Consider the following 42,788-nt stretch of genomic DNA (forward strand, 5'->3'; position numbering starts at 1 on the left):
CAGCAAGGCACGCAACATCCAGGCGGTTTTTTCGTGAATGTCCATGCGTTGAGTCAATAAATCAGCAGACGGCTGATCATCGCCGTCTTCGATGATTGGAAAAATTTCGCGGGCGGTGCGTGCAATCGCTTCGTGACCCTTGGCAAGAATTTCCACCATTTCCATGGCCTTGGGCGGCTTGGCGGGCGCGTCTTTCAAAGTACTTAACTTCGCAAATTCGGCATACGAACCTGGCGCATGAAAACCAAGCGCCCGAATACGCTCTGCGATTGGATCGACAGCATTCCACATTTCGGTGTACTGACCCATGAACATGGTGTGCAAGGTGTTGAACATTTTTCCGGTCACGTTCCAGTGGAAATTGTGCGTGGTCAGGTACAAGGTGTAGGTCTCGGCCAGCAAACGGCTAAGCGCCTGGGCAATCGCGGCACGCTTGGCATCTGGGATGCCAATATTGATTGAGGGCATGTCGGGTTTCTTTGCTGCTTTGGCCATTTCTTCTCTCCTGTTTTATTCGCTTGGTGACTGACCCAGTGGATTGGAAATAGTTGCAATTCCGTTGATATGCACTGACCCGAGGTACAGTTTGCCATTAAAGGGCGTCACCTGCGTGACGTAATAATAGTAAGCACCCGCCTTCTCCGCCTGCAGATTGGCAATCACGGTGCCTTGCGGGTTGATCGCCAGCGCCATGGCCTTGGGCTTGATCGGGAATTGAACGTAGTTCAATAATTTTGCCATTACTTTTCGAACAGCAGGTTGATCGGCGAGCGAATCCAGCAGGGGGTCACGTAAACTGGGTACGGCAACCCAGTAGTTTCCGTCCACATCCGTGCGAATATTGTCTGGGAAACCGGGCAAGCCATCGACAAACACATCGCGAGTTCCGGCCCTCTCACCTTGCAACCAATACCGCACAATTCGGTATTCGCCAGTTTCGTTCACCAACACATAGTCGCCAGCCTTTGAAATTGTTACACCGTTGGCAAATTGCAACCCACGAAGTAATGTTTTTGTTTCACCGGTTTGGAAATCATATTGAAGCAATCGTCCGTTCGGGCCGTGTTCAAGCACATCGAGCACATAATTGTTGAAATCAAACTTGCTGGAAGCATCCGAAAAATAGGCATAGCGGCCATCGGCACTCACCGCCACATCGTCTACAAACTTGAATGGCACACCTTCCGACTCAGTCGAGAGCACTGTGACTTCGCCTTGCAGGGTCACTTTCAACAAGCCCTTGATCGCATCGGCCACCACCAGAAAACCCTCTGGATGGAACACCAAACCCAAGGGGCGGCCTTTGGTGTTGGCAATCAGATCAAAGGGCGTGGTTTGGGGGCTTTCTTTGACTTGCAGATTCTCTGGGTCAAACCGAACAATTTCACCGGTGTTCATGCCGGTGTACAACAAGCCATCAGGGCCAGGTTCGATTGACTCGGGCTGAAGCAGGTTGTACGTGCCAAATACCTCGGCTTGGTCCAGCAAATTGTTGCTGGCATAGGGCCCCGAAGTGAGGCTGGGCATGGGTGCCGGCTTCCAGGCCACGGGCTCCACAGGCGTAGAACCAAACACCACCACGCCACCAATAACCGCCACTGGCAGCAGGACCACTGCAATCAAAACTTTGCCCAAAGCACGCATATTGTTGACACCTTGTAATTTCCGTTAGCATGGATGATATCGGAGGAAACAAGCCGAACCGTCAAAATAATCAGGAGACCGGTTGTGAATTTTGAACCCAGCGCCAAAGCGCAAGACTTTGTAAAGCGCGTTCGCGCCTTCATGAAAAACGAAATCGCACCGCTAGAGGCTGCTTACTGGGACAAAATAGAGGCCCAGTGCAATGGCCGCGAGTGGAACAACTGGCGCATTCCCCCAGAAATGGAAGCCCTGAAAAGCAAGGCGCGCGAGGCAGGCCTGTGGAACATGTTCCTGCCCGATGACAAACTTGGCGCAGGCCTGAGCACCATGGAATACGCCTTGATTGCCGAAGAAACCGGCCGCAGCCTGATGGCACCCGAGGTGTTCAATTGCAACGCCCCCGACACCGGCAACATGGAAGTGCTGTGGAAATACGGCAATGCCGAGCAAAAAAAGGAATGGCTGGAGCCCCTGCTTGCAGGTGAAATTCGGTCTGTGTTTTGCATGACAGAGCCTGATGTGGCCAGCAGCGACGCGACCAATATGCAAGCCACAGCCACCCTGGAGGGCAATGAAGTAGTCATCAACGGCACTAAGTGGTGGAGCAGCGGCATTGGTGACCCGCGTGCCAAAATTGCCATTGTCATGGCCCGAACAGAAAATCCGGATTTGGATCGTCATCACCAACACACCATGGTGCTGGTGCCGTTGAATACCCCTGGTGTTTCTGTCAAACGCATGTTGCCAGTGTTCGGCACTTACGATGAGCCGCACGGCCACGGCGAGGTGGAGTTCAACAATGTGCGCGTCCCTTTGGGCAATGTCATTGCTGGTCTGGGCAAGGGCTTTGAGATCGCACAAGGACGCTTGGGCCCGGGCCGTATCCACCACTGCATGCGCTGCATTGGCGCGGCTGAGGAATCGCTGGACCTGATGATTCAACGTGGCATGAGTCGCATCGCTTTTGGAAAGCCCCTGATTAATTTGGGTGGTAACCGTGAACGGGTGGCCGAGGCTCGATTGGCCATCGACCAGGCTCGACTGTTAACCCTGTATGCAGCCTGGAAACTGGACCAGGTGGGTGCACTGCAAGCCATGACTGAAATTGCTGCGATCAAGGTAGTGGCCCCCAACGTGCTGGAACAGGTGGTCGACATGGCCATTCAAATGCACGGCGGCGCAGGTGTTAGCCGCGACACGCCGCTTTCCGGTTTTTACATTCAGGCACGCAGCCTGCGCCTGGCCGATGGCCCCGACGAAGTTCACAAAGGCGTGATAGCCCGCATTGAAATGATGAAGCGGGGTTTCAAATAATGACCGAGTCCACAAAATCGGTCATCGACACAGGTGGTGCGGTTCGCCAGGGCGAAGAGTTAAATACCGATGTGGTAACAGGATGGCTTCGCACGCAAGGTTTAACGCTGAGCGACAAGCCCGAGTTAACACAATATTCTGGGGGAGCTTCCAACTGGACCTACCGTTTGAAGTACCCCGAAGCCGATTTGATTCTGCGCCGTCCACCCAAAGGCACCAAAGCCAAAGGTGCGCACGACATGGGCCGTGAGTTTCGCATTCAAAGCCTGTTAAAACCCGTGTACCCCTATGTGCCCAATATGGTGGGGCATTGCGCCGACGAGTCGCTGATTGGCAGTGAATTTTACGTGATGCACCGAATCGAGGGAATTATTCCGCGCAAGCACATGCCGCGTGGCGTGCAGCTTAGTCGCGAACAGGCCCGGCAACTCAGCATCAACTTTCTGGATCGGTTGATTGAGCTTCACCAGATCGACATTCACGCCAGCGGACTGAATAGCTTAAGCAAGGGCAGTGGTTACACACGCCGCCAGCTTGACGGCTGGAACCAGCGCTACGACAAGGCACGCACCTGGAATGTAAGTTCATTCAACAAGGTACGGCGCTGGCTTGATTTGAATTGCCCCGACGATGTGAAACTGTGCATGATTCACAACGACTGGCGGCTGGACAATGTGGTGCTGAACCCCAGTAAGCCCACCGAAATCATTGGTGCTCTGGATTGGGAGCTGGCCACCGTAGGCGACCCGCTGATGGATTTGGGCAGTGTGATTACCTACTGGGTGCAGAGTGACGACAACTTCTTGATGAAGATGCTGCAACGACAACCTTCCAACCTGCCCGGCATGATGACGCGCCGTGAAATGGTGGACTACTACATGCAGAAAACTGGAATACACACCAACAACTGGACCTTCTACGAGGTGTTTGGCTTGTTCCGAATCGCCGTGATTGCACAACAAATTTATTACCGCTACCACCACAAGCAAACACGCAATCCGGCATTTAAAAACTTCTGGATTATGGTGAATTATTTTGATTGGCGATGTAAATCGCTCATCAAGAAAGCAGGTTGAATACGCATGGGAACCATCTATTTGATCCGACACGGTCAAGCCAGTTTCGACAGTGCCGATTACGACCAATTGTCTGATCTTGGGCAACTTCAGGCAGCCCAATTGGGTGCCTGGTTCAAGGCAAGAAAAATCCGCCTTCACGGTTTTTTCAGTGGCAGCATGAATCGACATTTGCAAACTGCGCAGGCTTTTGCAGGCACCTACGGTGTGTTTCAAGAACCGGTGCAGCATGCGGGTTTGAATGAGTACGACCATGAAGCCATTTTGCAGGCGCTGATCGGGCAGTACGACGACCCCGATGCATTCGAACAGCAGGTGATGCAAAACGCCGACCCTCGCAAGGCCTTTCAACAAATTTTCGAGAAAGCGATTGCGCGTTGGGTGAGCGGTGAACACGACAACGACTACCCGGAAAGTTGGCTTGGCTTCAAAGCCAGGGTGATGAGTGGTTTGGGTGCTGTTACGGCGCAAGCGATGCAACTGAAGCAAGGGTCGGGTTCAGCCAATGTGGCGGTATTCACTTCAGGTGGACCAATTACAGCCGTTGCGCAAAACCTGTTGCAATTGCCTGACGCCAATGCATTCAAGCTGAACTGGATGATTACCAATTGCAGTGTGAGCAAACTGTTGTTTGGGCAACGTGGTGTAAGCCTGGCCAGCTTCAACGAGCAAGCCCATTTTGAAGGTGAAATAGCAGGTGTACTGGCAGACCAGGCCACCGGGCTGGAAGCATTTGCTGCCAAACCCAATGGCCTGATTTCTTACCGATAAGAATCAAGCACTCACTGTGCTTTCTTGATCTCGGTCACGGTGTAGTTCGAACCTTCCTGCTTCACGTTGAACTTCACTTTGTCACCTTCTTTCAAGCCTTCCAGCATGGCTTTGTCAGCCACACCGAACACCATGGTCATGGGTGGCATTTCAACGCTTTTGATTTCACCGTGCTTCACAGTGATCTTGCCAGTGTTCTTGTTGATCTTGCGAATTTCGCCATCGGCCATTTCAGCTTGGGAAGCAGCTTTCGCCTTGGCCTCGGCCTCGGCTTTCATGCGATTCTCGTTTTCAATGACATGTACCGTGTGGTCGGCCGCGTAAGCGGCACTGGCGCCCAACAAAGCCAAGGTAATTGCACTCAGTTTCAATGTATTTTTCATGGTGTTACTCCTACAAAAAGTTATTTGGCCGCCACGGTGATTGTGCCCACCATGCCCGCCTGAAAATGACCCGCGATCAAACAGGCGAATTCAAATTTGCCTGCTTTGTTAAAGGTCCAAACAATTTCGCCCGTTTTACCGGGGTCCACATGGGCCATGTAAGGTTCGTCATGTTCCATGCCGGGAAATTTCAACATCAACTCTGCGTGCTTTGCGTTTTCTGCTTTGGTTCCAATCACAAACTCATGCAGTAGCGCGCCCTTGTTGTGAACTACGAAACGAATGGTTTCCCCTTCTTTGACTGTCAGCTGACCCGGCTTGAAACGCATGTCGTCGCCCATGCTGACCTCAATGGTTCGAGCCACCGCAGCCGTATCACCTGCAATACCCCAATCAGTTTGCTCTTTCACCACCGGCGTATTGCCTGTTTTCTTTTCGCCATGAGCAAGTGCAATATTGTTCACTCCTCCCAATAACGCAGCACAGGCAATCAGGACTCCAGATAATTTCAACATTTACATTCCTTTACGTAAAAACGATCAGTGACCTGAATGCCCGGTGGGTTTACGCACCTGTAACTCAATGTGCGGCTGGTTCTTCTGTGCCAACTTCATGCCGGGCTGCCCGGCATTGCTGCTGCGTTTGGGTTTGGCCAGTTCACCCGTAAATTCATAGGCCACAGTACCTTCTGGATGCTGATACCAACCAGGGTCTGAATAGTCACCTGGCTTCTGGTCCCTTCGTACTTTCAGCATACTGAACATACCGCCCATTTCCACCGAACCAAAGGGGCCTTCGCCCGTCATCATGGGAATGGTGTTGTCGGGCAGCGGCATTTGCATTTCAGCCATGTCGGCCATACCCCGCTCACCCATGGCCATGTAGTCCGGAATCAGGTTGGTGATTTTCTTGGTCATGCCCCGGTGGTCCACGCCGATCATGGTGGGCACATCGTGGCCCATCGCATTCATGGTGTGATGGCTTTTGTGACAATGAAATGCCCAGTCGCCTTCTTCGTTGGCGATGAATTCCATTTGACGCATTTGGCCCACCGCAATATCCACGGTGACTTCAGGCCAGCGTGAATTTTTCGGTGTCGGACCACCATCGGTACCAGTCACCTCAAATTCATGGCCATGAATGTGAATGGGGTGATTGGTCATCGTCAGATTACCAACACGAATCCGGACTCGATCATTCTTGCGAGCGACGAGTGGTGAAATACCCGGGAACAGCCGACTGTTCCAGGTCCACAAATTGAAATCCAGCATGGTCATGATTTTCGGCGTGTACGCGCCAGGGTCAATGTCATAGGCATTCAACAAGAAACAGTAATCCCGGTCCACTTCATTAATCAGCGGGTTCTTGTTCTTTGGGTGGGTGACCCAAAAACCCATCATACCCATGGCCATTTGCACCATTTCATCGGCATGCGGGTGGTACATGAAGGTGCCAGGTCTGCGCGCCTCAAATTCATACACAAAGGTTTTACCGGCTGGAATACCTGGCTGGTTCAAACCGGTCACACCATCCATGCCGTTGGGCAAGCGCTGGCCATGCCAGTGAATGCTGGTGTGCTCAGGCAGTTTGTTGGTGACAAATATACGCACCCGGTCGCCCTCCACCACCTCTATGGTGGGGCCAGGGCTTTGCCCGTTGTAGCCCCACAAGTGAGCCGTCATACCCGGTGCCATTTCCCGCAACACAGGCTCGGCCACCAGGTGGAATTCCTTCACACCATTGTTCATGCGCCATGGTAAGGTCCAGCCATTCAATGTCACCACCGGGTTGTAAGGGCGCCCAGTGTTGGGCACCAGGGGGGGCATGGTGTCAGGCGATGTTTGCAAAATGGGTTCAGGCAAAGCGCTCATGGCCACTTTGCTGACGCTGGCCGCAGCCACCGCGCCGCCAGTTAGTGCAGCGGCCTTGAAAAATTCTCGTCTCGAAGTCATGTTGAATGTCCTTTCGTTTAGTGACCACCGCCAGCGTCGCCGCCAGCGCTTGCGGCCGCGCCACTGACCGACACCATCATGGGTTTGCCCACCATGGTGGCCTGCAACGCAGCGTCAGCACGCCAAAAATCTGCTTGGGCGTTAATGGCCTGCACCACCACGCTCACCTGGTCGCGGCTATCCGCCAATAGTTCAAACACCCCAATGAACATGCCGTTGTAACGCAACACGTTTTCATCGGCGATGGTTTGCCGCAGCGGAATGATTTCGTCGCGGTAGTGGCGTGCAATATCGTAGGTGGTGCGGTAAGCGGAATAGCTTTCACGCAACGTGGATTGCGCGCCGCGCAGGGTTGCCTCAAGCCTGTTGGCAGCAGCCAGCGTGCTGGCATTGAAGGCATCGCGCTTCATTCCGCCCCAATCAAAAATTGGCAGCGCCAGTTCCAATTCCCACCCTTTTTTGTTGTTGCGCTCGCCGGTGTCGTTCTCAAAAATCGTGTCGTAACGGATACCGGCTTCAATGTCCAGAAAACTGGCCACGTTGCCCAATCCTTGCGCTTTTGCACTGGCATCAAAGCCCAGCTTGGCCATCCTCACATCGAGTCGATTCTCGGCCCGCTTGGCCACATCAGCCGCGGGTTTGGGCGCCTCAGGCAAATCGGGCAAGCGATCGGGTAACTTCAACTGCGCCGCTTGCTCGGTGTTCAAACCCAACATGCGCACCAGTGCTTCGCGGGTGGCTGTGGCTTTGTGCCGTGTGGCTGCAAGATTAAGCGCAGCGTCGGCATAAAAACTTTGCTGGCGTGCGCGCTGCAAGCGTGTAAAGTTGCCTACTTCTTGCATGCGGCGAGCCAATTCAGCGCTGGTTTGAGCACTTTCAAACACCTGCTGGGCATAAGTGTGAGCCTGCTGGGCGGCAACTGCATCCACCCAAGCCTGACGAACCTGGGTCACCTGGTCTACCACGCTGCTGGTTAATTGCAACTGCGCGCGGTCGATTTGCGTGCGGGCAATGCCTTGGCGCGCCGGAAAGCTGAGCAAATCCAGCAAACCGAAACTCAGCAGTCGACCCAATTCAAGTTCATCTTTAATGCGCACACGTTCGAATGCAAACACCGGGTTGTGAATGCGGCCACTTTGCGCAGCTTGCGCCGCTTGTGCCCAGTTCTCGGCCAATACGGTTTGAAACTGGGGGCTGTGGGTCAACATCAGTTCAACCGCAGCCGGCTGGCTTAGAGGCTCCTTCAAAATCTGATTTGCTTTGGCGGTCATGGCCTGGCGTTGTTCATCGGTTAGAACAAGGCTCATCTTGCCCTGAGTGAAGCCACTCAGCTCTTGATTGGTTTGGTCTAGAGACTCGTTGATATTGACCGTGGCGCAGCCCGTCAACACGAGCACCGCAAGCGCAACCGTCGTTCTCCTCAAAATACGGTGGGCGTTCATTGCGCACCTCCGTGATTGTGTGACTGGGTTTTGGATGGGTCTTGAGCACTGGCCGGTTTGTCTTTTTCTTGGTCTTCATAAGGCTCGCGTGCATAGACACGCCAGCCACCGATTTCATCAACCAGTTGATTCGCCTTGGGCCAGTTTTGTATTTCAGAATCGGAATAGGCTTGGTAGCCTTCAAATGCCGATTGGTAGTCAAGTTCTTGCACAGTCTGTTCGGCATTCGCAGACGATGCGAAGGCGAGTAACAGGGGCGCGAATAAGAAATGGGACTTCATAGATCCTCGCAATCATTTAATACACAAGGCATGCAGGCGAATGTGGCCCGGCATGCCCAAGAATCAAATGGCGAGGGTTTTGGGCAGTCGATCAATCCGACGCGTGTCGGCGGAATGCGGAAGTTGCGGCGAAGAAACGGGGTGCAGCATGTCCTGCTGAATGGCATTGAAGCTGGCCTGTGCTACCGGCAACAGCACCACAGCACAGGTGGGCGCGCAGTTGCAACAACCGTGCAGCGACTTCATCAATTTTCTGGATGAGTCAGGATCGGCATGATCCACCATATCGTGCATGCTGTGATCCATGCCCTCATGGTTCAGTTCGCTGTGGTGCATGGTGCTGTGGTCGATTGCCTGACCGGCGCTGCTTGAACTTCCATTCAAATGGCACGCAAACATGCCGACCTGCGCCATGCCCTGAACAGGCAACGCAAGCAACATGAGCCACATGAAAAGAATTCGAACCATTTTTGTCATAAACCGGAACATACCACCTGAGCTAGGACAGGGCAAGCTGTAGAAAGTTCGAAAGCTTCCCCCTGTGGGAAGCCTAGGCCGGGACTTTCATGTTCGCAGCAATCGCCCCAGCAGCCATGGCAGCCGGGGACTGATTCAAGTAATCCTGTGCAAGTTGGGTTGACCCCTCCTTGGAAGGGTCGTACCAGGGACTGAAGTAGGGTAACTGCTGCATCACCAGCCAAAGTGGATTGGGCAACAACTGCTTGCGTGAGGCCTTGAACCATTCAACCCACATCCATGGTTTGTAAACCGCAGGTTTTTTCTTGGCAAAACGAGGATCTTGTCCGGCAATGTTGGCAGCACCATCCACCCACAAGCCAATAATCATCGGGACCACAATGGCCGCCAAGTAATAGCGGGACAAATAATCGCCCCCCAGATGCTTGTACAAATCAAAGGCCACGCTACGGTGTTCCACCTCTTCCGCACCGTGCCAGCGAATCAGGTCCAGCAAGACCTGATCTGAATTCAGCTCGTCCCATTTTTTGTTTTCAAGCACATACATGCCCAATACGCAGGTCATGTGTTCAATGGTGGCCACCAGGCCCAATCTCGCCAATAGCCAGCGACGTTCCAGCCAGGTTGGGACTTTCTTGCCGAAAGGCGTGTCATCCAGCACCACATCAAACAACCATTTCATCAATCGCTGATTGCGCTCGGTCTTTATGCCGCGCGCGGCGAGATATTCCTCAGTGGCTGAACTGTGCCCACGTGCATGCATCGCTTCCTGCTTGATGAATCCGCGCACATCTTCTTTCAACTTTTCATCGGTCACCAAGGGCAGAGCCTTGTTGTACAGCCGACAAAACCAGAACTCGCCAGCAGGCAAAATCAGGTTGATCTCGTTGATGAAGTAGCTTGCGTAGGGCTCATCGGGAATCCAGTCAATCGGTGTTTCCGACCAATCAAATTTCACGTTGCGTTGCTTCAAAGGCACGTCAGTGTTGGACGCGGGACGCGCGGCTTTTTTTCGCGCAGCAGTGGTGGCGGTCATGGTGGGTCTCCGACGGTTTTTGCTTAAGATGACATTCTTCGATGTCATCGTTTGATCATAACCGGGAAGTGACAGAACCGATAGTGGATTTGCTCTAGGGAAATGAAAGATGTACCGTGGTGGCAAAAATGCTACCATTGATAATGATTGTTGTAATTGATACCAACGTGTTTATTTCAGCCTGCCTTGGCAACGGCGACAGCACTCGCGTGATCGAGGCGGTGCTTCTTGAAAAGATTCGCCCTTTAATCTGCACCGCTTTGATTAATGAATATGAGGCCGTGTTGGCCAGACCGGTTCTATTCAAATCAAGTCGCCTGAATGACAGCGAAAGAAACAAGCTTCTGGATTTGTTTTTTTCAAAATGTAATCTTCAAAAAATTTATTTCAATTGGCGCCCCAATCTTCGCGATGAAGCAGACAATCATTTAATCGAACTGGCGATTGCGGGTAATGCAGAAGTGATCGTGACCCAAAATATCAAAGACTTCAAAGGCACTGAGTTAATCTTTGATGGCTTAAGAATTCTGAGCCCAAACCAGCTTTTAAAGGAGGTTTGAATGGCAGCTTTAACTGTGCGTCTTTCCGATGAAAAACATGCTCGCCTGAAAGCGCTGGCCAAGGCGCGTGGCATTCCGCTCAATGCGCTAATTGATGAAATGACAACTCAAATACTGGCTGAATTTGACGCTGAAACCCGATTTCAAGTCAGAGCCATGCGCGGCAGACAAATACCGGTTGAAGAGGGACTTGCGTTGCTGACCAAGGCACGTGGTGAACCTACTTCCACAGGAGGGTCTTCGCAAGAGGTTTTACACGAGAGATCCAAACCATATGTTCGACCTTCTGCGGGTAACTCTGAACACGCAGGGTACTTCACTCTGACCAAAACGGCAGACAAGCGATATCAATTCATCTTACACAGCGGGACACACCAGCAAATTTTGACCAGTCAAATTTTCGACACAAGAAAAGAGGCGGAAAATGCGATTGAGATCTTGCAGAAAGCATCAAAGGATGCGTTTCAGATTAATTTTGATTCTGGATTAATGGCTGATCTGAAACTAGGAAGGCTTACGTTTGAGTTGCCTAACAATCAGGTAATCACCAAAAAACGCTGCCAAGGCATTTGTCCGCCGTCTAGTTGAACTCTCAAAAACCAGTCTTATACACTGAAACGGTTACCCACACAAAAAGCCAAGCCAATTGCGTGGGTTTAAAATAACTCAAATGGTGGAATCTTTGACCGTGGTCGACTTGCCATTGGTTTTTACCGACTCAATGCCGTTGTCACATGCAGCCTCGCTGGCGTACATCTGGCTGGAACCAATAATTTGATGGTTGGCAGCCTTCAAGTTGAAATGGTGCTTGCCGTTGGCAGCGACCTTCTTCTCATAACGTGATGCTTCACCGCAGTTTTTCTGAACTGACTCAATTCCGTTTTCAGCCGCTGCTTTGGTTTTGTAAAGCTCGCTGGTCAAAATGGTTTCATGGTTTCCCGCCTTCAGGGCAAATTTGAACTGACCGTCGCTGCTTTTGCTTAATTCGAAATAACCTGCCATCTCCAACTCCTTTGTTTGAATGTTTGTTGAATGCTATGGGTTAACCCATTTTGGTTATATCACAGGCTGGTGAAAGTTCAATGCATCAAGCAAAAACGGCGACCAGTTACCCGGTCGCCGTTTGAGGTACTACATCGTTCAGGCGCTTATTCTTTCAAAGCCACCTGCTCGGCATTGAAACCACCACCCAAAGCTCGAATCATCGCCAGGCTTGCGCCTTGCTGGCTCTGCCAGGCCGATGCCCAACTGAGTTGTGCGTTCAACAAATTGCGTTGGGCATCCAGCAACTCAAGCTGGTTGGCCACGCCGTTGTCGACGCGTAACTGCGCCAGTCGAACCACTTGGGTCAGGGTTTGAACCTGCTCCTGTCGCGCCTGCAAGCGCTCACGTGCTTCACGCTGAGCCACGATGGCGTCGTAAATTTCCTGGAATGCAGTACGTATACTGGCTTCATACTGCAACACCGCTTGATTGCGGCGCGCCACGGCTGCGTCTCGTTCATCAAACAAACGACCCGCCTGGAAAATTGGCTGTGTAATTTGAGTCTGAAAACTCCACACTCGGGCTGGGCCGCTGAACAAATCGCTTAAATCTGCGCTTTCACGTCCACCAAATGCACTCAAACCAATTGTGGGGAAAAAGGCTTTGCGGGCCGCTTCCAGGTTGGCTTCGCCAGCCAGCAATTGTTGCTCGGCTGCAGCCAAATCGGGGCGGCGCAGCAACAATTCTGAAGGTGTGTTTTCCGGCAATATGAACAGCTTGGTCAATTCCAGGTTTTCCACTGCCAACGCCGGAAGTTCGGGCGCATTGCCACCCACAATCACTGCGAGTGCGTTTTGGGCACGCGCCAGTTGTTCGCGAGTGTCGGGCAGCTGAGCACGCACTGCCAGCAATTCAGCTTCCGTTTGGCGCAATTGAAGTTCATTGCTCAAACCCACGTCGTAACGCTGCTTGGCCAGCTTGTATGCGGCATCGCGACTTTCAAGAGTTTGTTCAAGCACCTTGACTTGCAGGCCCAGCACTCGCACTTGTGTGTACAGGGAGGCCGCCGTTGCGGTCACGCTCAAACGCACACCACGTACGTTGTAGCCTTGCTGCATGAAAGCGGCACGGGCTGCATCCTCCAAGGCACCAATGCGACCCCACAGGTCAAGCTCCCAAGTAGCGCCAATGCCAAACTGCTGGCTTTCATACACATTCTGCCCACCGAATACAGGCACGTTGCCAGCCTGTGAGGGACGATTTCGACCCGTTGTGAACTGACCAAAAATGGAAGGCCACTGCTGGGACTTCGCAATGCCCAGTACTGCACCGGCTTCATTCAAGCGCTCATTGGCCAAACGCACATCGGTGTTGTTTTTCAGGGCCTGTTCAACAACTTGAGTCAAAGCGGGATCACCCAACAATAGCCACCAGGCTTCGTTTTGAACCTGGCTCATGCCAACGCCTTTGGCGTTTTCAGGCACCACGACTTCGGTCGACTTTTCTGGCTTTGCGGTGAACCTGTCCAGCAGAGGAATGCTGGAAGCACAACCCGTCAACGCCAGGGTTAAGCCCAAGGCAATCGCTGTTTTTGGAAGGGCTTTAAGCATGGTCGCCCCCTTTGTTCGTTGTAGATTGATTGGATGAATCATTTGCTTCCTCTTCATCACCATGGTGTCGTCCACCTTTTTCACTTCTGTCAATCAGACGGTAAAACAGGGGCACAAAGAAAATGGCCAGCAATGTGGCAGCAGTCATGCCGCCCATTACACCGGTACCCACCGCGGTTCTCGCGCCGGCACCCGCACCGCTGGAGAACGCCAACGGAACGACCCCTAGAATAAACGCAAACGAGGTCATGAGGATGGGGCGGAACCGCAAACGGGCTGCTTCCAGAGAAGCCTCCAATGCACTCATGCCTTCCTCGCGCTTCAATACCGCGAATTCCACAATCAAAATTGCGTTCTTCGCAGCAAGGCCAAGCAGGGTAACCAAACCAATCTGGAAATACACGTCATTGGTCATGTCGCGCATCCAAACCGCAAGCAGGGCGCCAAACAAACCAAACGGCATGGCCAGCAATACGGAGAATGGCAGGGTCCACTTTTCATACTGTGCCGCCAAAATCAGGAACACCATCAGTGCACCCAAAATCAGGGCAAAACTGGACGAACCCGCAGAACGCTTTTCCTGGAAGGAGGCACCCGAGAAGTCATAGCTGAAATCATCAGGCAAGACCTCGGAAGCAATGTCTTCAATCGCCTTGATGGCTTCGCCGGAACTCACCCCAGGTGCGCCACTACCGAGCAATTTCACCGCCGGTAGATTGTTGAAACGCTCCAAAGTTTCCGGACCTTGCGAAAACTCCACTTTTGCAAAGGCAGAAATTGGAATCATCTCGCCCTTGTTGGAACGCACGTACATATTGCCGATGTCAGTCGGGCTTTTGCGATACTGCGCATCCGCCGACATCAACACCTGCCAGGTGCGGCCAAACTTGTTGAAGTCATTCACATAGTACGTACCCAGGCTTGCCGACAAGGTATCGAACACCTCATTCACATTCACTCCCATGGCACGTGCACGTTCGCGGTCTACATCCACATACAACTGTGGTGTGCCTGGGCGCCACAGCGTTTGTACACCGGCAAGGCGCGGATCGGCGTTGGCTTTGGCGATAAAGTTGTTCATCACCTTGGCCAATTCTGCCGGCCCACCCTCGCCACGATTTTGAATGTAAAACTCAAAGCCACCTGCATTGCCCAAACCGAAGATTGGAGGTGGGGCAAAGGCCAGCACCAAACCTTCCTGAATGCCAGCCGTGCGGCCAAACAATTCACCCACCAGCTCCCCGGTTACAGCTTCGCGCTCATCCCAGTGGCGCTGGGTCACAAACATGGTGGCCGCGTTGTTCTTGAAACTGCCACCCAAAAAGTCGAACCCGGTGAATGCCACGGAATACTCATTGGCCGGGTTGGCTGCCACTGCATCCACCACTTCTGCCACCACCTTGTCTGTGCGCTGCAAAGTAGCGCCGTCAGGCAAAAACACCGCAGCAATGAAGTAGCCCTGGTCTTCATCGGGTACCAATGAACCGGGTGTAGCCCTGAACAAACCGGCGGTCACCACCAGCATGACCAAAAACAAGCCGATACCAATGGCCGGACGCATGCTGATGAACTTCACGCCACCGACGTATTTGGTCGTGACACGGCCAAACCAGTCATTGAACCAGGTGAAAAATTTACCGGGTTTTTTGTGTTCATGTTTCAACAACATCACACACAATGCTGGCGTCAAGGTCAGCGCAACGATGCCCGACACGATCACCGCAATCGCGATGGTGATCGCAAACTGGCGGTACAGCTCACCAGTCAAACCACCGAGGAAACCAATTGGAATAAACACAGCCGACAACACCAGCACAATTGCAATCACCGGGCCCGTCACTTCCTGCATGGCCTTGATCGCAGCCTTGCGGGCACTCAAGCCCTCCTCATGCATGATTCGCTCAACGTTTTCCAGCACCACAATGGCGTCGTCCACCACAATACCGATGGCCAGCACCATGCCGAACAAGGTCAGTGTGTTAATGGAATAGCCCAACAGGTACAAGCCAGCAAATGCACCCAACAGGGACACGGGTACAGCCAGAATTGGAATCAGCGTGGCGCGCCAGTTTTGCAAAAACACATACACCACGATGAACACCAGAATCATCGCTTCAATCAGCGTTTTCACCACTTCGCGAATCGACACTTCTACGAATCGTGTGGTGTCATAAGGCACCGCATAGTTAAGACCTTCTGGAAAGTCCGCCGCAATTTCATCCACCGTGCCCTTCACGGTTTGAGCTACTTCAAGCGCATTGGCACCCGGCTGCAAAAACACACCCACCAGTGTCGCTGGCTTGCCATTGATGCGACCGGTAAAGTCGTAATCCTTGGAACCCAATTCCACGCGGGCAACGTCTTTCAAGCGCAAGGACGAACCATCCGGATTCACCCGGATCAACACATTTTCAAACTGCTCAACATCTTGCAATCGGCCTTGCGCCGTGATGGTGTAAACCAGTTCCTGGCCGTTGTTGTTGGGCGCCTGGCCCACCTTGCCCGCAGCAAACTGTGCGTTCTGCTCGTTCAAGGCCGCGGCAATGTCGCCAGCTGTCAACTTCAATTGCGCCATGCGATCCGGTTTGATCCAGATTCGCATGGCATAGTCTTTCGCACCAAAAATTTGAACGTTGGTCGTACCCGGAATCCGCTTGATGCGGTCCAGTACGTTCAAGGTCACATAGTTCGAGGTGTAAAAGTCATCAAACCGGCCGTCTTCTGAGTAAAACGCCAACACCTGCAAAAATGAGGAAGAACCCTTGTTCACGGTTACACCTTGCCTGCGCACTTCCTGCGGCAAAATGTTTTCCACTTGCTTTACACGGTTGTTCACGTTCAAAGCGGCTTGATCAGGATCAGTACCAATTTCAAACGTCACCATGATTTCAACCACGCCGCTGCTGGCCGAAGTCGAGCTCATGTACATCATGTTCTCGACACCGTTGATGGCGTTTTCAATCGGCGCGGCCACGGTGCTGGCAATCACTTCTGCAGAGGCGCCGGGATACACCGCACGAACCTGCACCACTGGGGGTGCAATTTCAGGGTACTGCGCAATCGGTAAACCACGCATGGCAGCCAAACCGGCCAGCATGATGAAAATCGACAACACGGCCGCAAACACAGGCCGGTCGATAAAAAATTTCGAAAACATGAATGACCCCTTATTGCTTCTGCTCTGTGGCTACAGGTGCGTTGACCTGTGCGGCGCTGTCAACAACTGCGGGCTGCGCATCGGCGCCTGCAATCACGGGTTGTACGGGTGTTCCGGGTGGGGCCTTCATGAACCCGTCGGTCATCACTTTGTCGCCAGCAACCAGTCCATCGGTTACTACCCATTGGTCACCTTTCCACTGCGCAACCTGCACAGGGCGTGGGGCCACAGTATTTTCAGGGCTGACTGTCATCACAACCTTGCCACCCTCCGGGTTTTCAAGCACAGCCCGTTGTGGCAACAACACAGCATCCTTTTGCACCGCACCGCTGACGCGCACACGCACAAATTGCCCTGGGCTCAACACTTCCTTGTCATTGGCCAACACGGCACGTGCATCGACCGTACCGGTGGCTGGGTTCACGCGTACATCCTGAAAGCCCAGCTTTGCTTTCAATCCCATGGGTTTACCATCGGCACCCAGTACCTCAACCACCAAGTCGCCATTGCTCAAGGCAACCGCGCCACTTGCAATGCCTTTGCGCAATTGCTCATGGTCTTTTTCAGGAATACCAAAGTTCACATAGACCTGGTCGATCTGCGTTACTGTGGTCAACAACTCGGAAGGGCCAGACACAAAACTGCCCTCGGAGTACAACGAACGGCTTGCAAAGCCATTCACTGGCGATTCAACCCGCGCATACTCCAGGTTCAGGCGAGCCGTGCGAACCGCAGCACTGGCAACCTGCAAATCTGCCTTGGCCACTTCGAAGGCAGATTGCGCATTGTCCAATTCAGATTGCGACACCGCTTTGCTGTCGGCCAGAGGCATGACCCGTTTGTAATCGCGTTCGGCTTGAGCAGCGCGAACCTTGGCTGCATTTTCATCGGCCAGGGCACGGGCCAAAGCAGTTTGGTAGGGAGCATTGTCCAGGCTGTACAAAGATTGGCCTTTCTTCACTCGGCCGCCCTCTTCAAACTGGCGGCGCTCGATAATACCGGCCACACGGGCGCGAATTTCAACCTCGCGCAAGCCAGCAATTTGAGCTGGGTATTCATAAGTCAATTCGAGCGGTTGAGTTTTTACTTCAACCACGGGTACGGGTGCTGCCTGGCCGGCACCGGGGCCACCGGGGGCTTGGGCATCGGCGCCCTGGCCACAGCCCAGCAACAAAGCGCTGGACAAAACAGTCACCAGCAGCGCGGGCAGAAGGGTGGCTCCTGCAAAAGCGCGGCTGTAGGGGGAAGCTTGGGTTTGCTTTGATTTCAATGAGTTGCTGTGCATGATATTTGCCCTGTTATATCCTTGTGGGAATTTTTCGGGTTGATTTAATGACCGAGAAGTCAGATAATACATACATACATGAGTGTATGTAAATAAATTTTTCAATTTTGGCGTAGACGATTGTGGTAAGAAAAACGAAGGAAGAAGCGCAGGAGACTAGAAACCTGATTCTGGACACAGCCGAAGCAGTGTTCTCTGAGAAAGGGGTATCAAGGACCACGCTGAACGACATTGCCAAGGCCGCGGATTTGACGCGGGGGGCCATTTATTGGCACTTCAAGAACAAAGCCGACCTCTTTGATGCGATGTTACAACGCGTCATATTACCGATGGATGAATTCATCGCCACGCCCGATTTACACCCCGAGCAACGACCGCTGGCCTATCTACGCACGCGCTCCATGCATGTGGTGCGTACCTTGGCCGAAGACACTCGCACACAGCGGGTTTTTGACATCGTGATGCACAAGGCAGAAATGGTTGATGACATGTTGCCCATCCGAGACAGACACCTGGAAGCCATTCAAGGCTGCATTCAAACCATTGAAGCCGATTTTCAAGCCGCGATTGCCAAAGGCGAATTGCCTGCACATACCAATGCCCGTCAGGCAGCGATTGGCTTGCATGCCCTGATTGACGGGCTTTTTGCCAACTTTGTGCTCAGCCCAAACCTGTTCAACCTGATGGAGCAGGCTGAATTCACAATCGACAATTACCTCAACGGCCTGTCCAACCGAAAGTAACCCGGCTGACACAGGGGCCGGCTTTTCAAACCCGCCCAGTGACCGGAATGCCCGCCCCATTGATGTCGCGGGCAGCATCGGACAACAAGAATCCAATAACCCCGGCCAAAGAGTCGGGTGCCACCCAATCGGCTGGGTCTGCATCAGGCATGGCCTCGCGATTGGCGGGGGTGTCCAAAATACTGGGTAACACGGCATTGGCACGAATACCCAAATGCTTGTTTTCCGCCGCCAGAGCTTCGGTCAAACGCAGCACAGCTGACTTGGCAGCCGAATAAGCCCCCATGCCTTCCGCTGCTTTTGATGCAGCCGCCGCCCCAATATTGACGATCACGCCACTTTGTTGATCCTGAAACAGCGGCAGAATGGCTTGACACATATTCACGGTGGTTTGCACATTCATGGCGTACTGAGTATTCCAGGTATCAAGGCTGCTTTCAGCCTGACGCTCCCAAACGAAACCACCTGCAATATTGACCACCGCATCGATTTGGCCAAAATATTCCCAGGCTTGATTCACCACCTCTTGAGCATGCTCGGGCAAGGTCAAGTCTACATTGCCAATCGACACCGCATCGCTTTCGCCTTCCCACTCAGGCTGATGCAAATCAATCAACAGCAGTCGATAACCCAAACTTCCCAAGTGGGTGGCCACCGCCTGACCCAAATTGCCTGCTGCGCCGGTGACGATCACCACTGGACTGCTGTTCATGTGAATTCACTCCCGAATTGATTGTGTGCATGGAGACTATTTTGACATGCCGAATCGGCTTTCACGCCCCCACCCCCTTTGAATACCCCCTTTAAGGGCAACGCATTGGTGCAATGCTGAATTCAACAAAACCTGCCGTTCACAAGACATCACCGGAATTCTTGGAGCATGTCATGTGGAACGGTTTATTCTTTGGTTTGGTCAGCCTGTTCACACCCCAAGCCAGCCTGCCCGACACGGCAGCCATGAAAGAGGAAATCGCCCAGTTCGCCCAGGTCTACGCCATCGACACTGATCGCATCCATGTTCGAGAAAGCACCATGAACAACCCCTCTCCATTTTTGACTAACAGCGGCATCAAGGCCTGCGTGCTGCACGTCAACCAACATGCAGACGCCAAGCGCGTGTGGTCTCATTTTCTGGACTCCGGTCACGCGGGTGCCGAACCCGCATTTCTGGCATTCACTTCGGCCCATGAATTGACCCACTGCCTGATGTCAGAAAAAGGAAAACGTGTGGCCGCCAAGCAGGCACTACAGGAACACCTGGGCATTCAATTCAAGAATAATGTCCATTTTGAAGAAACACTGGCGGATCTGGTCGGCTTGGCGTATGTCCAGAAAGTAATGCCAGAACATTATGAGGTGGTGTATCAACGCGTGAAGTCGATTCGCACCGACTTTTCGAAACGAGATCCAGAGCACGACAGCTCGCGCGCCTTGAACACACACACCATCGCCTTCGCTGATCAAATGTTCAGCAAATCCAACACCATCCGTTTGGCAGACGCCGGTAGCCGGTAAAAAAATCGGCTGTGAATCGGATCGTACGAAAGCACGATCTGCAAAAGCATGGTTAAATTCAAACGATCGTTTGAAAACAAACAAGCACAATTCACAGGTGACCCTTTTGAACAGCTTCCAATCCGTATTTCGCCCCAATCTGTTTGCAGGACAAACGGTGCTGGTCACCGGCGGAGGTTCCGGCATCGGCCGCTGTACCGCACATGAACTGGCCAGCCTGGGTGCAGACCTGGCCTTGGTCGGTCGAAAAATGGAAAAGCTTGAAACCGTGAAAGCGGAAATTGAGCAAACCTGCAAGGTCAAAATTTCCCTGCACAGCTGTGACATTCGCGAAGAGGAGCGGGTCAAGGAGACAGTGGCCGACGTGTTGGCGGCCCACGGCAAAATCAATCACCTGATCAACAATGCAGGGGGGCAATTCCCCTCACCGCTGAACATGATTAGTGGCAAAGGGTTCGAAACCGTGGTGCGTAACAACCTCACAGGTGGATTTCTGATGGCCCGAGAGGTCTTCAACCAATACATGATGTTGCATCTGGGCGAGTCCGACATGTCCATCACCAACATTATTGCGGACATGTGGAACGGCATGCCCGGCATGGGCCACTCAGGCGCAGCGCGCGCTGGCATGCTGAACTTCTCGGAAACAGCGTCCAATGAATGGGCTCCCGTGCGCGTGAATGCGGTTGCACCGGGCTTCATTGCATCGAGCGGCATGGACACTTACCCTGAGCCCATGAAACAAACCATCATGCAACTGGACAAGACGATTCCGTTACAACGCTTGGGCCTGGAGGCAGAGGTGTCAGGCGCCTTGGTGTTCTTGTGCAGCCCCGCGGCCTCATTCATCTCGGGTTCCTGTATTCGAATCGACGGCGCAGCCCCTAACGCGCGCCGCATTTGGCAAGTGGGCACCGGCAAACCCAACCCGGCTTTCAACAGCTTTCATTTGGGTGGCGTGCCGGAGGTGATTCAGCGTCGAGACGCTGCACGCGCAGCGGCCAGCAAGAAATAAGCCCGTATTTAAGGCTTGACACACCAAAGTCTCACCCGCAAAATCAAACAAACGTTTGATTTTTTTGACCCTCTTGCCGCTACTTAAAGCCACAAACCAATGCCTATTTTAGAGAGCCTCGTTTCCACAAATTCCGCCGAGTTTGAACTCAACAAGGCCAATATGGAAACGGCCCTGAATGAACTTCGATCGCTGGAGAAACGTACACGCGACGCCTCGGCAAAAGCTGCGCCATCGTTTGCAAAGCGCGGGCAGTTGCTGCCGCGCGACCGGGTGGCGCTACTGCTCGACTCGGGTTCTCCTTTTCTGGAACTGAGCACCCTGGCTGGTTACATGCAAGATGGTCAAAAGGCCGACAAAAGCATTCCCGGCGGCGGCATCATTGCCGGGCTGGGCTATGTGGCCAACACCTTGTGTATGGTGGTTGCCAGCGATTCTGGCATCGAAGCCGGTGCGCTTCAGGCCATGGGCATTGAAAAAATGCAAAGGGCTCAGGACGTTGCTCTGGAAAACAAACTGCCCTTCATTAACCTCGGCGAATCCGCTGGTGCCAATTTGTTGAAGTACAAAGTCGAGCACTTCATATTGGGCGGCGGTAATTTCTACCGCCTGGCCAAGCTCAGCGCGGCTGGGCTGCCCGTCATCAACGTACTGCACGGTTCGTCCACTGCGGGTGGTGCCTACATTCCCGGTTTAAGCGATGTGGTCATTATGGTTCGTGAACGTGCACGCGCATTTCTCGCTGGCCCCCCTTTGTTGAAAGCCGCCACGGGCGAGATAGCAACGGATGAGGAACTGGGCGGCGCCGACATGCACTGCTCAGTCTCAGGCTTGGGTGACTACATCGCCGACGACGACCGCCACGCCATTGCACTGGCCCGCGACGTGATGGAAAAAATCGACTGGAACAGCAGCAATCGCAATGTGATACCCACATTGAATGCTCACGCGCCTGCACCACGCTACCCAGCCGAAGAACTACTGGGTATCATGCCCGCCGATATCAAAACGCCGGTGGACATGCGTGAAGTCATCGCCCGCATCGTCGACGACTCCGACTTCCTCGAATTCAAGGCCAACTATGGTCCGGCCACGCTGTGCGGATACGCCAAGCTGATGGGTGTTTCCATCGGCATCATCAGCAACCTGGGGCCGATCGACACGGCTGGTGCCACCAAAGCCACGCACTTTATTCAAAGCTGCTGCCAAACCAAAACCCCAATCATCTACCTGCAAAACACGACCGGTTACATGGTGGGCAAAGAGGCTGAGCAAGGCGGCATCATCAAACATGGCTCAAAAATGATTCAAGCGGTAAGCAACGCAACAGTTCCTCAAATCACTTTGCTGTGCGGTGCCAGTTTTGGTGCTGGTAACTATGGGATGTGCGGCAGGGCATTTGGTCCACGTTTCGTGTTTGCCTGGCCCAACAGCAAAACTGCGGTCATGGGTGCCGAGCAAGCCGCCGGCACCATGGCCACTGTGATGCAGGCCAGCGCGGCACGAAAAGGCATGGAGGTACCAGATTTCATGCTGGAAAACATGAAAAAACAAATCATCGACACGTTTGAAGCACAAACCAGCGCATTCCACACCAGCGGATTGTTGCTCGACGACGGCGTGATCGATCCAAGAGACACACGACAGGTGCTGGCGCTTGCGCTGATCGCCTGTCTGCAACAAGAGCGCAGTGTGCAGCCCATGCAATTTGGCGTGGCTCGGCCGTAAAAAATTGGCCCAACTCTGGAATGCAAAAAGGCACCCCGAAGGGTGCCTTTTCACTTTGCCGGGGGGTCGGAGCCCCAGGCAATACTACAAAGCTTAGATGGGCAGGCTGTCTGTGGGCAGCGCGCTGGTCAATGCATCCAGTGGGCTTGCACCGGAGGAGATTGGCAAGCTTGATGGATCCAGCAGGCTTGTCAATGAATCCAGGGGCGTGCCTGTGGACGGGAAGCTTGGCAAGCCACCACCTGCACCGCCACCTGCTGCCAGGTCGGTCAGTACGCTAGGGTCCAGCAGTGACGTGACCATGTCCAAGGGCGTGCCTGTTTCGGGGATGCCGGGCAAACCGCCACCCGCGCCGCCACCCGCAGCGGCATCGGCCAATGGGCCCAAAACCGCGTCCAGGGGTGTACCTGTGGGGCCGTCGGATCCACCGCCGCCGGCGCCAGCCAGCGCATCGGTCAGAATGGCTGGATCAAGCATGGATGTCACTGAATCCAGAGGAGTACCTGTAGAGGGGAAGCTTGGCAAGCCGCCGCCACCGCCACCAGCCAGTGCGTCAGTCAGAATGCTTGGGTCGAGCAATGCAGTAACCTGATCCAATGGAGTGCCTGTTTCAGGGAAACTTGGCAAGCCGCCACCACCTGCGCCGCCCAAGGCGTCAGTGACTGGGCCAAGCACTGCATCCAACGGTGTACCTGTGGGGCCAGCTGCACCACCTCCGTCACCGCCGGGCAGTGGCAAGCCACCGGACAGCGCTGCAACTAGAGGATCGGTCACAGGGGTCAGTGCGTCGAAAGCCTGGTTCAGGCCATCGGCCAAAGGCTGAGAGACCATGGGCAGTGCATCAGTTGCAGTGGCCAAGCCATCAAACAAGGGTGCGGCGGCGTCAAAACCTTGGGTCAGACCATCGTTCAGTGGGCCCAGGGCTGGTGCAAGCGCTCCAACTGCCTGAGACAGGCCGTCGGCCAGCTGGGGTGTCACCATGCTCAAGCCACCACCCAGTTGTTCTGCGACCACGCGCAGGTTAACCGGCAAAGTATCAGCAGCGGCTGTCACCAAACCATCCTCATTGCCCGCCAATACATCGACCACGGGTGAAAGCGCTTCTTCAACAGCTTCAGTGATGGGCGTTACGTTTTGATCGAGCGAGTCGGTCACGGGGGCCAAGCCTGTCAGTGCATCGCTCAAGGTGTCGTTCACAGGGGTGAGGGCTGGCTCGAGTGCATCCGTGATGGGTGCTGTTTCTTCCAGAACTGGATCCAATGCTTCAGTCACAGGTGCCAACGCGCCTACTGGAGCATCAACGACTGTTGTGACAGGTGACAGCGCATCCAGGGTCTCTTCGAGTGCTGGGGAGGCCGGGCCAGCTGCATCGGTAACGGGCTCGAGTGCACCTGCGGCTGCTTCGCCGGAGCCACCACCGGAAGAACCACCGCCGGAGCCGCCGTCGCTGTCATCGCTTCCCAACACGAATGCAGCACCAGCTACAGCAGCCAGTGGGCCAGCCAAACCGCCCGCGGCCAAACCTGCGCCAAACAAGCCAAACATACCGCCTGCGCCTGTTACGGCTACGGTTTCGCCTTCAGTCAACAATTCGAATTCGCCTTCGGCCACTTCAAACTCAGCGCCATTCTCACCTTCTTTCAGCGTGGCTACCGCGTTGGATTGCAGAATACCTTCTGTGGCTTTTTGACCTTCGGCGCCAGGAAATTCGATGTAAGCAGATCCTTCTGCACTGGTGGTAACTGTGTCACCTGCAGAAATAATGTCACCTTCTTTCAGAAGGACTTGTTCACCGTCGGGACGGGTTACAGAAACCTCTCCCAACACGCTTTTGATAATTCCAGTGATGTTAGCCACAGTACATTCTCCGACAATGGTGTGTTCATTTAAAAGTTCGGCGAAAGTTCCGCCTTGTGAGAGTTTTACTGTCGGTAATCAGGAAATGGATGTGAATATTTCCTAATAATTAACAATGTTTAACATTATTTGTAAGTGTTGTACTTACAAATCCTGATTTGCCGCCTGTAAAGCACTCTCGGGGAAACGCCGATCGAATCTAATTCTTTGTTATTCAGCCAATTAGTGTAACTCTTTCGGGGGGTAATTTACATCACCAGGCCAGTTGTCGAATGGCCAGTTCTTTCATGATTTCTTCTGCGCCGCCACCAATGCACATCACTTTTACTTCGCGGTAAATACGCTCGGTGGAGCTTCCGCGCATGAAGCCCATGCCCCCGAGAATTTGTACGGCCTCATTGGCACAGTGCTGCAAGGTTTGAGTGGCTTGGTTTTTTAGCAAACAGATATCGGCCACTAGCGTTTCGTTGATATTACCCCGGTCGATTCGGTCTATGGTCTCGTCGAACCAGGCCTCAGTGGCCCGGACTTTCATTCGCATATCGGCCAATTTGTGGGCAATCACCTGATGATCCATCAGGCGTTTGCCAAAGGTTTGACGATTTTGGGCCCAATCCAGAGCCTCATTCAAACACACCTTTGAGAAGCCCACGCAAGCACCGGCCAGCATCAAGCGTTCGGTGTTGAAGTTTTCCATGATGATGCGAAAACCTTTACCCTCTTTGCCGACCAGGTAGGCAGCAGGTACTTCCACATTGTCAAAGTAAATGCTGGCGGTGTCACTCATCCACCAACCTGTCTTTTTCAGCGGGCTACGGGTCAGGCCCTTGGCGTTGCCTGGCACCATGAGCACGGAAATACCGCGTGCACCGGGCTCGCCAGTTCGTACAGCCACAGTGAGCCAATCGGCACGCACGCCGCTGGTGATGAATACCTTTTCGCCGTTGATTCGATAGTAGGGAGTGCCGTCTCTATGAAACAGGTCAGCTTTGGTTTTCAGATTGGCCACGTCAGACCCGCCCGAGGGCTCGGTAATGGCCAGCGCGCTGATGGCTTCACCTTTCAATACAGCAGGAGCGATCAGTTGAACCAGCGCTTCACTGCCATGATTCAACAACGGAGGTAAACCGATGTTGTGGCTGAACAGGCCTGCCAACAGGCCTCCACTGCCTGCGGAACACACCAGGTTGGACAGCCTCAAGCGATCGGCCAGCGAGCATTCGAATCCTCCGACTTCTTCCGGGTAACCCAGGCCTAGCAAGCCAAGCTCGCCAGCCTGACGGTACAGCTCGCGGGGGAATTCCCCTGCCTCGTCCCAGTCATTGATGTGGGGCTTGATCTGCTCATTGACGAATCGCTCCACCGAGCGGAAAAAGTCTTCCACGGATTGTGTCTCCTCCAGCCGGGCTGTGTGTTGTTTATAGAATCTGACCAAGCTGGACCATGGCTTGTTTCTGCTTCATTTGGTCACCCACCCTGATGTGCACCTGCTCCACCACTGCAGCGGATTTGGCAGTAATGCGATGTTCCATTTTCATGGCCTCCAGACACACCAACACGGTGCCAGCTTCTACCTGTTGGCCCGGTTGAACCAGCACTTGTGTCACTTTGCCGTTCATCGGGCTGCTGACAAGGGGTTGAAACACACCTTCCGCCAAGGCAGAGGCACTCAGAAGAGTTTCATCATCCACATGCAATGCCTGTGGATTTAGCCATTGTTGAACCCATACTCCGCTTGAGCTAGGCGTCAGGGTGTATTGCGCGGATAGCCCTTGCACCATCGCCTTGATGGTGAAACTGCCTTTTGCCATGTCGTTACAATTCCAGTGCTCGATCACCACTGTTTCATCACCCAGTCCTTCGATCACGTAACCTTGCACGCTACGCCCAACCTTCAAATTCAAGGTGGTGCCCCGAGCCTTGATTTTCAGCGGCTGGGGCAGCGCACGTGTGCTTGAAAAGCCCGTCAAAGGTATCGGCCACGCGCAGTGCTTAAGGCGGGGTACATAAGCCAAAAAGACTGCGGCCACGGCACACTCTGGCAGGAAATGTTGAGGTTTGAGCAATTCATCAGCATGCTGGGCCAAAAAGCCCGTGCCGAAATCACCCCCCTGAAAAACAGGGTGGCTGGCAATTCGTTGCAAGTAGAGTGCATTGTGCTCAAAGCCGATGAGTACGGTTCTTTTGAGTGAATCAGCCAGCTTTTCGCAGGCGGAAAGGCGGTGATCGCCATGCACAATGACCTTCGCCAAAAGGCTGTCGTACCAAGGACTTACCTCACCGCCTGTTTGCAGGGCGTGGTCGCAGCGGCTGTTCGCATCAGGACTCCAGGCCAACACTGGCCCGGTTTGCGGCATGAAGTCGCGCGCAGGGTCTTCAGCACACAGGCGGCCTTGAATGGCATGGCCGTTGAACACGATTTGCTCTTGTTGCAAGGTGAGGTGTTCGCCTGACGCAATTCGCAATTGCCATTGCACAAGATCAATTCCAGTGATGGCCTCTGTCACCCCATGCTCAACCTGCAAACGGGTGTTCATTTCAATGAAGTAAAAGTCACCGTTTGAATCCAGCAAAAATTCAACCGTGCCCGCACCCACATAGTGGGTGGCATGCACCAGTTTTAATGCGGCTTCACCCATGCGTGCACGCAGCTCCGCGTCCACCGCTGGGCTGGGTGCTTCTTCCACAATTTTCTGGTGACGGCGTTGAACGGAGCAATCGCGCTCGCCCAAATGCACCGCGTGACCGTGGGTATCGGCCAGCACCTGAATCTCAATGTGGCGCGGGTTGATGATGGCTTTTTCAAGCATGACCCGATCGTCGTTGAATGCATTCTTCGCCTCAAGTTGGGCCGAGTGAAGTTGCGATGCAAATTCGGATTCAGTCATCACCAAACGCATGCCACGCCCGCCACCGCCTGCCAGTGCCTTGATCATGACCGGGTAGCCAATCCGCTGCGCCGCAGCCATGAGGTCGGTTACGCTTGCGTTGGGCTCACTAAAGCCAGGAATACAAGGCAGGCCAGCCTGTTGGGCAATTTCTTTCGCACGGGCCTTGTCGGCCATGTCAGCAATCGCCTGTGGCGTGGGACCGACCAAGGTAATTCCCGCGTCCACGCAGGCTTGCGCAAAGGCAGGGCTTTCCGATACAAAACCATAGCCGGGGTGAATGGCGTCTGCACCGGCTTTCAGGACTGTTTCAATGAGTTTGTCAATGCGCAAGTACGATTCAAGCGAGGGTGCCGGCCCAATGCAATAAGCTTCATCAGCCTCTTGAACATGCATGGCTTTTTCGTCGGCCTCGGAATAGACGGCGACTGTTGCAATACCCATGGGTTTGGCCGCACGCAGTATTCTGCGCGCGATTTCATTGCGATTGGCAATGAGCAGTTTTTTGATCCTAGGCATTCTTTTTCTTGCCCGGCAAAATACCCATGAATTTGCAGATGATGCCCAGCATGACTTCGTCTGCACCGCCACCAATTGAGATCAGTCGGCCATCGCGATACAACTGCGACGCTGGGTTCTCCCAAGTAAAACCCATGCCGCCCCAGAATTGCAAACACTTGTCAGCGACTTCGCGCACCAAGCGACCACTCTTCAGTTTGCACATGCTGGCCAGCTCGGTGACTTCGCCACCTGCCACGTATTCTTCAGTGGCCTGCCACACCAAGGCACACAAGGCCTCAATTTCAGTTTTCAATTCAGCCAGTGTGAAATGCACCACTTGTTGATCGAGCACGGTGCTGCCGAACAAGTTGCGCTGGCGGGTGTAGTTGATGGTTTCGTTCAGCACATGCATCATGCCTTCGATGCTGTTGGCGGCACCCCACAGGCGCTCCTCCTGAAACTGAATCATTTGGTACATAAAGCCTGCGCCTTCCATACCAATCAAGTTGCGCTGGGGTACACGCACATTGTCAAAGTGAATAAGACCCGTGTCGGATGCCCACATGCCGATTTTGTGAATCTTCTTCTCAATCGTAATGCCCGGTGTTTTCATGGGCACGATGATCAGTGATTTGTTCTGGTGGGGTTTGCCTTCGCTGGTGTTGGCCAACAGGCAAATCCAGTCGGCTTGCAAACTGTTGGTGATCCACATTTTGCTGCCGTTGATGATGTAATCACTGCCATCTTTGCGTGCGGTGGTTTTGACACCGGCTACATCGGAGCCCGCACCGGGTTCTGAAACACCGATACAAGCCACCATGTCACCAGCAATGGCAGGTGCCAGGAATTCACGGCGCAGCTCGTCGCTGCCGAACCGCGCCAAAGCGGGTGTGGCCATGTCGGTCTGAACGCCGATTGCCATGGGCACACCGCCACAATGGATTTTGCCTAAAGCTTGCGCCGCCACCACGGAATAGCTGTAATCCAAACCCATGCCGCCAAACTCTTCTGGTTTGGTCAGTCCCAGCAAGCCAAGATTACCCATCTTTTTGAACAGCTCATGGGCGGGAAACATTTGTTCCTTTTCCCAGGTGGCCACGTGTGGGTTGATCTCGTTTTCAACAAAGCGCTCAATGGTGCGCTGCAGTTCCTTGTGTTCTTGGGTGAGTTTCACGATGTCTCCAACATTGACAATCAAACGTTTGTTTGAATTTATTGTCAAAAAATATCATCCCCCCGCAAGAAAAGCAAATACGGTTTTCAAAGTCACTTTAAGTTCACCGCGACCAGTCAAGTCTGATCATCGTTCCCGTCCATCGCATTCATGATTTCTCGAAATACAGCTGCCGCCATTTCCAAATGATCCGACTTGATGTACTCCTCGGGTTGACAGTCACGATAAATTGCTCTGGCCAGTGCCACATACTCGACAACGGGAATCTGTAGCTCCTCGGCTCGCTTCCTCATCATTGGCACCTGTTCATCAACCTCGATGAACAGAACATAAGGCACATCATGTACACCGGGTTCATAATCCAAGCCGACAGCAATGTGAGTTGGGTTTGTAACTAGTACTTTCGCATCACCTAACTTACTCAGGGAGCTATTCAGAATGCTGCGATGTTCCTGTTTCCGGTGGTGCTTGATCTCCGGGTTACCCTCAACCACTTTGTATTCATCCTTAAGATCATTCTTACTCATTCTTAACGACTTTAGATAAGCCATGTAAGTAATCAGCCAGTCGAGAATACTGAAGAACCCGAGTATCGCGATTAAGGTGAAGAAAAACTTTTTGAGCAACTGGTGCAAAGACTCAAAGACCCCTGTCAATCCACCAAAAACCGACAAAAGAATCGTCTGAATCTCATAAGTTAAAATGTAATAAAGACCCAAAAAAACAAAAGTAATTTTGAAGAAAGCTGTGACCAAGAGAAGGAGGCTTTTCTTGGAGAACATGTTCTTGATGTTTTCAACAAAATTGAGCTTTTTTATGGAAGGTAAAACAGGCTCTGTCGAAACGACAAACCCGATATGCGCCCAGGTTGAAAACATGCCAATCAACATACCAGCTGCAGCAAAACCCATGAACAGCAAAGCGGAGGGCCAGATGATTGCGACAAGGAGCTCCGCGACTAACAACTCCTCACCAGATTGAAGAACGAAGAATATCTGATCAAAAATATCAGAAACAGGCCCGGTAAATAGTGCGGGAAATACAATGATCCCGCCCAGTAAAAACAAGAGTTTCCCGAGCGTGACCAACTCCTTGGCATAAGAAACCTGACCTTTCTTTCGACTATCTTTAATCTTCTTCGGCGTTGGCTTTTCTGTCTTTTCTCCGCTCATCGCGACACCTCGGCGAGGAATCCCGATATCCACTCTAGATTCTGGCGAATCATTTGCGAAACCGCATCATTCATAAATTCGAAAATCAAAAGCAAGATCAACAGGCCGATCAGGCATTTCAATCCAAACTGCATCGAATAGAACTGCACGTTGGGTGTAAACGCTGCTACAACAGCAACACACAACTCGGTCAAAATCAGCACCACGATCACGGGTGCGCAAATCAGAAAAGCCATGACAAAGGCCTTCTTGAACAGCTCAAAGACGGGGATGGCCCACATCTGTAAATCTCCCATGGCTAAAACACCGGGAGGTAACACGATGAAACTGCCTTGTACCAGCTCAACGGCCTGAATCAAGCCTGCCCCAGTTAAAAAGAGATAAATATAGACAATCGTCATGAACTCCTCGAGGGGTAAGGATTCACCGGACTCACCTGAAGTCATCTGTGCTGCAAACGATGTTCCTCGCAGGTTATCGATTAAATTACCTGCGATTCGATAAGCGAAATAAGGGGTCAAAATGACAAAACACAACATCACCCCAAGCAAAGCCTCCGACAGCATCATGCCAATGATCGCCAAGGAGTGAGTGACTTGCAAATCCACCAGTGGTGCGAACTGAATCGCGGGCATGATGATCAAAGCCGCACACACACAGGACTTGATAAGCCATGTGCTTATACTTCGACTAAACAATGGCAAGAGTGCTATGAACGCCATGGTGCGGGGAAAGAACCACAAGGCAGCGTGGAAGATATCTCCAACATCTCCCACAGAGCCTAAAAGTGCTTCGTAAATCACTTTTTACCGAGATAGGCGACTTGGTCAAGCAAGCCATTGGTAAATTGGATCAGGAGATCGCCCATCCATGGACCTAAGGTGACCAACAAGGCAACTGTTCCAAAGACTTTGATACCGAAAGGTAAGGACTGATCTTGTAATTGAAAAACCGCCTGCAGAATACCGATCAGTACACCGACCAGCACAGTCATTAAAACCATGGGGGCCGAAACATATAATCGGTCTCGGCATCTGAACCTTTCTTGTACTCATCCAACTGCAAAAGTAACTCGACCTTCTGATATCTTTCATAAATTCGACGGACTGTCCTGCAAACTGCAAGATGTCCCTCATCCACCACGTTGGATTGGACACGAGACAAACTCTGGATGATATCGACAGCAGGGTATTGACCTTTGTTGGCCATTTCCTGAGAAAGGATGAGGTGAGCATCCAGCAAGGATTTGCATTCAGAGGCTACAGCGTCCTCGGAGATCGATTTTTTCTCCATCAACACGGTATAAACCGCGGTAATATCCCCAACCTGAGTGCGACCCGAACGTTCTATAAGTCTCGGCAATAACTGATAAACCGATGGTGTAAGAGCATCGCGTGTGGTTGGCTCTCCTGCAGCCATTCCGATTTCACGTTGTGCTCGAGCAAGGCGTGTAACCGAGTCGATCAATAAAAGCACTCGAAACCCTTGATTGCGGTATGCCTCTGCAATCGTGGTCGCGGTGAACGCAGCACGAACCCTTTCAAGCGCGCTTTTATCGGAGGTTGCACAAACAACCACCGATCGGGTCCTGGTAGCTTCGTCAAGCTCATTTTCATAAAACTCCCGAACTTCCCTACCACGCTCTCCAACCAACCCAAAAACCACCCGGTCGACATCTGCGCCCCGAGCGATCTGCGCCATGAGTGTGGATTTGCCGCAGCCGGGGGGAGCGAATATTCCGATTCGTTGACCAGAGCCAAAGGTATTCATCACATCAATACAGGCTATCTTGGTCTTCATGGGTGAGGAAATTGGCGGTCGGTCTGTCGGGGAAGGGCCCTCCTTTATGACAGATTCGCCTAACCCGCTCAAATCCAATGCACCCGAGTCAAGTGACAATCCTTGTTCAATGTCGCGACCGAATCCATCTAGAATTCGTCCCAAAATGGTGTCATTGACGCAAATTGCATGGCTGCGGCCTGTAGACGTCACGCGCGCACCATGTGTGACACCTAAAACATCCTCCAAACAAACAATCAGCGCCTCGTTTCCCTCGAACGCAATCACCTCACCGATCAGGTGTACTTTTTTCTTCTGATTGGTTTCAATGAGTACAATTTCGCCCACAAAGGAATTTGGCAAATCACTTCGAATCAAACTTCCTTTCAGGCTTTTGACACGACCACCCGTGTGGATTACCTTTGTCGTCCACAAAAGGACTTGAGGTAATCAGGCCTGGATCAGTAAGTTCGCTTTGAACATCGACTCGTTGACGATCTCCATCTTCCGAGGAACGACATGAATCCAACGTCACTGATACTTCCGAATCAAGAAAGAAAGCTTGTTTTTTTGGCGTTGGTAGCTCAGCGATGAAGCAATCGAGCACAGCATCTCTCGGGCTTTGACATGGTGGATCGAAGACCAAGTCGATGAATTTTTTTTGATCGTGAACCGAAGAAAGCCTCCCAGCATCAGTCTGCACACGCTTCAAGACCCTGGCGTCTTTACGCTGATTCTCAAGTAATTTTAATACTTGCACATCTCCAGCGCTGTGACTTGCAACATCCTTGGCTGTAATGGTTGAATCAATAGTCTTCGAATTACTCATGGCTTACCTGTTTGTTTTTTAAGCCAACCATGCCCAGACAATGGTCCAAAACATGACTAAGATATTGAGGATTTTTATTTAGTGAAAAGCCCTCTATTGTCTCCAGTGCCAGCGCAAAAACAGGAGGACAAACCACCTTCAGGTACAAATCATGTTGCATGCTGTAGAACGGTTGATCCTCCAGCGTAAGGAAGTTGGACACATCAACCCAAAATCTGTTTTCAGGCAACAAGAAAACTGACCGCTCTGGCAACATTCGAAAGGTTTGGTACATTTGCAAATTTTCAAAAATAAGCCAACCGGCTACCCGACCTATTTGCTTTAGATCAGATTCCTGTTCAATTTCCATGGCGTCTCATTCGCAGTAGCTTTTCAGAAAGCTTTGATATGTCGGTAATCTCATTGAGCTTGTCCGCAGATTCTGCCCATAGCGTGTCTTTTGTGTCCCTTACAAAACAGACTGCTAGTCGTAAATAGCGCAAGGCTCCAAGTGCATCCACACCAATTGAGCCGTAACTATCACGCAGCATGTTGTTCTCGCGGTGTCCAACGCCGCGCAGTGTTCTCAAAAAAGACACCGTGAAATCTGCGCGATCGGGCAGACTTTTCGCATTGATTTTTGTGAGGCCTTCCATAAAGAATTCGACCCTTTCATATACCGTAGACAGCTCATTGATCATGTTGATTTCCCTGTTGAGCGCGGCCAATCTGCGTAACGAATACTGCGAGGGGTAAAGGATCTGTTCCTTTTTGATCACCGTAATCAACCGGTGATGAATCATTCGAAGGTATCTAGGCGCATTCTCAAAATGTTCTCGAACAAGCACGAGATCATGAAGATTGGCCAAGTCAACCGCTCCGGAGTAGCAGCCGGCGTAAATTTGAACAAAATGTTTTGCTTTGAGTGGCATAGACTGCTCTACAAAAAGCCCATCGTCATAAGCTCCCAGTGAGGGCATCACCACGTCTGAAAATTTAGCAGCAACATCCACAATATTTTGTTCGGTTTTTTGCATCTCCTCATCAGTTAAATGAATCAAACCCTCTTGATGTTTTGCACGTAGGGTCAGTAGAGAGAGATAGACTCGAAGTGCCTTTTGCTGCTCTGATTCGCCCCGATACTGATTGGCTGGATCATCAAATGCGTAACCTTTATTGGGTAGAACACGCATCACGGAGTGCTCAAAGAAAGTGTCGTCATCAGAGATCAGTGTTGAGAATGCCTTACGCAGATCGCTGTAACTTTTACTGCGGGTAAACCAAGGGGCGGGAATCAGACCCGATCGGGCGACTGCGTCAAGCTTTCCCTGCAAGTTCGATTCATTGGATTTTTTGTTGCCGGCAGCTATGGTTGGTGCGCCCTTCGTGGCCTGGCGATTTTTATGAATATTTCCCGTACTTCTGGCCTGTGCTATTCGATTCAAAAAATGACCATCAGTAACAAAATTCGAATTACTCGAACTGGTGTGATCCAAACCCGTAAATATATTTGGAACAATGCTTTTTGGTATGGTTATGGCCATTTCAACCTCTTTTCACCTGTGACATTTGAGTGAAAATAAAGAGGTGCAAAGTTCAAAAAATAATGTGAAAAATCTTGAAGTTCAGATGGGTCTCCACACCATCCAATACATCCGATCGTGTTGGTGGTATTCGATAACCTTGAACCCAAAACCAACATAAAGCTTGAGCGCAAACCGGTTTTGGGCGTGAACGAATAAAGAGAGCCTTTCCCCTCGTGCAGCCAACTGGGTGGAAAATTGCCCAAGTATGCGACGACCGATGCCTTGACGTCGATACACAGGTTTGACGATTAATTTTGCCAAGAGGTGACCAAAACCCTGAAAATGATGAAGTTCAGCATAACCAAGTGTTTCACCCGACTTGCTGGCAACAAGGGCTTTTCTGAATGATTCAGAGTTGTGCGTCAAACGTGGACTTGACGCAGTAAATCTTTCACCTGAAATAAGGGTCGAGTCTAGATCGAGATCGAGATCGCCAGCCCAGAACTTAATTTCATTGTGTATTAGAACTATCGCTACCGGAGAGACCTCCCAGCGAAAATTACAAGGTGATGAATCCAATTGAGGTAGACCGCGCTGTTGGAACCCTTGATTTTGTGACAATCAAAAACCAAAGGTTCCGGACTCGCGGCTAGTACGGGGATCATCGAATCGCTAGGGACTAGGACAATACCGACAACAAGGATCTGCGTAACTCATCCTCACTTCGTCCTGAATAAGCCTGCAAATCCCGGAACTGGTCGAGCCCAATCGTACCCACATTGAAGTAATCACTCTCAGGGTTGGCGAAATAAAAACCTGAAACGCTGGCCGCCGGGTTCATGGCCAGGCTTTCAGTCAGTGTCATACCGATTTCTTCACACTGCATCACTTCGAACATGTTTCGCTTGATGGTGTGTTCCGGGCATGCCGGGTATCCGGGGGCAGGGCGAATGCCTTGGTATTTTTCGGCGATAAGTTCTTCGTTGCTCAAAGTTTCATTGGCCACATAGCCCCAGAGGTCTTTGCGAACCCGCTGGTGCAGGCACTCAGCAAAGGCCTCAGCCATGCGGTCGGCAATCGCCTTGAACATGATGCTGCTGTAATCGTCGTGTGCCGCCTGAAATTCCTTTTCTTTCTTTTCGACGCCCAAACCCGCTGTGACGGCGAACATGCCAATGTAGTCATCGCCATGACCTTTGGGTGCAATAAAGTCAGCCAGTGATTTGTTCGGAATACCTTCGCGCTTTTCACCCTGCTGCCGTAAGGGGCTGTAGGTGAATAACAGCTGGCTTCGGCTTTCATCGGCGTACACCTCAATGTGGTCGTCGCCCACCGTATTGGCCGGGTAAAACGCCACCGCCGCATTGGCTTGCAACCAGCGGCCTTCAATGCATTTTTTCAGCATCGCTTGGCCATCTTCAAACACCTTGCGGGCTGCTTCACCCACTACCTCGTCTTGCAACACGCGAGGGTAACCACCGTGCAAGTCCCAGGTTTGGAAGAAAGGCGTCCAGTCGATGTACTGGGCAATATCGGCCAAGTCGTAATTCTTGAAGTAACGCTTGCCGATGAACTTTGGCTTTGGCGGTGTGTAATTGGCCCAGTCGATTTTCTGTTTGTTGGCGCGCGCAGCCTCAATACTGATGAGTGGTTGCGCTTTCTTATTGGCGTGCTGCTCACGCACTCGCTCGTACTCGGCTTGCAAGTCGGCCTTGAACTGGTCGGCTTGTTCGTCTGACAACAAGCTGGAGGCCACTCCCACAGAGCGGCTGGCATCTGAGACGTAGACGGTGGGTCCATCGTAATGCGGTGCAATTTTCACCGCGGTATGCACGCGGCTGGTGGTGGCGCCACCGATAAGCAAGGGGATACCACGATCGCGGAAATAGGGGTCGCGTTGCATCTCAGAGGCCACATAAGCCATTTCTTCAAGCGATGGCGTAATCAGGCCGGACAAACCAATGATGTCCGCATTGATCTCTTTGGCTTTCGCAAGAATTTGCTCAGCGGGCACCATCACGCCCATGTTTTCGACTTCAAAGTTGTTGCACTGAAGAACAACAGTCACGATGTTTTTGCCGATGTCGTGCACATCGCCTTTCACGGTGGCAATCAAAATTTTGCCCTTGGCCTTGGCATCACCACCCGCGGCCACCAGCTGCTTTTTCTCTTCCTCGATGTAGGGAATGAGATGAGCTACAGCCTGCTTCATGACACGGGCGCTTTTTACAACTTGCGGCAGGAACATTTTGCCTGCACCAAACAAGTCACCGACCACGTTCATGCCGTCCATCAACGGGCCTTCAATCACATTGATGGGGCGACCACCTTTGGCCGCAATTTCAGCGCGACATTCTTCCGTGTCTTCAACAATGAAGTTGGTGATGCCATGCACCAAAGCGTGAGCCAGCCGTTTCTCGACAGGTTGATTGCGCCACTCCAGGTTTTCTTCCAGTTTCTTGCCACCGGCTTTCAAAGTAGCCGCGAATTCGATCATTCGCTCGGTGGCGGTTTTACCGAAGTCAGGGTCGTTGGCCGGAAGATTGGGCTGACGATTCAGCACAATGTCTTCTACGCGGGCTTTCAGTTCGGGTTCCAGTTCATCGTAGACGCCCATCATGCCAGCGTTCACAATGCCCATGGTCATGCCGTTTTTGATGGCGTGGTACAGGAACACCGTGTGAATGGCTTCGCGGGCAGGTTCATTGCCACGGAAGCTGAATGACACGTTAGAGACACCGCCGGAAATTTTGGCATGCGGGAGATTTTTCTTGATCCAGCCGGTGGCTTCGATGAAGTCGTTGCCGTAGTTGTCGTGCTCTTCAATGCCGGTTGCAATGGCGAAGATGTTCGGGTCGAAGATGATGTCTTCGGCTGGGAAGCCGACTTCGTTCACGAGAATATTGTAAGCACGCTCGCAAATCTCAATTTTGCGGGCGTAGGTGTCGGCCTGACCTTTTTCATCAAAGGCCATCACGATGACCGCTGCACCATAGCGTTTGCACAGTTTGGCCTGGCGCTTGAATTCGTCCACGCCCTCTTTCATGGAAATGGAGTTGACCACCGCCTTGCCTTGCACGCATTTCAAGCCGGCTTCGATCACATCCCATTTAGAGGAGTCGATCATGACCGGCACGCGCGAAATATCAGGTTCGGACGCCATCAGGTTCAGAAACTTCACCATGGCCGCTTTGGAGTCGAGCATGGCTTCGTCCATGTTCACATCCACGATTTGCGCGCCGTTTTCAACCTGCTGGCGGGCCACGCTGAGCGCCTCGTCGTATTGCTCGTTCAAAATCATTCGGGCAAAAGCCTTGGAGCCGGTGACGTTGGTTCGCTCACCCACGTTGATGAACAGGCTGTTGTCGTCGATGTTCAGCGGCTCAAGGCCGGACAGACGACACTTGGGTTCCACAGTGGGAATGGCGCGTGGCTTCTGATTTTCCAGTGCCTTGGCAATGGCTGCGATGTGATCGGGCGTGGTGCCGCAGCAACCACCGGCCACGTTCAAAAAGCCTGCTTGCGCAAATTCCTTCACCAGGCTGGAGGTGATTTCGGGTGTTTCATCAAAACCCGTGTCGCTCATCGGGTTGGGCAAACCGGCGTTGGGATACACGCAAATGGGCACGTCGCAAATCTTGGAAAGTTCAGCCACATAAGGGCGCATCAGCGAAGCACCCAGCGCACAGTTCAAGCCGATGGTAATCGGTTTGGCATGGCGCACGGAGTTCCAGAAGGCCTCAACTGTTTGGCCTGACAACACGCGGCCCGAGGCATCGGTGACTGTGCCGGAAATCATGATGGGCAATTTGTTGCCCGAATCTTCGAAATACTGGTCAATCGCGAACAGCGCGGCTTTGGCATTCAGCGTGTCGAAAATGGTTTCAACCAGCAACAGGTCAACACCGCCCTCAACCAACCCTTTGGTTTGCTGGTAGTAAGTAGCCACCAGTTCGTCGAACGTGATGTTGCGCGCACCAGGGTCGTTCACATCGGGGCTAATAGAGGCTGTTTTGGGTGTTGGACCCAAGGCGCCGGCTGCAAAACGGGGTTTATCTGGTGTGGAATATTTGATGCAAGCTTCCTTGCACAGGCGGGCGGCCTCGCGGTTCATTTCGTCTACGAGGTGTTCCATCTCGTAGTCGGCCTGCGCCACGGTGGTGGCACCGAAGGTGTTGGTTTCCAGAATGTCAGCTCCAGCGGCCAGGTACTTCTCATGAATCTCGGTCATGATGGCGGGCTGGGTGAGCACCAACAATTCGTTGTTGCCCTTGATGTCGCGGTGAAAATCAGCGAAACGCTCGCCCCGGTATTGGGCTTCCGTAAGCTTGTACTGCTGAATCATGGTGCCGGTTGCACCGTCGAGAATCAGGATGCGTTTTTGAAGGAGTTCACGGAGTTGGGCTTCGACTGCAGCGCCGTTGACAACAAGACTGTTGTGCTCGGCAGGCGAAGAAGCGGGGCGCGTGTTCATCGCGGGGCCTCTATATGATGCAAGGGTTTGAAAACAGGCTGCATTTTAGCAGGTAAATGGCGTAAAGCGTTGTACTCCGGACGTACGGCGAAGCAAGTGAACCGCGCAATATTGCCTAAGCAATGCTTCTAATTCCGGCTTGACGCTTCTGGCTTGGGGCATGCGAAACGCCTTGGCGTCTTCGCATCGGTTCCTGGCGGAACCGCCCCGCGCTGCGAATCCGCCGGGAAGCCTTGCAAAGCCGGCAACACAGCGCAGCTCACTTACTCCTCCGTTGTATCTTTGAGTCTCCCACTTTTTCCATTTCACGGCACCACAGTAGCCCCTCGCAGGCGATATAAACCATACAGGTTGGCCACAGTGATCACGATCATGGTCAAGCACAGTTCCCAGGAATCAAACAGGTAACCATGCACCGCCCACAGGGCGTTGGTGACCAATGTGGCTTTGCGCATGCCAACGTTGCCCATCATGAACAAGGCCCATGTTCCCAACAAGGTAGCAAACAGCGGCAGAGAACTGGCCAGCCAGCCCTGCCAGGTGAACACAGCAATCGCAATCGCCAGACCGCTAAAACCTAGTACCAGCGCCAAACGCAAACGCTGGCCCATGACGTTGGAATAAATGGTGACGGCTTGTCGTACCCCAGTCAGCAACATGATCAAGAAACCGGTGTGCACGCCCAACAGGTAGTATTGAAGCCCCCAAGCCATTGACGACAACGCAAACAAGAGCTTGGTACCGCGCTCTGATATGACGCAGAACCCGGCAATACTCAGACCAAACGCCAGGACGCCGACAGCCCGGGTTAATAAATCAGTTGAATCCAATTCTGATGATTCCAGTCGTGATGAAACATTGTTCGCAATACTACCTTTGAATTGTTAACTCCCGGGCAGCAAACACAATCCATCTGAGATTGATTCAATACCCTGAAAAACCAGACAAATCATGCCTCTTTAACGATTGAGGGTTGCCTCAGCCTGAGTTACAGTGATTCATCCGCAATTTCCCCAAATTCCGCTTCATGCTTAATTTCAATATTCGCTCAAGCTTCACAACCCGCTTGATCGTAGGCAGTCTGATTGCGCTGTTTTTACTGTCTATTCCTGTGGCCATTACCGCGCACTGGATTTTGCGCAACAACACCATCAACCAAGCGGGTGTGAATGCCTTGGCGCAAACCGAGCAAATCGCGCAGTCGGTTGATCGTCATTTGAAAGAGCACTTGCGTGACCTGGTCTACACCAGTCGCATTGAGCAGTCATTTGGAAATTTCAGTGCCGAAGAACAAACCAAGCTTTTGCAGATCATGCGCGACCACACCCCGGGCTATTTGTGGATTGGTGTGGCAGCACCGGACGGCACCGTACTGGCTGCACTGGACGATTTGTTGGTTGGAAAAAGCGTAGCTGCGCGCCCGTGGTTCAAACAAGGTTTGATAGCACCGGCGATTATGGACGTGCATGAGGCGGCTTTGCTTGCGGCCTTGTTACCTTCTCGGGCTGAAGAAAAGTACCAGTTTATTGATTTCACCACCCCGCTGAAAAACAGGGCAGACGAAATTATTGGGGTGATCGGCATTCACCTGGACTGGAAGTATTTCATTGCAGAAATCGAGAAAGACGTATTCAACACCATTAACCCATCCGCACCCACCGTAATTCTGGCCAAAGACGGCAGCTTGAGAATGGGCAATCGACTTGACCTGGCGGACTTTCAGGACAGCACAGCATGGACTGCAATGGCCGGCTTTCAAAGAGCAGTGGCCGGGGAAAACAACTGGTCGATAGAAACCTTGAGTGACGGGAGAGACTACCTGGTGGCTTTTTCGCCCAACAACAGCGCGGAGACCCGCAGTTTGGGCTGGATTTCAGCCACGGTGACCCCGCTGGATGCCGTGGCATCTCCAATTTCAAAGGCACTGATCGGCGCCATTGTTGCTTTGATTATTGGCACAGTGGCCACCCTGTTGCTGGTGCTTGCACTGGGCAGAAGCCTTTCTGCCAAGGCCAGCGCTTATCTTGAACTTGTTCGAAAAAATGACCCCAAAGCGCTTGAAGCCTCCATGAAGGAGTTACCCACCGAGCTGCAACCCATTTCCCGAGACATTCTTGATTTGACCCGAGGATTGACTGAAAAAAGCTTGTCACTTGAAAAAGCCCTGAAATCCGCCAAGGAAAGTTACTGGGTGGTTGAAGCCCTGATTGTGCAGGCACCCATTCCAATCGCCATGTTTGACACAGAAATGAACTACGTGGCGGCCTCCTCACGCTGGGTACAAACCTTTGCAAATGGCCACAAGGGTAGCCTGGTCGGCAAAAACCATTACGACGTGGTGCCCAACCTGCACGAACGCTGGCGCCAAGCGCATAAGGCGGGCCTGGCGGGTGAAAGCCTGTCGGCCACTTCAGACCCTTGGACTAGCCAGGACGGACACACCATTTGGCTGGATTGGGCCATTGAGCCTTGGCTGAAACCAGATGGTCACCGCGGCGGCATTATCTTGATGTGCAAGGATGTGACCGAAGAGCGGCTAATTCGGGATAGCCTCGCCGAGAGCGAAGAACGTTTCAAGCTGGCCATGGAGGGTTCACACGATGGACTGTGGGATTGGCAAGTGGGAACGAACAAGGTTTATTTTTCACCCAGCTGGAAACGCTTGCTGGGCTACGAAGACCATGAGTTAAGCAATGATTTCGGTACCTGGGAACGCTTGACCGCGCCCGATGACCTCGAGGTGGCAAAAAAGGTTCTGGCCGAGGCTTTAGACGATCCTGAAAAGGATTCTTACGAGGCCGAATTCTGCATGGCGCACAAAAACGGCCATTGGGTACATATTTTGGCCAAGGCCCTGATTGTACGCGACGAAGACGGCAAACCGACCCGGGTGGTGGGTACTCACCTGGACCGGACCGTCCAGCTAGAACTGGAAAGCCGGCTTCGTGAAACAGCCATTGCAGCCAAGGCGGAGAAAGACTCCAACGCAGAAAAAAGCCGCTTTTTAGCCACCATGAGCCATGAAATTCGCACGCCTTTGAACGGAATCATGGGTTTTGCACGTTTGCTGGAGATGGATTTGCCACCCGGTGAGCTAAAGGAACAAGCAGGTTATCTCGTGCAGTCCTCCGAAACACTGTCGTCAATTCTCAACGACATTCTTGACTTCTCGAAACTGGAGTCGGGCATGGTCAAGCTTGTAGATTCGCCATTTTTGATGGAGCAACTGCTCAAAGGCAGCACAGAATTGCCTCGCCTGACCTGCGAATCCAAGGGTGTGAAGTTTGAGCTGAACAACAAACTGGGCGAGCATCAGATTTATTCCGGTGACATGGGTCGCCTGCGCCAAATACTCCAAAACCTTTTATCTAACGCGATCAAGTTCACTTCTCACGGCAAAGTTAGCTTAACCGTCAGCAACACACAATTAAATCCAAACGAAGACCTGATTACTTTTGAGGTCAGTGACACTGGCCTTGGCATTCCAAAAGACAAACAATCACTGTTGTTCAAGCCTTTTTCGCAGGTACACACTGACCGTGAAAACCGGTTTGGCGCTACTGGGCTTGGTTTGTCGATCGTAAAAAGCTTGGTCAACGCCATGGGTGGGGAAATTCAGCTGGAGTCGGAGCTGGG

At 52.5% G+C, this 42,788-nt stretch carries 38 protein-coding genes; 10 read left to right on the forward strand and 28 right to left on the reverse strand.

Translation table 11 applies throughout. The features are described from left to right. Both A0129_RS09235 and A0129_RS09240 read right to left on the reverse strand, forming a co-directional pair. A partial coding sequence (locus A0129_RS09235) for a Dps family protein (protein ID WP_291714405.1) occupies positions 1–495 on the reverse strand: 495 nt, incomplete at its 3' end. 15 nt (positions 496–510) lie between these two features. Beyond that, a complete protein-coding gene (locus A0129_RS09240; RefSeq protein ID WP_291714407.1) occupies positions 511–1,644 on the reverse strand; it encodes an SMP-30/gluconolactonase/LRE family protein in 1,134 nt (377 codons plus the stop codon). 84 nt (positions 1,645–1,728) lie between these two features. Between A0129_RS09240 and A0129_RS09245 the strand changes: the two genes are divergently transcribed. The 3 genes from A0129_RS09245 to A0129_RS09255 are packed head-to-tail and all read left to right on the forward strand — an operon-like array spanning position 1,729 to position 4,805. Further along, positions 1,729–2,958: an acyl-CoA dehydrogenase family protein gene (locus A0129_RS09245; RefSeq protein WP_291714409.1), complete on the forward strand. Its 1,230-nt coding sequence runs from the start codon at positions 1,729–1,731 to the stop codon at positions 2,956–2,958. Beyond that, entirely contained in the window at positions 2,958–4,034 is a 1,077-nt protein-coding gene (locus A0129_RS09250; protein ID WP_291714411.1) for a phosphotransferase family protein, read from the forward strand. The genes A0129_RS09245 and A0129_RS09250 overlap by 1 nt, the downstream gene beginning before the upstream one ends. Positions 4,035–4,040: 6 nt before the next feature. Further along, the gene (locus A0129_RS09255; RefSeq protein ID WP_291714413.1) at positions 4,041–4,805 is read left to right on the forward strand and encodes a histidine phosphatase family protein; all 765 of its coding nucleotides are present in this window, start codon (positions 4,041–4,043) and stop codon (positions 4,803–4,805) included. Between the two features lie 11 nt (positions 4,806–4,816). On the opposite strand, the gene A0129_RS09260 is transcribed toward A0129_RS09255, so the two are convergent. The 7 genes from A0129_RS09260 to A0129_RS09290 form a co-directional block, all read right to left on the reverse strand. Next, positions 4,817–5,188 (reverse strand): copper-binding protein, encoded by a 372-nt coding sequence (locus A0129_RS09260; protein WP_105027925.1) that lies wholly within the window; start codon positions 5,186–5,188, stop codon positions 4,817–4,819. A gap of 20 nt (positions 5,189–5,208) precedes the next feature. Then, on the reverse strand, positions 5,209–5,703 hold the full coding sequence (locus A0129_RS09265; RefSeq protein ID WP_105027924.1) for a cupredoxin family protein: 495 nt from the start codon (positions 5,701–5,703) through the stop codon (positions 5,209–5,211). 24 nt (positions 5,704–5,727) lie between these two features. Further along, entirely contained in the window at positions 5,728–7,140 is a 1,413-nt protein-coding gene (locus A0129_RS09270) for a copper oxidase (RefSeq protein WP_291714415.1), read from the reverse strand. 17 nt (positions 7,141–7,157) lie between these two features. Further along, positions 7,158–8,582 carry a TolC family protein gene (locus A0129_RS09275; RefSeq protein ID WP_291714416.1) on the reverse strand — a complete coding sequence of 475 codons (1,425 nt, stop codon included), beginning with the start codon at positions 8,580–8,582 and terminating at the stop codon, positions 7,158–7,160. Next, positions 8,579–8,863: a hypothetical protein gene (locus A0129_RS09280; RefSeq protein ID WP_105027921.1), complete on the reverse strand. Its 285-nt coding sequence runs from the start codon at positions 8,861–8,863 to the stop codon at positions 8,579–8,581. Before A0129_RS09280 ends, A0129_RS09275 begins: the two co-directional genes overlap by 4 nt. Before the next feature lie 63 nt (positions 8,864–8,926). Continuing rightward, positions 8,927–9,340: a hypothetical protein gene (locus A0129_RS09285; RefSeq protein WP_291714418.1), complete on the reverse strand. Its 414-nt coding sequence runs from the start codon at positions 9,338–9,340 to the stop codon at positions 8,927–8,929. A 73-nt stretch (positions 9,341–9,413) separates the two neighbouring features. Next, positions 9,414–10,376 (reverse strand): metal-dependent hydrolase, encoded by a 963-nt coding sequence (locus A0129_RS09290; protein ID WP_206018553.1) that lies wholly within the window; start codon positions 10,374–10,376, stop codon positions 9,414–9,416. Positions 10,377–10,504: 128 nt separating this feature from the next. Here A0129_RS09290 and A0129_RS09295 point away from each other — a divergent pair, with 128 nt between their 5' ends. Together A0129_RS09295 and A0129_RS09300 are read left to right on the forward strand one after the other, a co-directional pair. Further along, entirely contained in the window at positions 10,505–10,936 is a 432-nt protein-coding gene (locus A0129_RS09295; RefSeq protein WP_291714457.1) for a putative toxin-antitoxin system toxin component, PIN family, read from the forward strand. Beyond that, positions 10,937–11,524, forward strand: a complete 588-nt coding sequence (locus A0129_RS09300) for a DUF1508 domain-containing protein (RefSeq protein WP_291714420.1) — start codon at positions 10,937–10,939, stop codon at positions 11,522–11,524. Positions 11,525–11,602: 78 nt separating this feature from the next. Here A0129_RS09300 and A0129_RS09305 read toward each other — a convergent pair whose 3' ends face one another. The 4 genes from A0129_RS09305 to A0129_RS09320 all read right to left on the reverse strand — a co-directional run bounded on the left by A0129_RS09305 (position 11,603) and on the right by A0129_RS09320 (position 17,972). Beyond that, on the reverse strand, positions 11,603–11,938 hold the full coding sequence (locus A0129_RS09305; RefSeq protein WP_105027918.1) for a YegP family protein: 336 nt from the start codon (positions 11,936–11,938) through the stop codon (positions 11,603–11,605). 146 nt (positions 11,939–12,084) lie between these two features. Further along, on the reverse strand, positions 12,085–13,530 hold the full coding sequence (locus A0129_RS09310) for an efflux transporter outer membrane subunit (protein ID WP_168426864.1): 1,446 nt from the start codon (positions 13,528–13,530) through the stop codon (positions 12,085–12,087). Beyond that, positions 13,523–16,687, reverse strand: a complete 3,165-nt coding sequence (locus tag A0129_RS09315) for an efflux RND transporter permease subunit (protein WP_291714422.1) — start codon at positions 16,685–16,687, stop codon at positions 13,523–13,525. Before A0129_RS09315 ends, A0129_RS09310 begins: the two co-directional genes overlap by 8 nt. A 10-nt stretch (positions 16,688–16,697) precedes the next feature. After that, positions 16,698–17,972, reverse strand: coding sequence for an efflux RND transporter periplasmic adaptor subunit (locus tag A0129_RS09320; protein WP_291714423.1), 1,275 nt, complete (start codon positions 17,970–17,972; stop codon positions 16,698–16,700). A 122-nt stretch (positions 17,973–18,094) separates the two neighbouring features. Between A0129_RS09320 and A0129_RS09325 the strand changes: the two genes are divergently transcribed. Beyond that, complete coding sequence (locus A0129_RS09325; RefSeq protein WP_291714425.1) at positions 18,095–18,715, forward strand: TetR family transcriptional regulator; 621 nt, start codon at positions 18,095–18,097, stop codon at positions 18,713–18,715. A gap of 25 nt (positions 18,716–18,740) precedes the next feature. On the opposite strand, the gene A0129_RS09330 is transcribed toward A0129_RS09325, so the two are convergent. Then, positions 18,741–19,427, reverse strand: coding sequence for an SDR family NAD(P)-dependent oxidoreductase (locus tag A0129_RS09330; RefSeq protein WP_291714427.1), 687 nt, complete (start codon positions 19,425–19,427; stop codon positions 18,741–18,743). 173 nt (positions 19,428–19,600) lie between these two features. Between A0129_RS09330 and A0129_RS09335 the strand changes: the two genes are divergently transcribed. The 3 genes from A0129_RS09335 (at position 19,601) to A0129_RS09345 (ending at position 22,973) form a co-directional block, all read left to right on the forward strand. Continuing rightward, positions 19,601–20,230: a hypothetical protein gene (locus A0129_RS09335; RefSeq protein WP_291714429.1), complete on the forward strand. Its 630-nt coding sequence runs from the start codon at positions 19,601–19,603 to the stop codon at positions 20,228–20,230. A 106-nt stretch (positions 20,231–20,336) separates the two neighbouring features. Further along, complete coding sequence (locus A0129_RS09340) at positions 20,337–21,245, forward strand: SDR family oxidoreductase (RefSeq protein WP_291714431.1); 909 nt, start codon at positions 20,337–20,339, stop codon at positions 21,243–21,245. A 99-nt stretch (positions 21,246–21,344) separates the two neighbouring features. Beyond that, positions 21,345–22,973, forward strand: coding sequence for an acyl-CoA carboxylase subunit beta (locus tag A0129_RS09345; protein WP_291714433.1), 1,629 nt, complete (start codon positions 21,345–21,347; stop codon positions 22,971–22,973). Positions 22,974–23,066: 93 nt separating this feature from the next. Here the strand turns inward: A0129_RS09345 and A0129_RS09350 are convergent, their stop codons facing one another. The 14 genes from A0129_RS09350 to A0129_RS09415 form a co-directional block, all read right to left on the reverse strand. Further along, on the reverse strand, positions 23,067–24,830 hold the full coding sequence (locus tag A0129_RS09350; protein WP_291714435.1) for a hypothetical protein: 1,764 nt from the start codon (positions 24,828–24,830) through the stop codon (positions 23,067–23,069). Positions 24,831–25,083: 253 nt separating this feature from the next. Next, positions 25,084–26,214, reverse strand: a complete 1,131-nt coding sequence (locus tag A0129_RS09355) for an acyl-CoA dehydrogenase family protein (RefSeq protein ID WP_291714437.1) — start codon at positions 26,212–26,214, stop codon at positions 25,084–25,086. 34 nt (positions 26,215–26,248) lie between these two features. Continuing rightward, positions 26,249–28,237, reverse strand: a complete 1,989-nt coding sequence (locus A0129_RS09360; protein WP_291714438.1) for a biotin carboxylase N-terminal domain-containing protein — start codon at positions 28,235–28,237, stop codon at positions 26,249–26,251. Continuing rightward, complete coding sequence (locus tag A0129_RS09365) at positions 28,230–29,393, reverse strand: acyl-CoA dehydrogenase family protein (RefSeq protein ID WP_291714440.1); 1,164 nt, start codon at positions 29,391–29,393, stop codon at positions 28,230–28,232. Before A0129_RS09365 ends, A0129_RS09360 begins: the two co-directional genes overlap by 8 nt. A 116-nt stretch (positions 29,394–29,509) precedes the next feature. Next, positions 29,510–30,565 (reverse strand): EscU/YscU/HrcU family type III secretion system export apparatus switch protein, encoded by a 1,056-nt coding sequence (locus tag A0129_RS09370; protein WP_229545315.1) that lies wholly within the window; start codon positions 30,563–30,565, stop codon positions 29,510–29,512. Then, the gene (locus A0129_RS09375) at positions 30,562–31,368 is read right to left on the reverse strand and encodes an EscT/YscT/HrcT family type III secretion system export apparatus protein (RefSeq protein ID WP_229545316.1); all 807 of its coding nucleotides are present in this window, start codon (positions 31,366–31,368) and stop codon (positions 30,562–30,564) included. The genes A0129_RS09370 and A0129_RS09375 overlap by 4 nt, the downstream gene beginning before the upstream one ends. Beyond that, positions 31,365–31,559, reverse strand: a complete 195-nt coding sequence (locus A0129_RS09380) for a flagellar biosynthetic protein FliQ (protein WP_291714442.1) — start codon at positions 31,557–31,559, stop codon at positions 31,365–31,367. Before A0129_RS09380 ends, A0129_RS09375 begins: the two co-directional genes overlap by 4 nt. Beyond that, positions 31,559–32,722, reverse strand: a complete 1,164-nt coding sequence (locus A0129_RS09385) for a FliI/YscN family ATPase (RefSeq protein WP_291714444.1) — start codon at positions 32,720–32,722, stop codon at positions 31,559–31,561. The genes A0129_RS09380 and A0129_RS09385 overlap by 1 nt, the downstream gene beginning before the upstream one ends. Further along, positions 32,709–33,173 carry a hypothetical protein gene (locus A0129_RS09390; RefSeq protein ID WP_291714446.1) on the reverse strand — a complete coding sequence of 155 codons (465 nt, stop codon included), beginning with the start codon at positions 33,171–33,173 and terminating at the stop codon, positions 32,709–32,711. The genes A0129_RS09385 and A0129_RS09390 overlap by 14 nt, the downstream gene beginning before the upstream one ends. Next, on the reverse strand, positions 33,166–33,522 hold the full coding sequence (locus A0129_RS09395; protein WP_291714447.1) for a hypothetical protein: 357 nt from the start codon (positions 33,520–33,522) through the stop codon (positions 33,166–33,168). The genes A0129_RS09390 and A0129_RS09395 overlap by 8 nt, the downstream gene beginning before the upstream one ends. Next, a complete protein-coding gene (locus tag A0129_RS09400) occupies positions 33,512–34,696 on the reverse strand; it encodes a hypothetical protein (protein WP_291714449.1) in 1,185 nt (394 codons plus the stop codon). The genes A0129_RS09395 and A0129_RS09400 overlap by 11 nt, the downstream gene beginning before the upstream one ends. An 81-nt stretch (positions 34,697–34,777) precedes the next feature. Further along, entirely contained in the window at positions 34,778–35,299 is a 522-nt protein-coding gene (locus A0129_RS09405) for a GNAT family N-acetyltransferase (RefSeq protein ID WP_291714451.1), read from the reverse strand. A 58-nt stretch (positions 35,300–35,357) separates the two neighbouring features. Next, positions 35,358–39,152 carry a methionine synthase gene (gene metH, locus A0129_RS09410; protein WP_291714453.1) on the reverse strand — a complete coding sequence of 1,265 codons (3,795 nt, stop codon included), beginning with the start codon at positions 39,150–39,152 and terminating at the stop codon, positions 35,358–35,360. Between the two features lie 305 nt (positions 39,153–39,457). Further along, complete coding sequence (locus A0129_RS09415; RefSeq protein WP_168426860.1) at positions 39,458–39,982, reverse strand: YgjV family protein; 525 nt, start codon at positions 39,980–39,982, stop codon at positions 39,458–39,460. Positions 39,983–40,179: 197 nt separating this feature from the next. Between A0129_RS09415 and A0129_RS09420 the strand changes: the two genes are divergently transcribed. Beyond that, positions 40,180–42,788: ATP-binding protein (locus tag A0129_RS09420; RefSeq protein ID WP_291714455.1), on the forward strand; the 2,609-nt coding region annotated here is incomplete at its 3' end.

It is taken from the genome of Limnobacter sp. CACIAM 66H1 (assembly GCF_001601825.1).
Classification (GTDB): Bacteria; Pseudomonadota; Gammaproteobacteria; order Burkholderiales; family Burkholderiaceae_B; genus Limnobacter.

Excerpts from the sequence above, each read along its gene's own strand:
- A0129_RS09240 (WP_291714407.1), bottom strand. The coding sequence starts at position 1,644 with ATGCGTGCTTTGGGCAAAGTTTTGATTGCAGTGGTCCTGCTGCCAGTG.
- A0129_RS09250 (WP_291714411.1), top strand. The coding sequence starts at position 2,958 with ATGACCGAGTCCACAAAATCGGTCATCGACACAGGTGGTGCGGTTCGC.
- A0129_RS09255 (WP_291714413.1), top strand. The coding sequence starts at position 4,041 with ATGGGAACCATCTATTTGATCCGACACGGTCAAGCCAGTTTCGACAGT.
- A0129_RS09260 (WP_105027925.1), bottom strand. The coding sequence starts at position 5,188 with ATGAAAAATACATTGAAACTGAGTGCAATTACCTTGGCTTTGTTGGGC.
- A0129_RS09265 (WP_105027924.1), bottom strand. The coding sequence starts at position 5,703 with ATGTTGAAATTATCTGGAGTCCTGATTGCCTGTGCTGCGTTATTGGGA.
- A0129_RS09270 (WP_291714415.1), bottom strand. The coding sequence starts at position 7,140 with ATGACTTCGAGACGAGAATTTTTCAAGGCCGCTGCACTAACTGGCGGC.
- A0129_RS09275 (WP_291714416.1), bottom strand. The coding sequence starts at position 8,582 with ATGAACGCCCACCGTATTTTGAGGAGAACGACGGTTGCGCTTGCGGTG.
- A0129_RS09280 (WP_105027921.1), bottom strand. The coding sequence starts at position 8,863 with ATGAAGTCCCATTTCTTATTCGCGCCCCTGTTACTCGCCTTCGCATCG.
- A0129_RS09285 (WP_291714418.1), bottom strand. The coding sequence starts at position 9,340 with ATGACAAAAATGGTTCGAATTCTTTTCATGTGGCTCATGTTGCTTGCG.
- A0129_RS09290 (WP_206018553.1), bottom strand. The coding sequence starts at position 10,376 with ATGACCGCCACCACTGCTGCGCGAAAAAAAGCCGCGCGTCCCGCGTCC.
- A0129_RS09295 (WP_291714457.1), top strand. The coding sequence starts at position 10,505 with ATGCTACCATTGATAATGATTGTTGTAATTGATACCAACGTGTTTATT.
- A0129_RS09300 (WP_291714420.1), top strand. The coding sequence starts at position 10,937 with ATGGCAGCTTTAACTGTGCGTCTTTCCGATGAAAAACATGCTCGCCTG.
- A0129_RS09305 (WP_105027918.1), bottom strand. The coding sequence starts at position 11,938 with ATGGCAGGTTATTTCGAATTAAGCAAAAGCAGCGACGGTCAGTTCAAA.
- A0129_RS09310 (WP_168426864.1), bottom strand. The coding sequence starts at position 13,530 with ATGCTTAAAGCCCTTCCAAAAACAGCGATTGCCTTGGGCTTAACCCTG.
- A0129_RS09315 (WP_291714422.1), bottom strand. The coding sequence starts at position 16,687 with ATGTTTTCGAAATTTTTTATCGACCGGCCTGTGTTTGCGGCCGTGTTG.
- A0129_RS09320 (WP_291714423.1), bottom strand. The coding sequence starts at position 17,972 with ATGCACAGCAACTCATTGAAATCAAAGCAAACCCAAGCTTCCCCCTAC.
- A0129_RS09330 (WP_291714427.1), bottom strand. The coding sequence starts at position 19,427 with ATGAACAGCAGTCCAGTGGTGATCGTCACCGGCGCAGCAGGCAATTTG.
- A0129_RS09335 (WP_291714429.1), top strand. The coding sequence starts at position 19,601 with ATGTGGAACGGTTTATTCTTTGGTTTGGTCAGCCTGTTCACACCCCAA.
- A0129_RS09345 (WP_291714433.1), top strand. The coding sequence starts at position 21,345 with ATGCCTATTTTAGAGAGCCTCGTTTCCACAAATTCCGCCGAGTTTGAA.
- A0129_RS09360 (WP_291714438.1), bottom strand. The coding sequence starts at position 28,237 with ATGCCTAGGATCAAAAAACTGCTCATTGCCAATCGCAATGAAATCGCG.
- A0129_RS09370 (WP_229545315.1), bottom strand. The coding sequence starts at position 30,565 with ATGAGCGGAGAAAAGACAGAAAAGCCAACGCCGAAGAAGATTAAAGAT.
- A0129_RS09380 (WP_291714442.1), bottom strand. The coding sequence starts at position 31,559 with ATGACTGTGCTGGTCGGTGTACTGATCGGTATTCTGCAGGCGGTTTTT.
- A0129_RS09390 (WP_291714446.1), bottom strand. The coding sequence starts at position 33,173 with ATGAGTAATTCGAAGACTATTGATTCAACCATTACAGCCAAGGATGTT.
- A0129_RS09395 (WP_291714447.1), bottom strand. The coding sequence starts at position 33,522 with ATGGAAATTGAACAGGAATCTGATCTAAAGCAAATAGGTCGGGTAGCC.
- A0129_RS09400 (WP_291714449.1), bottom strand. The coding sequence starts at position 34,696 with ATGGCCATAACCATACCAAAAAGCATTGTTCCAAATATATTTACGGGT.
- metH (WP_291714453.1), bottom strand. The coding sequence starts at position 39,152 with ATGAACACGCGCCCCGCTTCTTCGCCTGCCGAGCACAACAGTCTTGTT.